Source organism: Curtobacterium sp. MCLR17_031 (assembly GCF_003234775.2).
GTDB classification, from domain to species: domain Bacteria; phylum Actinomycetota; class Actinomycetes; order Actinomycetales; family Microbacteriaceae; genus Curtobacterium; species Curtobacterium flaccumfaciens.
Genome location: NZ_CP126270.1, coordinates 1,075,966 through 1,131,237 on the forward strand (window position 1 = coordinate 1,075,966; position 55,272 = coordinate 1,131,237).

Here is a 55,272-nt window from a genome sequence, read left to right on the forward strand (position 1 = left end):
CGATCATCGGGAACGCGACCTCGGAGCGGACCGGGACGACCCTGGCCGACATCTCGACGACGGTGACGCCGTCCGGGCCCGGGGCGGCGCGACTCGACGGGCGGAAGTTCTACTCGACCGGCACGCTCTACGCGGACTGGATCTACCTGGCGGCGGACCGAGACGGCGAGCGCGTGACGTTCGCCGTCGACGCCTCCGCGCCGGGCGTGACGAGCATCGACGACTGGGACGGGTTCGGGCAGCGGTTGACCGCGTCCGGCACGACCGTGTTCGACGGGGTGTCGGTCGACCCGTCGGTGGTGTCGGCGTACCGGGACGCCCCGCTGTCGCACATCCAGGCCTTCTACCAGCTGTACCTGCTGGCGGTCCTCGCCGGGATCGGGCAGGCCGTGTCCGACGACGCCGTGGCCTTCGTGCGACCACGGACCCGCACGTACATCCACGCCAACGCGGCCGTGCCGGGGGAGGACCCGCAGGTGCTCTCGGTGCTCGGGCGGCTGTCCGCCGGGGCGTTCACCGCCCGGTCACTCGTGGTCGCCGCCGCGGGGCTGCTCGACGGGGTCGTCGCGACGAACGAACCCGGGGTCGGCGTCGACCGCGTGCTGCTCGACGCGGCCGAGAACGCCGTGTACCAGGCGCAGGTCGAGATCGGGCCGCGGGTGCTGCGGTCGGCGTCCGAGTTGTTCGAGGTCGGCGGGGCGTCAGCGGCCGAACGGACGCGAGCGCTGGACCGGCACTGGCGGAACGCCCGGGTGGTGGCGTCGCACAACCCGGCGGTCTACAAGGAGCGGATGGTGGGGGAGTACGCGCTGCACGGGCGGGGGCCGGTGGGGGCGTGGGAGAAGTACCACGAGGTGGGGCCGACGCGGTTCTGAGGTGGCGCTGGCTGCCGGGGCTGCTGCGGGTGCGCGGGCTGCGGCGGCTGCGGCGGCTGCGGCGGCTGCGGCGCGACTTTTCGCGGTGAGCGACAGTTCTCGCGCTCGTGGGCCCGAGGAATGTCGCTGAGCCCGAAACTCGGGCGCCGCCCGCCGCCCGCCGCCCGCCGCCCGCCGCCCGCCGCCCGCCGGGTGCGCGGGCGCGCCGGCTGGCCGCTACGCCCAGCCGAGTTCGTGCAGCCGCTCGTCGTCGATGCCGTAGAAGTGGCCGATCTCGTGCACGAGGGTGGTGTGCACCTCGTCCTTGAGCTCCTCGACGGTGTCGCACTCGGCCAGGTGCTGCTTGCGGAACACCACGATGCGGTCGGGCAGCTCACCGAAGCCGTACTGCCCGCGCTCGGTGGCTGCGATGCCGTCGTACACGCCGAAGAGCTCTTCGCCGTTCTCCGGTTCGTCCTCGACGACGAACACCACGTTGTCGAGCCCGTCGACCATCTCGTCGGGGAGCAGGTCGAGTTCGTCGGTCACGAGTTGCTCGAACGCGTCGGCGGACATCTCCATCACGTGGGGGATCGTCCCACACCACGCTGACCACTCGCGGCTGACCATCGGTGGCTGACCACTCGCGGCTCACCACTCGCGGCGAAGCCGCACGGCGCCGGAGGTGCCCACACAAACACTGAGGGAGAGCCCCGGTTGCGTCACACGCAACAGGACTCTCCCTCGACTGGGGTGAATAACGGGTCTCGAACCCGCGACCTCCTAGACCACAACCAGGCGCTCTACCAACTGAGCTATATCCACCATGTTCGAACCGGCGGACCGGCGCGACCACTCAATAGTAGTACATGCGAGACGGGGTGCGGACCACCCGTGTCGCTACTCGGCCGCGGGCTGCGCCAGCCGTGACTCCCACTTCGCCACGACGTCGGCCTGCACGGCACGCACGTCGTCGGTGCTCGGGCCGGGCTCGGCGACGAAGCCGGCGCGGCGGTAGTACTCGAGCTCGCGGATCGACTCGAGGATGTCCGCGAGGGCCCGGTGCCCACCGTGCTTCTCCGGCGCGTTGAAGTACACGCGGGGGAACCAGCGGCGGCAGAGCTCCTTGATGCTCGACACGTCGACGCTGCGGTAGTGCAGGTGCCCGTCGACCCGCGGCATGTACTTCGACAGGAACGCGCGGTCGGTGCCGATGGTGTTACCGGCCAGGGGCGCGGAGCCCTCGGCGGGGACGTGCTCGAGGATGTACTCGAGCACCTGGTACTCGGCGTCCGCCAGGCTCACGCCGTTCGGGATCTCGTCGATGAGCCCCGAGGTGACGTGCATGTTCGTCACGAACTCGTTCATGTTGTCGAGCGCCGACTGGTCCGGCTTGATGACGATGTCGAACCCGGGGTGCACGGGCTCGAGGTCGAAGTCGGTGATGACCACGGCCACCTCGACGAGTTCGTCGACCTCGAGGTCGAGGCCGGTCATCTCGCAGTCGATCCAGACGAGGCGGTCATTCGCGGTTGCCATGCCCCCGATCCTATTCCCGCCCCGTGTGCCTCCCGTACGTGCCGCTGCGCCCGCTCGCGCTGGCCGGCCCGTGCCTGCCCGTTCCCGCCCGATCCGTGCGTCGGATGCGCGAGCGGATGCGCGAGCGGGCGAAATGCCGCGGTCGCCCTGCGGACGCACCCGGACATTTTGCCCGCTCGTCCGGGACGCGAGCCGCATGCGGTGCAGGCGACCGCCTGGGGGCCCGTGGTTACCCCGGCAGGCCGCCCCGCGCCTCCAGGCGGTCGCCCTCCACCCCGCCTGCCGCGCCGATCCCGCCTCCTCACCACGAGCGGGCGAAATGCCGCGGCCACCCCGTGGACGCACCGCGGCATTCCGCCCGCTCGCCGACGCTGCCGCCCCGGTCGCGGCTCCGCCCGCCCGTGTTCAGCCGAGCGGGCGAAATGCCGAGGGTGCCCTGCCGGCGCACCCGGATGTTTCGCCCGCTCGTCTGGACGCGAGCCGCGAGCACTGCAGGTGACCGCCTGGAGGCCCGGGGCGACCCCGGCAGGCCGCCCTGCGCCTCCAGGCGGTCGCCCTCCACCCCGCCTGCCGCACGGTTCTGGCCAGCTCCGCACGAGCGGGCGAAATGCCGGCGTCGCTCTGCAGCCGAGGCCGGGCATTTCGCCCGCTCGCGGGTGGGTGTGGAACGAGGGGCGAGCGAGCCCGCACACGGACGCACGAGCGGGCGGAATGCCGGGGTGCCCACGGGGGACACTCCGGCATTTCGCCCGTTCGTGGAGAAGTGGGGAATCGGGAAGGCGCCCGCAGCCCCGCCGCTAGGCCATGTCGCCGGCGGTGATGGCCTCGGCCTCGACGCGCTCCGGCTCGGGTCCGTCGTCGACGCGGCGCAGGACCCTGGTGGTGCAGAGGATCACGACGAAGGCGACCGCGACGGATGCACCCGCGAAGACGTAGGCGGCTGAGGGGGAGTACGCGTCGGCGAGCAGGGTCGCGACGGGCGGGGCGATGGCGCCACCGATGAAGCGGACGGCGGAGTAGGCGCTCGAGGCGACGGAGCGGGGGAGGTCGGTGGCCTCCATGACGCACTCGGTGAGCACCGTGTTCAGGACACCGAGGACGAGGCCGCCGATGACGACGCAGATGATCAGGCCGACCTGGGACCGCACGACGAGGGCCGCGGCGAACAGGTCGAGCGCGAGCAGGGGCAGCGCGATCTTCAGCACCGTCGTCCTCCGGAGACGTGCGGTGAGCATCGGGGCGACCCACACCGACGTGATCGCGAGACCGACACCCCAGCCGAAGAAGGTGAACCCGATGCCGAGCGCGCCGAAGCCGAGCGGGAACGGGGTGTACGCCAGCAGGACGAAGAAGCCGATGTTGTAGAACAGCGCGGTCGCGGCGAGGGCGGCGAGTGCCGGACGGGTCAGGGCGCGGAAGGGTGCGGAGAGCTTCGTCGGCGTGGGCTTCTCGAGGCTGCCGGTCTTCAGCAGGGCAACGATGGCGATGAACGCGACGGCCATCAGGGTCGTGACGCCGAAGAACGGGCCGCGCCAGCTCACCGAGCCGAGCAGACCTCCGACCAGAGGGCCGACGGCGATGCCGAGGCCCAGCGCTGCCTCGTACAGGATGATCGCCGAGGCGGTGCCGCCGGACGCTGCTCCGACGATGGTCGCGAGCGCGGTGGAGATGAAGAGCGCGTTGCCGAGGCCCCAGCCGGCACGGAAGTCGATGATGCTCCACACACTGTTCGACGTCGCCGCGAGCACCGAGAAGAGGACGATCAGGGCGAGTCCGATGAGCAGGGTGCGCTTCGCGCCGATGCGGCTGGAGACCCAGCTGGTGAAGAACATCGCGACACCGGTGACGGCCAGGTAGCTCGTGAAGAGCAGCTCGGTCTGCGCGGGGGTCGCCTTGAGGGACGCCGCGATCGCCGGGAGGATCGGGTCGACGAGCCCGATGCCCATGAACGCGACGACGCAGGCGAAGGCGATCGCCCAGACCGCGGACGACTGCTTGAGGATGGAGCCGGACTGGCCGGCGGGTGCGTGGGCCTTCACGCGGGGATCTCCGTTCCGTTGGGGGTTGTCCGGGTGCGCTGGGCGATCAGGTTCGCCGCGTGGTGCAGGACGTCCCAGTCGTCGTCGGTCAGGTCGGCGAACAACGGACCGACCGTGCTGGTGAGGGTGGAGCGCCAGGAAGCGAGCCGTTCGCGACCGGCCTCGGTGAGTTCGATGAGCTGCCCGCGGGAGTCGTCCGGGTCGACGCTGCGGCTGACCAGGCCGTCGGCGAGCATGCCGGCGACGAGTCGGGTCATCGTGGGCTGCGCCACACGGGAGGCGGTGGCCAGCTCGCCGAGTCGCAGGGGTTCGTCGGTCTCGAGGATGCCGAGCGTGCGCCAGACCGCGGTGGACGTGGTGTTGCCCGTCGACTGGACGGCGCTGCGGATCAGGCGGTTGACGGAGACGAGGAGGGTCTCGATCGTCTGCTCACGCGGTGTTTCCATAGCTGAACTATATAGCTGTGCTATGGATCGCGCAAGGACGGGCTGGACAGACTGCACCAGCCGCCGCCTGGTAGAAGGGAGGCATGAGCGACATCACCATCCACGAAGGCGACGAGTACACCGCGATCTTCCACGGCGGCCCCTTCGACGGCACGACCGACACCCGCACCGCCACGAGCGACGCGCTGGACGACGAGGTCACGGTGTTCGCCGACGTCGAGGGCCTGCAGACGGCCTTCACCTACCGCGCCACCAAGTCCCGCCAGGTCCTCGACCAGATCTCGGTCGAGTTCACTTACGAGCCCAGCGAGTCCGACCCGGTCGACGACCTGCAGGACCGCGGCGACCGCAGCGGCGAGTTCGACCGGGAGTAGAACCCCCACCCGCCGCGTTGCAGGACCACATGCAGCTCGACCTCTGGACGTCCGCCTTCTGTGCGCCGTGTGCCGCCGCCCGCCGGGTGTCGGCCGAGGCCTCGGCGCTCGTCCCCGGGCTCACCGTGACCGAACGCGACGTGGCGGCACACCCCGACGACGCGGAAGACCTCGGTATCCGGTCCACCCCCACGATCATCGTGCGGCAGGACGACGGCACCGAGGTCTTCCGTTCACCCGGCGTCCCGACCAGGGACCAGCTCCTGCTCGCGGTGGCCAAGGCGCTCTGAACGAGCCTCCGCCGCGGCCGGGGCGGCCGCCGCCGCAGCCGTCCCAGCGGCGCTCCCCGGCGCGGGCACAGCGGCCCGCGCCCCCGCACGCTGCGACGTCGGCGCCGCCACCACGACGGGCTCCGGCGGATCGACCAGCGCCCGCACGCGTCGTGCCAGACGCTTCGCGCCCCGGATCGGTGCCCCGATGCCCAGTGCCACCAGCCCGAGCGGACTGCGATCGGCCCCACCGAGGGCGTTCTTCCGCTCCCACGCACGGCGTAGCACCCCACCGCGACTCCGCCGAGCGGGTGCCCGGTCCACCAACGTGCCGGCGTCCCGTCGGGCCATGAGCTCCACGAGCCGGTGCTGCCAGTCGTCCTCCGAGGCCGGGTGGAAGTAGTTGTCCCGCATCCACTCCGGCCGGACGACGCCGAACCGTCCGTCGACCAGGTCGACGGCGTCCCCCTCGAGGCCGCTCCCCACGAACACCTCGTTGATCAGGTGCCGCCCGATTCCGAAGTCGGTCAGCGTGAGCGCGGGCACGCCCCGTGCCGCCGCCTCGAGCACCGCGGTCGAGCTGATCGTCACGAGCGCCACCGCCCGGTCGAGGTGCTCGGCCATCGGTCCGCTCTCGACCACGAGGTTGGTCGGCGCGTCCGCGGGCACCAGGTCCGGGTACGGGTGCTCCTCGCGGTGCGTCTGGTGCTCACCGGCCGCAGCGCGCGTCTTGATGACGACGCGCCACTCCGGGTGCGCCCGCGCTGTCTCCACGAGCCACCGCACGACGAGGGCCCGGTCGGCCCGCTCGAACGGCACACTCGGCTGCGCCGCGAAAACGACGGAGTCGCGGCCCATCGAGCCCGCACCATCGCTCGCGCCGGCACCGCCGGTCGCGCCGGCACCACGCGCGAAGGGCAGCGTGGCGAGCGCGAAGTGCGGCTCGACGCCGCCCTCGCGCGCCATCTCCTCGTACGCGCGGACCTCACGGTGGCTGTGCAGCACGAACAGGTCGGCCCGGGCTCGGAAGAAGATGCCCTTCCACTTGGACGGGAACGAGATCCCCGGCAGCCCCGACACCAGCACCGGCCGGTCCGGGATCCGCCGGTGTACCTCGTCGATCACGAGCTCGGCCACCGGTCCGATCAACGACACCAGGACGGCGTCCGGCGGGTCCTGTCGGAGCTCCTCGACGACGGCGTCGACGTCCTTCGGTGCGGGCGGTTCGCGGTGCAGGTGGGCGAGGCGCCGGTCCAGCCCGCGGAACGCCGACCGCAGCTGCTTCGTGCTCGCCGACCGCGGGGTCGCCACGGTGCGCAGCTCCAGGTCCCAGTCCGCCGGGGCGCTCGCCAGCAGGTGGGCGCCCCACTTCGCGAACGAGTCGGTGTCGACCAGGCCGACCACGCGTCGGACGCGTGGTGACGCGTCGGACGGGAGGCGCGCCTCCAGTCCGACCGTCGACCCACCGCCGTCAGCCGGCGCGTCCAAGGCGCTGGTCCCGTCGACCGGGCCGGTCACGCGCCGACGCGACGCAGCTTCGCGAGCGGTGCCTGCTCGCCGGCGGTCGGATGGGGACTGCATCCGCTCACGCGCCGACGCGACGCAGCTTCGCGAGCGGTGCCTGCTCGCCGGGGAAGATCCTCTTGACGCCGTCGCCGAGGGCGGTCTCGATGATGCGGATGTCGCGGGCGAGCGTCTTCAGGCCGTGCGGCTCGAGCGACGCGGCGTGGTCGGAGCCCCACATCGTGCGGTCGAGCGTGATGTGGCGCTCGACGGCCGTGGCACCGAGGGCGACCGCGGCGATCGAGATCTGCAGGCCGGGCTCGTGGCCGGAGTAGCCGACGGGGACGCCCGCGTAGCGGTGGGCGAGGGTGTCGATCATGCGGAGGTTCGCCTCCTCGGCCGGCAGCGGGTAGGTCGACGTCGCGTGCATGAGGACGAGGCGGTCGGTGCCGAGGGCCTCGACGGCGGCGTCGATCTGCTCGAGCGTGGACATGCCGGTCGACAGGATGACGGGCTTGCCGGTCGCGGCGACGGCGGCGAGCATGCCGAGGTCGGTGACGGACGCCGAGGCGATCTTGTACGCGACGACGTTGAGGTCCTCGAGGAAGTCGACGGACGGCTCATCCCACGGCGACGCGAACCAGTCGAGGCCGCGGAGGGTCGCGTGGTCGCCGATCTCGATGTACTGGTCGCGGTCGAACTCGACGCGGTAGCGGTACTCCAGGTAGGTCATGTCGCCCCACGGGGTGCTGCGCGGGGTGTTCTTCATGTGCTCCGGCGTGGAGATCGCGGGGGTGCGCTTCTGGAACTTCACGGCCTGCAGGCCCGCGTCCGCAGCGACGTCGATGAGCTGCTTCGCGATGTCGACGTCGCCGTTGTGGTTGAGGCCGATCTCGCCGATGAGGTACGCGGGGTGGCCCGCGCCGATCGTGGACGTACCGATGGTGACGGTCATGGTGCTCCGTTCGGTGCGGGGGGTGGCCCGCGTCGGGGATGGGTCTCGGGTCGTGGTGGGTGTGGGCGCTTCGGCGAGGGCTTCGGCGAGGGCTTCGGCGAGGGCCAGGTCGGCCTCGTCGTCGATGTCGATGGCGCCGGCACCGTCGACGACGGCCAGCTCGACGCGGCCGTGGAACCGGTGTCGGTTCTCGAGGAACCCCGCCGTCCGCATGACGTAGAAGGCGCCGGTCTCGCGGTACTCGGGCTCGCGGTCCTGCCGGCGGGGCCTGGTCGCAGCGTCGTGGTTCACCGCCACCGCGGTGCCGTCCGGGGCGGTCCGCCACAGGAACGCGTGCGACGGCGTGGCGGCGAACACCGCGTCGGCGTGCCCGTCGACCACGCGCTCGACGGCGGCGTCGAGGTCGGCCGGGTCGATGAACGGCGAGGTCGCCTGCAGGAAGACGAGGACCTCGGGCAGCGGCGTGCTGATCGCGTCGAGGACGTGCAACAGGGCGGACTCCGAGGACGCCTCGTCACCGGCGAGCTCGGCCGGACGGCGGACCACGGCGGCACCGGCGGCGACCGCCTCGGCAGCGATGGCGTCACCGTCGGTCGTGACGACGACCTCGTCGATGCGGGTGGCACGTCGTGCCGAGTCGACCGCTCGCCGGACCAGCGAACGTCCCGCGACCGTGCGGAGGTTCTTGCCGGGGATCCCCTTCGACCCGGCACGTGCGGGCACGACGGCGAGGACGGAACCGGTGGTGCGCATGCTCCGGACGCTACGAAGCGCGGGTGTCGCGGAGGGGAACGGGGAGCAGACGGCGTCCGACCGTTGGGCGACCGCCGGGTCCTGTCACGGCGACGCGGCGGGGCGCGCATCGAGCGTCCCGGGGCTGCTCGCCGCTACAATCGACGCTGCTCGCCTCCGTAGCTCAGTGGATAGAGCAGGTGGTTTCTACCCACCGTGCCGCGGGTTCGATTCCTGCCGGGGGCGCCGAAGACGAACAGGGCCGCCATCCTCTCCGGATGGCGGCCCTGTTCTCGTCGTGGGGGGTGGTTACTCGTCGTCGTCCGCGGCGCGGCGTCGGAGTTCGGCGGCGCTGATCGGCTGCGTGTACGGCGCCTCCGAGGTCTCGTTCGCGTCGGCCGGCTCGGCGGGGGCCTGGTTCAGACGCGTCGGGACGGACGTGGTGTTCGTCGCGCCGGGGGTGTCGACCCGGGGTGCCGATGCGGGCGGGACGTCGTTCGCGGGCGCCCGGTTGACGTGTGAGTCGGCCGAGGTGGGCGTCGCGACGGGGCGGTCGGAAGAGGACGGGCGGTCGTTCCGCGGTGCGCGGTCGGTGTCGCCGAAGGCGCGGGTGGCGCTCGCGTCGCCGGGTGCCCGCGGGGCGCGGTCGTCGTCCACGACCTCGGTGTCGTCCGTGCCGCGGCCCTGAACGGAGCGGGCGGGCGAGGTCGGGGTGCCGAGCGCCGGACGGACCGGGGGCGCAGCCTCGTCGTCGCCGTAGACGCGCGTGGTGTTGTCACCGAAGGAGCGCGTGGCGTTCTGGTCGGCGCTGCCGCGGTTCGGGTTCTTGCCCACGCCACGGTTCACGGAGAACGACGGGGTCGTCCCGCCTGCGGCACCGGCTGACGCAGCGCCGGGCGCAGCAGCACCGGCTGCGGCAGCGGCCGGAGGAGTCGTCGGTGCGGATGCGGGGCGCTGGGCCGGACGCAGCGAGGTCGTCGTCGGGGTGGGACGCTCGGCGGGAGCAGCCGGAGCCGGCGCCGGGGCCTGTGCGGGTGCCTGGGTGCGAGGGGCCTCGGCCTGGTCGGCGTTCCAGTCCTGCTGGCGCTTGATCAGGTCGGCGTCGGGGTCCGGGGACTCGAACTTCCAGCGCTCGAGGTCGGCCTTGAAGAGCTTGCGCGCACGACTCGGTCGCGCCTGCCAGTCGAGCAGGCGGTCACGGAACTCGGCGAGGGACTGGTCCGCCTGGAAGCTGAACGTCGACGAGTTCTTCTTGATGTCGGCGATCTCGTGCTGGGCCCAGTTGGCGGCCAGTGGCGCACCCTGCACGGGGAGCAGGCGCAGCCGGATGTCGGCGTCCTCGGCGAGGTGGTCGGCGTACGCACGCTCGTCGTGTCCGAGCGATCCCCATGCCGCTGCCTTGCGCGCAGCCGTCAGGATCGCGGCGACGGCCGCGTTCTTCGATTCCCGCTCCTGCAGCGCCACGACCCGCTTGGTCGCACTGCGCCCGATGAGCGCCGCGATGACGCCCGCCACGACGATGGCGACGAAGGGGATCACAGCGCCCGAGAGCACCCGCCAACCCGTGTCGGACGAAGTCCAGTCGGTCAGGTCGTTCCACCAGTCCATGCGCGCACCATACCCACGGAACGGTCAGGCGTCGGGGAGGCCGGACGGCGTTCCGTGCATCCCGGTGCAGATGATTCCAATGTGGAACATCATGACCAGCGCAGGGTGTCCACGGCGTCGTCGGCGGACCACACGCTCGGCAGCTCGACGAACCGACGCTCGGTCGCGACGTACCGGCGGGCACGGTAGGCGGTGTCACCGGCGACGTCGATGCGGTCGACGTACCCGACGATCTCTCCGTTGGCCCGGGTGACCCGGCTCAGGTCGTCGCGGACGTCGAGGATGCGGTAGTCGCCCCGGGCGCGGGCCAGCGGGACGCTGCGGATCCGCAGTGCGGGTTCGGTGATGGTCTGCATCGCTGGCCTCCTGGTCGGTGTGGTGCCGACGCTACGGGGGACCACCGACACGCCGAGGGGTGCCATCCGATCTGGGGAACAGGGTCCCCGCGCACACTGTTGTGGAGGAACGACGGGGCTGCACGGGCAGCCCGGAGAGAGGTTGTGGCCATGACCACGTTCGTGCTCGCAGGTGGATGTTTCTGGTGTCTCGACGCCGTGTACCGCACGCTCCAGGGTGTGCAGGACGTGGTGTCCGGCTACGTCGGCGGACAGGTCGAGGAGCCCTCGTACGAACTGGTGTGCACCGGGACGACTGGGCACGCCGAGGCGGTCGCGGTGACGTTCGACGAGTCGGTGATCCCGGCCGACGTGATCCTCGACGTCTTCTTCACGCTGCACGACCCCCGGCAGCTGAACCGCCAGGGGGCCGACGTCGGCACGCAGTACCGCTCGGCGATGTTCCCGGCCGACGACGCGCAGCGCGAGCTGTTCGAGCGCGCCATCGAGCGGGCGTCGGACATCTGGGACGGCGGCATCGTCACCACCATCGAGCCGCTCTCGACGTTCTGGACGGCCGAGGAGTACCACCAGGACTTCTTCGCGAAGAACCCCGGGCAGGGCTACTGCCTCGCAGTCGCGCTGCCCAAGGTGAACAAGGTCCGGAAGGCCTACAGTCAGTACATCCTGGCGTCCTGACCCCGGGGCGGCAGGGCCACGAGGAGGTGGTTCGAACATGACGGACAACACGGGAACCTGGGTCGCGATCGGTCCGGCCGGAGCGGTGGGCAGCATCCACCGCGCGGCGGACGGGTTCGAGGTCGAGCTCTACGGACGACGACGGGCGGGCGGGCCGTACCCGTCCCTCGAGTCCGCGAAGGGCGCGGTCCACGCCGCGCTCGGACCGTTGGCCGCCCGGCCCGAGTTCCGAGCGCACTGACCGGGTCCGGACAGGAGGCTCGGGGGACTCGTCCTCCACAGGTCACCTGATCGGGTCCACACGCCACAGATCGAGCCCGGGGTCGCTGACGCGGCCCCGGGCTCCGTGACGATCGACGCATGAACGACATCATCACCGTCTGCGGAATCGTCGCCACCGAGCCCCGGCACCTCGTCACCGAGACCGGCATCGCCATCACGAGTCTCCGACTCGCCTCACCCTCTCGTCGCTGGGACCGGGCCACCGCCGCCTGGGTCAACGGCGCCACCAACTGGTACACCGTCACCGCGTTCCGGTCGCTCGCGTCGAACGTGTACAAGTCCCTGAAGAAGGGCGACCGGATCGTCGTCGCCGGCCGGGTCCGCATCCGCACGTGGGAACGCGACGGTCGCGGCGGGACCTCGGTCGAGATCGACGCCGACGGCATCGGTCACGACCTCGCGTGGGGGATCAGCAACTGGCTGCGGGTGCCGCGGCAGGTCGGCGACGGCGCCTCGGGGCAGGGTGGCCTGCGCGGTGTGGACCCCCGCACCGGCGAGGTCCGCGACCCGGCGGGGCACGGCGCCGGTCACGGAGCGGAGCCGGACGGCTCGCACGACCACGCACCGGCGACCGAGCACGGTCCGGCCGGTGACGGTGACGGCGACGTCGACGGGGACCACGGGGCACCGCCGCTCGGCCACGGCGAGGAGCCCGCGGGGCCGTCCGAGCACGTCCTCGAACAGGACGCCGCCCCCTGGGACCCCGCGCCGCCCCTCGACGACCACGCCCACGACGCCGAAGCGGCCTGACCCGCACGCCGACCGGAGTCGGGGTGCGGGTCAGGCCGCCGGGGACGCGTGCGGTTCACCGCGTCGCGTCGGTCACCACTTCTGGGCGATCATCCCGATGCCGGAGACCTGGGCGGTGTCCCAGTTGCCGCCACGGGGCAGCCCGGCCACGCGGCCGTCGATCTTGAAGCTGGCACCCTGAACCCGCGGGCTGTTCGTCTGCTTCGCCTTCAGTCCGTGGAACGAGAAGCTCGTGTCCCACTTGCCGTTCAGGCCGGTGTTCGACTTGCGGTCGCCGACCGTGATGCGGGTGTTCTGCACCGTGGAGTGCACGACGTCACCGTTCAGGCGGGCGTTGGCCTCGGCGTTGAAGAACAGGCGACCGTCGAGGTTGAGCTTGAGGGTGCCGATCGTCTTGTGGTTCACGATCATCGTCGCGACGTCGTTCTTGTACCAGCGCATGCCGATGGGCGTGAGCTTGTTGGTGGCCAGGCCCAGGTAGCCGTAGGTGAACTTGCCGTTCTGCACGCGCTCCCAGATGTAGCGCGGCTTGCCCTTGCTCTGCGGGGAGCCCTTGTCCGACTGGATCCCGAACGAGTAGGCGTTGTTGTGGGCGTCGTGCACGTTGATGTACGACGAGTAGCCGGTGCCCGTGCCGTTGGCGCTGATGCTCGCCGTGTACAGCAGGTACGGGCTGCCCTTCGGCACGGCACCGGCGGCCGATGCCGGCGACACCGGGGCGATGAGCGCGACGGTGAGTGCGATCGCTCCGACGAAGGGGAGCGCGAGGCGGCGGAGCCGCGACGGGGTCGTGGTCGTGTGCGTGGTCATGGTCCTCGTCCTGTCCGTGGTCCTGATCCTGGTCCTCGTCGTGGTGGGCGACGGGCCCGAGGTAGCGGGGTGAGGCCAAGCTACGTCGTCCGTGTCGCGAACAACAGGCTTGTTCGTACAGGTGCGGGAAGCGGCGATCCGGCGTCGGGCGAGCGGTGCTCCGGCGGTGTCACTACACTTGGGGCCGATATGGCTGAGTACATCTACCAGATGGTCCGCGCCCGCAAGGCGGTCGGCGACAAGCTGATCCTCGACGACGTCACGATGTCGTTCCTCCCCGGTGCCAAGATCGGCGTCGTCGGACCGAACGGTGCGGGCAAGTCGACGATCCTGAAGATCATGGCGGGTCTCGACCAGCCGTCCAACGGTGAGGCGAAGCTCACGCCGGGCTTCAGCGTCGGCATCCTCATGCAGGAGCCGGAGCTCGACGAGAGCAAGACCGTGCTCGAGAACGTGCAGGAAGGCGTGGGCGAGATCCACGGCAAGCTCGCACGCTTCAACGAGATATCGGCGCTCATGGCCGAGCCGGACGCCGACTTCGACGCGCTCCTGGCCGAGATGGGCACCCTGCAGGAGGACATCGACGCCGCCGACGCGTGGGACCTCGACTCCCAGCTCGAGCAGGCCATGGCCGCGCTGCAGTGCCCCCCGGGGGACGAACTCGTCACCCACCTGTCCGGTGGTGAGAAGCGCCGCGTCGCGCTCTGCAAGCTGCTGCTCCAGAAGCCCGACCTGCTCCTCCTCGACGAGCCCACCAACCACCTCGATGCCGAGAGCGTGCTCTGGCTCGAGCAGCACCTGCAGCAGTACCACGGTGCCGTCCTCGCCGTGACCCACGACCGGTACTTCCTGGACCACGTCGCCCAGTGGATCGCCGAGGTCGACCGTGGCCGCCTGTACCCGTACGAGGGCAACTACTCGACCTACCTCGAGAAGAAGCGTGCTCGTCTCGAGGTCCAGGGCAAGAAGGACGCCAAGCTCGCGAAGCGCCTGTCGTCCGAGCTCGACTGGGTCCGGAGCAACACCAAGGGCCGTCAGGCGAAGTCGAAGGCCCGTCTCGCCCGATACGAGGAGATGGTCACCGAGGCCGAGCGCACCCGCAAGCTCGACTTCGAGGAGATCGTGATCCCGGTCGGCCCGCGTCTGGGTTCGCAGGTCATCGACGCCGAGCACCTGCGCAAGCAGTTCGGTGAGCGCGTCATCATCGGCGACCTGTCGTTCACGCTGCCCCGCAACGGCATCGTCGGCGTCATCGGCCCGAACGGTGTCGGCAAGACCACGCTCTTCAAGACGATCGTCGGCCTCGAGCCCCTCGACGGCGGCAGGCTGAAGATCGGCGACACGGTCGACATCTCGTACGTCGACCAGAGCCGTGGTGGCATCGACCCGAACAAGAACCTGTGGGAGGTCGTGTCCGACGGACTCGACTACATCCAGGTCGGCAAGACCGAGATCCCGTCCCGCGCCTACGTGTCGCAGTTCGGCTTCAAGGGTCCGGACCAGCAGAAGCGAGCCGGCATCCTGTCCGGTGGTGAGCGCAACCGTCTGAACCTGGCGCTGACGCTCAAGCAGGGCGGCAACCTGCTGCTCCTCGACGAGCCGACCAACGACCTGGACGTCGAGACGCTCGGCAGCCTCGAGAACGCCCTGCTCGAGTACCCCGGTTGCGCCGTGGTCATCACCCACGACCGGTGGTTCCTCGACCGCATCGCCACGCACATCCTGGCGTGGGAAGGCCTCAACGAGGACGGCACGCCGAACTGGTACTGGTTCGAGGGCAACTTCGAGGCCTACGAGGAGAACAAGATCGAGCGCCTCGGCGCCGATGCCGCGAAGCCCGGGCGCGCGACGTACCGCAAGCTCACCCGCGACTGACCCTCGTGGCGAGACTGCACGCTCCCATCCGCATGCGGTGGAGCGACATCGACGCCTACGGTCACGTCAACAACTCCGCGATGCTGCGCCTCCTCGAAGAGGCGCGCATCGTGGGGTTCTGGGGTGCCGACCCCGGTGAGGACCCCGACGGTGACCTGCCCGAGCCGATCATCGACGGTCGGCCGGGTTCCGGCACCATGACGGTGATCGCCGGGCAGCGCCTCGAGTACCTGGCGTCGATCCCGTACCTCCGCCAACCGCTCGACATCCAGATGTGGATCGGGCGGCTCGGGGGCGCGAGCATCGACGTCTCGTACGAGGTCTGGTCGCCGGTGGGGCAGCAGCCCGCCGTCCTGTACACCCGGGCGACGACGGCACTCGTGATGGTCGACGCGGCGACGAACCGTCCGCGTCGACTGACCGACACCGAGCGTGCCGCGTGCGAGCGCTACCTCGAGGAGCCGGTGCAGTTCAGCCGGCCGTAGGCACCCGCATCATGCCCTCCTGGGCGACGGTCGCCAGCAGCTGCCCGTCACGGGAGAACATCCGGCCGAACGCGAGTCCCCGTCCGCCCTGTGCGCTCGGGGACTCCTGCGTGTACAGGACCCACTCGTCCGCGCGACCGTCGCGGTGCCACCACATGGCGTGGTCGAGGCTCGCGCTCTTGACCCCCGGGGTGCCCCAGGCGACGCCGTGCCGGCGCATGATCGGCTCGAGGATCGACAGGTCGCTCGCGTACCCGAGCACCGCACGGTGGAGCGCCGGGTCGTCCGGCAGGTCGCCCTGCACGCGGAACCAGACCGCCTGGTGCGGCACGTGCTCGCCCTGCACGTCGACGAACACCGGTCCCTCGACGTGGCGCAGGTCGATGGACCGCGCGGCCCAGGCACGTGCGACCGGGTGGTCGATCGCGGACAGGATCGACGCGGCCGACGGCAGGGACTCCGGGTCCGGGGTGTCCACCGGGTACGGGTCCTGGTGCTCGATGCCGGTGTCGGGCACCTGGAACGACGCGATCATCGAGAAGATCGGGACACCTCGCTGGTACGCCTGCACACGTCGGGCCGCGAACGACCGGCCGTCGTGGATGCGCTCGACGCCGAAGGTGATCGGCACGTCGATGTCGCCGGGCCGCAGGAAGTAGCCGTGCATCGAGTGGACGTCGCGTCCCTCGATCGTGCGCTGTGCGGCGACGATGCACTGCGCCAGCACCTGCCCGCCGAACACCCGTCCACCGGGGGACCAGTGGCTGGCACCGGTCAGGATCGTCTCGCCCGTGCTCGCGCCGGTGTCCTCGAGTCGCAGGGTCCGCAGGAAGTCGGGTTCGCCGTTCACGCTGTGCAGTCTACGAACGGCCGCCCGCCGCCGTCGCAGGTCGCCACGCCCAGGTGCTGCGGCATCGACGGCCGGTAGGATCGGGGACGACATGGGCAACTCGTTCACGCTTCCCGACGCCGCCTCACTCGGTGACCTCCGCACGTACCTCGGACGTGCCGCTCGGATCGAGGACGGCTCGGTCCGGCTCATCGCCGACTCCGGCGTCCTGGCCGTCTACACGGCGATCCTCTACCCGCTCGGGCTGCTCGACGAACTGCCGACGGTGCTCGGCCTCCGCACGTTCTCGCTCACCGAGCCGGCGTCGATCGACACCGTGGTCCCGCTGCAGTCGCTCCTCGAGCGTCTCCGCCTGCTGGCCGAGGCGCAGGACGCCGAACACGCCGAGGGTGCCGACCCGACGCGGGCCACCCCGATCGAGGTCGAGCTGCCGCACGAGGTGCACACCGTGACGTGGGCGGCCATCTCCCCGCCCCGCGGTGGCTGGGTCCCGCTGCCGGACGTCTCGCCGGAACTCCTCCGCCGCGCCACCCGCGACGGCATCGCCGAGGTCGCCGACGCCGTGCCGTCCAACGCCGGCGAGGCCATCGTCCGACGGATCCGTGCCGAGGTCTGGGGTCGACCGGTCCCCGGCGTCGAACACCTGCCCGCCGGTGCGGGCTTCGCGGGCGAGAGCCTCGGGTTCCTCGGGCACGACCCGGTCCGCCTGTTCGAGACGGGTCCGTGGAGCCGACTCACGACCTCGCGCGGCCACGTGCTCGTCAAGCGCCGCGCCTGGACCCTGAGCTCCTAGCGACGACACCGACGACACCGACGACGAGGCGCCGACCACCCCCGACCGCGACGCCGCCCGGCCGCCGTGGTTGGCTGGCCGCATGCACGTCTTCCTCACCGGTGCGTCCGGCTACATCGGCTCCTCCGTCCTCCGCTCCCTCGTGGCCCACGGGGACGAGGTCACCGCGCTCGTCCGCTCCGACGAGAAGGCCCAGCACGTCCGTGACGCCGGTGGCCGGGCCCTGGTCGGCGACGTCACCGACACCGACGTCGTCGAACGCCTGCTGCACGAGAGCGACGGCGTCGTCCACACGGCATCGGCGCCCGGCGTCGACCCGGACTTCATCCGCACCGCGATCGGTGCCCTGGCCGGCACACCGAAGCCGTTCGTGCACACCGGCGGGATCTTCACCTTCGGTGACTCGACGGACATCTCGGAGCAGTCGCCGATCGACCCGCCGGCGTTGACCGCCTGGCGCGGACCGAACGAGGCCCTGCTGCGGGGGAGCGACGTGCGGAGCACCATCGTCGCCCCTGGCATCGTGTACGGGCGCGGCGCCGGCATCCCGGCGATGTTCGTCAGCGACGGCGAGCAGCCGGTGCAGCTGGTGGGCGACGGCTCGCAGCGGTGGACGACGGTGCACGTCGACGACCTCGGCGAGCTCTACGTCCTCGCGCTGCACCGCGGCGAGCCCGACGGGTACATCGTCGCCGCGACCGGCGACAACCCGACCGTCCGGCAGATCGCCGAGGCCGGGGCCCACGGAGCACCGGTCGTCGCCGAGAGCATCGACGCGAGCCGCGAACGGCTCGGGCGGGACTTCGCCGACGCCCTGCTGCTGCACCAGGAGGCGTCCGGCGCGCACGCCCGGTCGGCGTTCGGCTGGCGGCCGTCGCGGCCGTCCCTGGTCGAGGACCTCGCCTCCGGCTCGTCCGTGCGCTGACCCGCGCTGCCCGAAGACGCCGGCGTCCCGCGAGCACCCCGCCGGCCCCGCGAGACGCCGCAGAATTCGGAGGCGTGGAACGCACATGGCGGCGTCGGACGGACACGCCGGCGTCTCGCGGGAACGAGAACGTGGGAACCGGCGGACGGGAGGCCCGTGGCGGCGCCGCCACGGGCCTCCCGTCCGCCGCTCGCGACGATCACTGCACGCCGGCGTCAGCGGGAGACGCCGCGGGAGCATCGAGACGCCGCCGGATCCGGCGGCGTCTCGACGACACGACGGCGTGTGCCGGGCGCGCTTCAGTCGAAGGTGTTCGTCATCGCGTGGGCAGCGCGGTCCAGGTAACCCCAGAGCTCGGCTTCGTCGAGGGGCGCGAGCTCGAGTGACTCGACCGCATCGTGCATGTGGTGGAGCCAGCGTTCCCGCGCCTCGGACGTGATGCGGAACGGGTTGTGCCGCATCCGCAGGCGGGGGTGGCCGCGCTGTTCGCTGTAGGTGCCCGGGCCGCCCCAGTACTGCTGCAGGAACGCGGAGAGGCGCCAGATCGCACCCTCGAGGTCGTCGGCCGGGTACATCGGCCAGATGACCTCGTCCTGCTGCACGCCCTCGTAGAAGCGCCGGACGAGCTGGTCGAAGGTCGGAGCGCCGCCGATCCGCTCGTACAGCGACCCGGTGGCCGAGGCGCCGTGCTCCCCGACGCGCAGGGTGATCGGCTGTGCCGGGACGCCGACCGAGCCTGGCATCGCGGGGGCGCCGGGCATGCCGAGCGAGCCGCGCGCTCCGGGCCCACCCGTGCCGCTCGGGGGTGTGGGGTCGGTCATCTGGGGTCCTTCCCGCTGTCGGGGTCGTCCGAGTGGATCGGCTGCCCGAGGATGTTGCGCTTGGTGCGCCGGGGCTTCGTGGGTGCCGGCGTCGGCTGGGTCCGGACGGTGCGCAGGCCGTTGATCGAGGTGGCGTTCTCCCAGCCCTCTGGCATGATCATCGCCATCGCCGGCAGGGTGATGCCGAGTTCGTCGACGGCGTGCTTCAGGCGGGTGCGGAGCTCCCGGCCGACGACGTCCAGCTCGGACGCCCGGGTCTTCACGACGAGGCGGAAGACCATGCCGGCGTCGGTGATCGACTGCAGCCCCCAGATCTCGGGCTTCTCGACGATCCGCTGCCGCCAGCGGGACTCCTGCGACATCGTGACGGCTGCCTTGAGCAGCGCGTCCTGCACGGCGTCGATGTCGGTGTCGTAGGGGACGGTGATGTCGACGAGCACGCGCGACCAGCCCTGGGACAGGTTGCCGACGCGCAGGATCTGGCCGTTCGGGACGAACCAGAGGATGCCGTTCACGTCGCGGATCTGCATGACGCGCAGCCCGACGTTCTCGACGACGCCGGTGGCCTGCCCGGTGTCGACGACGTCACCGACGCCGGCCTGGTCCTCGAGGATCATGAAGATGCCGGACAGCAGGTCCTTCACGATCGACTGGGCGCCGACGGCGAGGCCGGCTGCGACGAGGGACGCACCACCGACGATGCCGACCGCGGCACCCTTCCACACAGCGGTGGCGATGATGACGAGTGCGATCGCGACCACGACGACGGTGGCGAGGTTCTCGAGGACGCTGCCGAGCGTCCGGGTGCGCTGGACGACCCGCGCGGTCTGCACGGGCGACGCGATGAGGGCCTGGGTGTCAGCGGCCCCCTGGCGCTTCTTGACGCCGTTCACGATCCGGTCGACGACCTGCTTGATCATCCGGCGCAGGATCAGCCGGAGGATGATCGCGGCAATGATCGTGATGACGATCGTGATCGGGGCCTGCCAGGTGTCGACGAAGTCCGTGAATGCGTTCGAGACCAGTTTGGACGTGTCTTCGGTCGTTGCAGCCAAGTTCATATCCGGTCGATGCTAAGCGGCGGGGCCTCGGCGTCCCTGGAGGAACACCAAGACCCCGCCGGATCAGAGCAGGGGTCAGGCGTCGGCGGCCTGGACCCGGAGCGCGCGCTCGGTGCCCGCGAGGCTCTCGGACACGATGCGGCGCAGCGCCGGCGTCTCCGGGTGCTCCTCGAGCCACGCGGCGGCGGCGTCGCGGAGCTCGGCCGACGCGAGCGGCGCCGGGTAGAGGCCCGAGACGATGGTGTCCGCCATGTGGTAGCTGCGCTCGGCCCAGATGCGCGTGAGCACCTCGAAGTACTTCGGCACGAGGCCCTCGAGCAGCACCGGGCTGTTCACGTGCTGGAACCCGACCGTGGTCTGGCGCACGATGGCGTTCGGCAGCTCGGACGAGTCGACCAGCGACGAGAACGCCGCCAGCTTGCCCTCGGCCGTGGGGATCGTCGCCCGGGCACGTGCCGCGGCCTGCTCACCCGACGCGGTCTTGTCCGCGGCGAGCTCGGCGTCGATCTCGGCGTTGTCCGCAGCACCCGCGAGCACGAGGCCCTCGAGCAGCTCCCAGCGCAGGTCCGTGTCGATCTCGAGGCCCTGCAGCGTGACCGATCCGTCGCGGAGGCCCTGCAGGGTCGCGACGTGCTCGGGCGTCGACGGGACCTGCGCGAAGAACTTCACGAACTGGAACTGCGCGTCCGAACCGGCCTCGGCCGAGGACGCGAGCTGCCAGAGGGTGTCGCCGACGGTGCGGACCGTGGCTTCGACCGAGCCCGGTGCCACGTAGTTGCGTGCGGTGAGCAGCAGCTGCGAGAGCGTCGTGCGGATGGTCGTCGACTCGGTCTCGGTCGCGATGTTGCCGAGCACCAGGCGGACGTAGTCGCTTGCCGGGGACTCGGCGTCGCGCGTGGCGTCCCACACGGAACCCCAGACGATCGAGCGGGCGAGCGGGTTCGCGATCGACGCGAGGTGCTCGATCGCGGTGCGCCGGGAGTGCTCGTCGAGACGGATCTTGGCGTAGGCCAAGTCGTCGTCGTTCAGGAGCACGAGGTCGCCGCGCTGGACGCCGACGAGCTCGGGCACCTCGGTGCGGGCACCGTCGACGTCGATCTCGACGCGGTGGACCCGCTCGAGCTTGCCGCCGGCGGACGCCGTGTCGGCGCCGAACGGCGCGGACTCGTCGTTCCGGAAGGCGTACACGCCGATCGCCAGACGGTGCGGGCGCAGCGTCGGGTAGTCGGCGGGGGCTTCCTGCAGGACGGTGAACGACGTGATGACACCGGACTCGTCGGTCTCGATCTCGGGGCGCAGGGTGTTGACGCCCGCGGTCTCGAGCCAGAGCTTCGACCACTCGGTCAGCTCACGGCCGCTCGTCGCCTCGAGCTCGACGAGCAGGTCGCGGAGCTCGGTGTTCGAGTGGTGGTGCTTCTTGAAGTAGGCGGAGACACCCGCGAAGAACGCGTCGATGCCGACCCAGGCGACGAGCTGCTTGAGGACCGAGCCGCCCTTCGCGTAGGTGATGCCGTCGAAGTTGACCTGGACGTCCTCGAGGTCGTTGATCGTCGCGACGATCGGGTGCGTCGAGGGGAGCTGGTCCTGGCGGTAGGCCCAGGACTTCTCCATCGCCTGGAACGTGGTCCAGGCCTCGGTCCACTCGGTGGCCTCGGCCGTGGCGATCGTGGAGGCCCACTCGGCGAAGGACTCGTTGAGCCACAGGTCGTTCCACCACTTCATGGTGACCAGGTCGCCGAACCACATGTGGGCGAGCTCGTGCAGGATCGTGACGACCCGGCGCTCCTTGATGGCGTCGGTGACCTTCGACCGGAACACGTAGGTCTCGGTGAAGGTGACCGCGCCGGCGTTCTCCATCGCACCGGCGTTGAACTCCGGCACGAACAGCTGGTCGTACTTGTCGAAGGGGTAGGCGACGTCGAACTTCTCCTCGAAGTACGCGAAGCCCTTCTTCGTGATGTCGAACACGTACTCGGGGTCGAGGTACGAGGCGAGCGACTTGCGCGCGAACACGCCGAGCGGGATCGTCCGTCCGTCGCGGCTGGTCAGCTCGTCGCGCACGACCTCGTACGGGCCGGCGACGAGCGCGGTGATGTAGCTCGAGATGCGCGCGGTGGGCGGGAAGGCCCAGGTCGCGACGTCGCCGTCGACGTGCGGCTCCGGCGTGGGGGAGTTCGAGACGACCTGCCACCGCGACGGCGCCGTCACGGTGAAGGAGAACTCGGCCTTCAGGTCGGGCTGCTCGAACACCGCGAACATGCGGCGGGAGTCCGGGACCTCGAACTGGGAGTACAGGTACACCTCGTCGTCCACCGGGTCGACGAAGCGGTGCAGGCCTTCACCGGTGTTCGTGTACAGCGCGTCGCTGACGACCACGAGCTCGTTCTGCTCCTGCAGGTCGTCGAGCTGGATGCGCACGCCGTCGTTCACCGCGGCGACGTCGAGCGCCGTGCCGTTCAGTGTGATCGAGTGCACGGTCTTCGTGATGGCGTCGATGAAGGTCGATGCGCCGGCGGTGGCGGTGAAGCGCACCCGCGTGGTGCTGCCGAAGCTGTCGGCGCCGCGGGTCAGGTCGAGCTCGACGTCGTACGTCTGCACGGCGACGACGGCCGCGCGCTCCTGGGCTTCGATTCGGGTGAGGTTCTCTCCGGGCACGCAACGCTCCATCTTCGCTGGGGACGCGGACGATCGGTGTCCGCGTACGGGGCCCCGGACGGCGTCGTGCGCCGGCGGGACGATGGGTTCCAGCCTAGCGACGCCGCGTACGCTCGGATCGTGACCGAGACGACTGTGGACAACCCGACCGACCCCACCACCGAGCGCACCGCCGTGGAGTTCTGGTTCGACCCGAACTGCCCCTGGGCCTGGATGACGAGCCGCTGGGTGGGTGAGGTCGCCGAGCACCGCGACCTCGACGTGACCTGGAAGGTGATGAGCCTGTTGGTCCTCAACGAGGACCAGGACGTGCCGGAGAGCTACAAGGAGCGCCTGCACGCCGGCCAGGTCTACCCGCGCATCGTCACGGCGGCGCGGCTCCGGCTCGGGCAGGACGTCGTGAAGCCGCTGTACGACGCCCTCGGCGAGCACATCCACCACCGCCAGGAGTCCGACCCGGAACAGGTCGTCCCCGCCGTCCTCGCCGAGCTCGGCCTCGACGCCGACCTGCTCGAGTACGCCTGGACGGACGAGGTCGACGCCGCCGTGCGCGCCAGCCACCAGGACGGCATCGACCGCGTCGGACAGGACGTCGGCACGCCGGTCATCGCCGTCGAGGGCACCGCGTTCTTCGGACCGGTCATCTCCCCGGCGCCCAAGGGCCAGGAGGCGCTCGACCTGTGGGACGGCGTCGTCGCCGTCGCGAAGTACCCCGGCTTCTTCGAGCTCAAGCGCTCGCGCACCGTCGGCCCGATCTTCGACACGACCGACTGATCCGGTACCGACCGGTGGGGAACGGGCGGCCGGGAGGCCCGTGGTGCGCCCGCCCCGCCCGTCGCGTCAGACGAGCGGCAGGCGCATGAGCGTCAGGTCGAGCCAGCGGTCGAACTTGCGTCCGACCTCGGGCACGACCGCGACCGTGGTGAACCCCAGGCGTTCGTGCAGGGCGATCGACCCGGTGTTGGTGCTGCAGATCCCCGCCATCATGACGTGCCGGCCCTCGGCGGTGGCCCGTGCGACCAGCTCGGCCATCAGGGTCGTCGCGATGCCCCGGCCGCGGAACGCCTCGACCACGTAGACGCTGTGCTCGACGGTCAGCCGGTACCCCTGGTGCGGCCGCCACTGCGAGTACGTGGCGTAGCCGGCCACGACGCCGTCGAGCTCGGCCACGACCACCGGGTACCCGCCGCCCTGCCGCTCGGTGAGCCACCCGTCGAAGTACGCACGCGGGTGCGGAGTGTCCTGCCAGATGGCGGTGGAGTGCAGGACCGCATCGACGTGCAGGGCGTGCACGACGTCGAGGTCGGTCGGGGTGCAGTCGCGGATCACGACCCCGTTCGTCGCATATGCTGTCGTCATGTCTCACATCGTAGACGACGCGCACGCCGATCCCGCAACCGGCGCCGACGACACCTCGGTCGCCGAGCAGCGGGCGCTCGGCGAACGCCTCCAGCGCCTCCGCACCGAGCGCAGGTGGAGCCTCACCGAGCTCGCCGAGGAGTCCGGCGTCTCCCGCGCGATGATCAACCGGGTCGAACGCGGAGTTTCCAGCCCCACCGCGACGATCCTCGGTCGCCTGTCGGGTGCCTTCGGTCTGACGATCTCGCAGCTCCTCGACGATGCCCTGGAGCACGAGGTGCCCAGGGTGACGGACCCCGACGAGGCGCGCGGCGTCCAGCGCGGCGCGACCGCCGATTCCTGGACCGATCCCGACACCGGGTACCGCCGCCGTCCGGTCTCGAGCGCGGCGTTCCCCGCTGACGTCACCGAGGTGCGCCTCCCGGCCGGCCGCGAGGTGGCCTACCCGGCGTCCGCCTACGCGTTCCTGCGGCACTGCATCTGGGTCGTCGACGGCGTGCTCGAGGTCGTCGTCGGCGGCGAGCCGACGCGCCTGGCGGCGGGGGACCGGATCGAGCTCGGCGACCCCGCCGACGTCGTCTACCGCAACCCGGGCGAGGACCCCACCCGGTACCTCGTGGTGGTGGTCCGCGCACCGTAGTCCGTGGTGGTCCGGGCCCCGGAGCCGCAGGAATATGATCGGTTCCATGCGCATCCACCTCGGAACGGACCACGCCGGCCTCGAGTTCAACAAGACCCTCGCAACGCACCTGACCGAAGCCGGGCACGAGGTGGTGGACCACGGTCCGACCGAGTACGACGCGCTCGACGACTACCCCTCGTTCTGCATCAACGCCGCGCACGCCGTGGTGCAGGACCAGCGCGCCGGAGTCCAGGCCCTCGGCGTCGTCTTCGGCGGTTCCGGCAACGGTGAGCAGATCGCCGCCAACAAGGTCGAGGGCATCCGCGCCGCGCTCGTGTGGAACGAGTCGACTGCGCTGCTCGCCCGGCAGCACAACGACGCCAACGTCATCTCCATCGGCGCGCGCCAGCACACCGAGGACGAAGCGATCCGGTTCGTGGACCTGTTCATCGCCGAGCCGTTCTCCGGCGAGGAGCGTCACGCCCGCCGCATCGCCCAGCTGGCCGAGTACGAGACCACCGGGCTGATCGCCGGCCGTCAGATCGACGCGTAGTCCGGCTCGTCAGGGGTACCGGGTAGAACGGTAGTCATGCCCGAGGGTCACTCCGTCCACCGCATCGCCAACCAGTTCACCCGGCACTTCGTCGGCAAGCGCTGCGAGGTGTCGAGCCCCCAGGGTCGCTTCGCCGCCGGTGCCGCGCAGCTCGACGGCAAGCGCATGATCGCCGCGCGTGCGGTGGCGAAGCAGATGTTCCTGGAGTTCGAGGGCGACCTGTTCCTCCGCGTCCACCTCGGGCTGTACGGGGCGTGGGACTTCGCGGGCGTGATCTCCACCGCCGAGGCGCTGTCCGACGACGACGACCGCGAAGAGTCGCTCAGCTCGATCGGCGCACCGCGGCTCGCCCGCTACCGGATGGCCGAGCAGGAGAAGGCGGAGGACCCGATCGAGTCCTTCCCGCCGGACCCGGTGGGCCAGGTCCGGGTGCGGATCCTCACCGAGGACACCGTCGCCGACCTGCGTGGCCCGACCGCGTGCGTCGTGGAGACCCCGGCCGAGGTGCAGCGCGCGCTCGACAAGCTCGGCCCCGACCCGATGAACGACGACGGGCCCGAGGCCGAGAAGACCTTCGTCGACAACGTCCGCCGTCGGAACGTCGCCATCGGGCAGCTGCTCATGGACCAGTCCGTCGTGGCGGGCATCGGCAACATCTACCGCGCCGAGCTGCTGTTCCGGCAGCGCATCGACCCGTACAAGCCGGGCAAGAAGATCACCGTCAAGCAGGCCAAGGCGCTCTGGGCCGACTGGTCGAAGCTGTTGCACGACGGCGTCCGCGACGGCCTGATGATGACGATGGACGACCTGTCCGAGGCCGACCACAAGAAGGCCCTGCGCTCCCGCAAGGACCGCCACTGGGTCTACCACCGCCAGGGCGAGCCGTGCCGGGTGTGCGGCACCGAGATCCGGATGGCCGACATGGCCGGTCGGAAGCTCTACTGGTGCCCGAAGGACCAGAAGTAGCTCAGGGGCACAGGCGCACCCGCCCGCTCACACCTCCCGGTGGGTGAACCGTCCGGCGACGGCCGTCCCGAGCACCCGCAAGCCACGCAGCGCGGCGGAGGACGACGCCAGCGGGTCGGACTCGACGAGCACCAGGTCCGCGACGTCGCCGACGGACACCCCGACGCGCCCGTCGGTCGACCCCTGCCAGGCGACGAGTGCCGAGAGTCGTTCGGCCGGATGCCACGGATCGCGGCCGTCGCGGTCCCGCCCGACGGCCGCCGCCATCGACACCCACGGGTCGAGCGGCGCCACCGGCGCGTCCGACCCGAGCAACAGGCGCGCTCCGGCCCGGGCGAGCGAGGCGAAGGCGAACGCCCGGTCGGTGTGCCCGGCCCAGTGCCGGTCGGCGATGTCCCGGTCGTCCATGGCGTGTTCGGGCTGCACGGACGCGGCGACCCCGAGCCGGGCGAACCGGTCGACGTCGGTGTCGACGAGCAACTGCGCGTGCTCGATCGTGCCGCGGGCCCCGACGGTCTCGAAGACGTCGAGCGCCAGCGTGTTCGCACGGTCGCCGATCGCGTGGATCGCGGGGACGAGTCCGGCGTCGACGGCACGGCGGGTGATCGCGACGAGGTCCTCGAACGGCCAGGCGAGCACGCCGGAGCCGTCGGCCATGGCGGCGGTCCGAGTGCCGAGTGACCCGTCCGTGACCACCTTGAACGGTCCCATCGTGAGCAAGCCCCGCGTGCCGTCGACCACGTCGCCGGTGCGCAGCCCCCGGGCGATGGCCTCGTCGAGCTCGGCCGGGTACACCCCGGACGCGACCCGGATCGCGTCGGTGCCGGCGTGGATCCGGCGGCGCCAGCGGTCGAGCCCGAAGCGCATCTCGAGGTCGACGACACCCGTCACCCCGCGGGCGGCCGCAGCCTCGGCAGCGTCCGCCACGTAGGCGTCGAGCAGGTCGTCCGGCACCTGCGACAGCGCACCGGTCACGTCGAACGCGTCCTGCTCGCGCAGGACCCCGTCCTCACCCGCCTCGAGCGGGCGACCGACAGCAGCCGAGAAGTGCGCGAGCGCGAGCGCGTTGCACCACACCGCGTGCAGGTCCGCGCTGATGACGACGACCGGGAGGCCCGGTGCGGCACGGTCGAGCAGCTCGCGTCGCGCAGGGCGCGGCCACATCCCGTCGCGGTAGCCGTGTCCGACCAGGACGGGGTCCGTCACGCCCGCCCGCGCGACGGCGGCGAGCAGGTCGGCGGTCGCCTCGGGGGAGTCGCAGCCGGTGACGTCGACACGGCGGCGGACGAGTGCCCACTGGTCGAAGTGCGTGTGGTGGTCGCGGAGCCCCGGGCCGAGCCAGGCGCCGGCGGCCTCGACCACGTCGGTGTCGACGCTCGTGGGGTCGAGGGTGCCGGTCGGTGCGATCTCGGTGACGCGACCGTCGACGATGCGGACGTCGGCAGGGGCCCCGGAGGTGCCCACACGCCGAACGGTGCGGAGCAGGATCTCCGTCACGGCGCCTCCAGGCCGTTCGCCGTGGACGGGACGGGCCGGACCCGCTCGACCTCGTCGGCGAGCGCCGGCGACGCGTAGGGGCCGTCGCCCCGCAGCCCGGCGACGATGCGGTCGATCACCTCGGGGGCCTTGTTCTGCGACAGCTTGGCGCGGGCGTCGAACCGGGTGACGCGGATCCGGATGCCCACGGTGCCCTTCGCGATCCGGCGGGCGGTCTCCTCGTCGATCTGCAACGACACGGGCGAGGGCATGACCCGCTCGAAGTGGTCGACGAGTTCGCCGAGGACCCGGAAGTTCTCGTCGTCGGAGAGGATCTCGGGGGTGCCCCAGACGTGGGCGGTGACGTGGTTCCAGGTCGGCACGAACTGCTCCGGCGGGTACCAGGCGGGGGAGACGTAGCCGTGCGCGCCCTGGAAGACGACGAGGACCTCTTGCTGTCCGAGTTCGTGCGCGACCTCGTCGGGGCGGCCGACGTGGGAGACCAGGACGAGGGCGTCCGGGTCGTCGTCGGGGCCGGGGGTCTCGAGCAGCACCGGGTAGTGCGAGGCGACCAGTCCGGCCGCTGTGTGGGACACGATCGTCGCCCACGGGTTCCCGGTGATGAGGCGTCGGACCTCGTCGACGTCGGTCATCAGGAAGTGCGGTGTGTGGCGCATGTTCCGAGCGTGGCACAACGGGCTCGGTCGCGCGACGGGTGTCGTTTCGTCGGTGTTTCTGCGCGGTAAAACTCTCAGAGCGCATTGAAAGAAGTCTTGTGGTCGGGATTCGAACCGTCCTAGCTTTCCCACCACGACGACCGGGCAGGGATCCGGCCGCACCCGATCGAGGAGAGATCATGCGACGCAGGACGATCGCCGCGCTGGCCGCGGCGGCAACCTTGGCACTGGTGGCGACCGGCTGTTCGGCGGGCGGCGCGGCCGACGACGATGCTCCCTCGAGCCTGGTCTACGCGACCGGCGAGCCCGACCACCTGACCCCGGGTCGGCAGACCGTGGCCTTCGACCAGGTGATGAGCGTCTTCGCGCCGCTGACCCAGACCGACGCCGACGGTGATCTGCAGGACGTGGCGGCGAAGAGCGTCGAGAGCGACGACGCCACCACGTGGACGATCACGCTGCGGGACGGCTGGACGTTCCAGAACGGCGAGGCCGTCACGCCGGAGAGCTACGTGAAGGCCTGGAACCACGTCGCCTACGGCCCGAACGCGTGGGAGAACAGCGGTCAGCTCGCCGGGATCGTCGGGTACACCGACCTCAACCCAGCGAAGGGCACCCCGAAGACCAAGGAGATGTCGGGACTCAAGGTCACCGGCAAGGACACCTTCACGGTCACGCTCACCCACGCGGACAGCCAGTTCCCCCTGCAGCTCAGCCAGGCCCAGACGGCGTTCTACCCGATGCCCGAGGCCGCCTACGACGACCTGAAGGCGTACGACAAGAAGCCGATCGGCAACGGCCCGTACGAGATGACGAAGGCGTGGAAGGCGGACCAGGAGTTCACCGTCACGGCCTGGAAGGACTACGAGGGCACGAAGCCCGCCACCGACGAGGTGACCTTCCGCAGCTACTCCGACATGAACACCGCGTACACCGACGTCCTGGCCGGCAACGCCGACGTGCTGTTCCTGCCGACCGACAAGATGACGAGCGCGAAGGCCGACTTCGGCGACCGCCTGCACTCCTTCGACGCCCCCGGCATCGACTACCTCGGGTTCCCGCTGTGGGACGACCGGTACTCCGACCCCGACGTGCGCCGCGCGATCTCGATGTCGATCGACCGTGACGAGGTCAACGACGCGATCTACGGCGGCCTGTACGACCCGGCCACCGCGCTCACCCCGCCGTCGATGTCCGGCACCGAGGAGGGCATCTGCGGCGACGCCTGCGAGTTCGACCCGGCAGCGGCGAAGAAGCTCCTCGCCAGTGCCGGCGGGTTCGACGGCACCATGACGCTCGTCTACCCGGGCGGCACCGGCCTCGACTCCCTGTACGAGGCGTACGCCAACCAGATCCGGCAGAACCTGGGCGTCGACGCCGAGGCGAAGGCCACCACCGACTGGGCGTCCTACTACTCGGAACTCACCGACAAGACCGTCGCCGGCCCGCACTTCGGCCACTGGGGCGCGCTGTACATCAGCCAGCAGAACACGCTGCGCGCGCTGTTCACCACGGCCGGCGGCTGCTCCCCGTGCACCGGCTACTACCAGTCCGACGACGTCGACTCGCTGCTCGAGAAGGCCGACTCCGCCGGGTCCCAGGACGAGGCGAACGGGTACTACACGAAGACTCAGCAGGCCGTGCTCGAGGACTTCCCGATCGTCCCGACCTTCTTCGACAAGTACTCGTACGTCACGAGCGACAAGATCGCGAAGCTGCCCGCGGTGGCGGGCAGCCCCGTGATCGCGCAGATCGCCGTGAAGTAGGGCGGGGCATGAATCAGCACACCGTCCTCGACCTGGTCCGCGACGTCCCCGACCGCGACGGCTTCCCGCTCGTCGATGACCTGCACGCCCGGTTCGCCGCGCTCGCCGCGGCGCACCCCGACCGGGTCACGGTCACCCGGATCGGCACGAGCCGCCTCGGCGAACCGCTGCACAGCTACCGCATCGGCACCGGGTCGCACGCGGCCGTCGTGGTCGGCGGGGTGCACCCGAACGAGCCGATCGGTTCGTGGACGGCGCTGCACCTCGCCGAGACGGCCCTCGGTGACGAGCGGGTGCAGGCCCTCGACGTCACCTGGCACATCGTCCCGACGATCGACCCGGACGGCATGCGGCTCAACGAGGCGTGGTTCCACGACCCGCACGACCGCGTGTTCTACTCGCGGCACTTCTACCGACCCGCTCCGGACAGCCAGGTCGAGTGGACGTTCCCGAACAGCTACAAGTCGGTGTACTTCGACCAGGTGCTGCCCGAGACGCTCGCGTTCATGCGGCTCATCGACGACACCGAGCCGGACCTGCTCGTGAGCCTGCACAACGGCGAGATGGGCGGCGTCTACTACTACCTGTCCGAGGACCTGCCCGCCGTCGTCGACACCCTGCACGCGGTGCCGGCCGCACTCGGGCTGCCGCTCGACACCGGCGAGCCGGAGTCCCCGTACCTGCGGGAGCTCGCCCCGGCGGTGTTCGCGATGGACGGCATCGAGACGGCGTACGCCTACCTCGAGGAACTCGGCATCGACCCCGGCGAGCACATCCACGGCGGGTCGAGCGCGGCGTGGGCGATGCGGCACGGGGCCCTCTGCATGGTGGCCGAGCTGCCGTACTGGAGCCACCCCGACGCCGACGACCAGACCCCGACCGACGAGCCGTACGCCGACCTGCTCCGCCGGTGCGCGGACGACCTCGGTGCCTCGGGTGCGGAACTGCAGGCGTTCCTCGACGCGGCATCGCCGATGCTCTCGATCCCGTCCCCGTTCGTCGAGGCCTCCCGGGCGTTCGTCCCGATGCTCGCCGGGATCGCGGACACCGACCGCCGCCGCGCCGAGCGGGAACCGGCGGACCGGACGGCCACCGTCGCGGAGCGCTTCGGCTGCGAGGACCTCGTCCGCTGCTTCCGCCTGCGCTACGGCGGCATGCTCCTGCGCGCCGTCGAGGCGGAGACGACCGCCGGCACGGCGTCCGCGCCGCTCCGCCGGCTCCGCGACCGCCTGGCCGAGCGCTACGCGCGCTGGCAGGCGGACGCGTCGACGGGTGCGCAGCCGATCCCGGTGGGGAAGCTCGTGGGCGTGCAGTACGGGGCGATCCTCGCCTGCGCGGCGCACGTGGCGGACCCGACCCGCGCCTCCCGTCCGGTGTCGGCGGCCGTGTCGGGAGGCGCGTGATGCGTCCGACGCTCGCCGTCGGTCGCCGACTCGGCGGCCTGGTCATCGTGTTCCTCGGGGTGACCTTCCTCATCTACGCGATGACGTTCGCGCTGCCCGGCGACCCGATCAAGGCGCTCGGCGGCGAGCGCCCCCTGACCGACTCGGTCGTGCGGGCGCTGCGGGCGGAGTACCACCTGGACCAGCCGCTGTGGCTGCAGTACGTGCAGTACCTGGGCGGCCTGTTCCGGGGTGACTTCGGCACCGACTTCAACGGGCAGTCCGTCGGCGAGCAGATGGCCTCGCGGTGGCCGGTGACGATCACGCTGGCGCTCAGCGCGTGGGCGCTCGAGATCGTCCTCGGCATCGGGCTCGGCGTGCTCTCGGCGCTCAAGCGCGGCACCGTGCTCGACAAGACGGTGCTCGTCGGCACCATCGTCGTCGGCGCGGTCCCCGTGTTCGTGCTCGGCGTGGCCCTCCAGCTGGTGTTCTCGGTGCGGCTGCACTGGTTCCCGGTCGCGGGCGTCACCGCCGGGTGGCCGACCGCGTACGTCCTGCCGGCGTTCGTGATCGCCCTGTTCGGCCTGGCCGCGGTGTCCCGGCTCACCCGGACGTCGATGATCGAGACGCTCGACGCTGACTACGTCCGGACGGCCCGCGCCAAGGGGCTCGCGCCGGGCCGGATCGTCGGTGTGCACGTGCTGCGGAACTCGCTCATCCCCACCGCCACCTACCTGGCGACCGACCTCGGGTACCTGATGGGCGGCACCGTCATCATCGAGGGCATCTTCAACCTGCCGGGCGTCGGGAACCTGCTGTTCCAGGGCATCCGCTCGCACGAGGGCGCCGTCGTCGTCGGCATCTCGACCGCCCTCATCCTGGTGTTCCTCGTCACGAGCGTGCTCGTCGACCTGCTGCACGCCGCCCTCGACCCGCGCGTCCGGACAGGAGCCTCCCGATGACCACCGAAGCCCTCGGCGCCACCGTCGACCCCGTCGTCGGGGTCCGGCGTCGGCCACTGCTCGCCGCCGCACGGACGCCGGGGTTCTGGGTGCCCGCGTCGGTGCTCGTGGTGGTCCTGCTCATCGCGGCGTTCCCGCAGCTGTTCGCCGGCCTGTTCGGCCACGGCGACCCCCGGGTGTGCGACCTCGGCCGGAGCGGGGCGTCAGCGACCGCCGGGCACCCGTTCGGCTTCGACCTGCAGGGCTGCGACGTGTACGCGAACGTCATCTGGGGCACCCGGTCGTCGATCGCTGTCGCGGTACTCACGACCGTGCTCGCCGGCATGGTCGCGGTCGTCGTCGGGACCGTCGCGGGCATGGTCGGCGGGTGGGTCGACGCCGTCCTCGCCCGGCTCACCGACGTGTTCCTCGGGTTCCCGTTCCTGCTCGGCGCCGTCGTGGTGCTGAACAGCGTGGGGGAGCGGTCGGTGCTCACCGTGTCGCTCGTGCTCGCCCTGTTCGGGTGGCCGACGATGGCCCGGCTCGTGCGGTCGAGCGTCCGCAGCGTCCGGGGCGCCGAGTTCGTGCTCGCCGCCCGGACCATGGGGTTGTCGACGTGGCGGATCACCACCCGGTACGTGTTGCCGTCGTCGATCTCGCCACTGCTCGTGCTCGCCACCATCACCGTCGGCGGGGTCATCGTGTCCGAGTCGTCGCTGACCTACCTCGGCATCGGGCTGGAGCGTCCGGCGATCTCGTGGGGGCTGCAGCTGTCCGCGGCGACGTCGCAGTTCCTCCGGGCCCCGCACATGCTCATCGCCCCGGCGGCGTTCCTCGCCGTGACCGTGCTCGCCGTCATCGCGCTCGGCGACACGCTGCGCGCCGCGCTCGACCCGCGTCGGCGCTGACCGGCACGGCACACGCCGCGTCGCGGCGGGCACCGTCGCGACCGACGCGCCAGACTCGAACCACCGCCCTTCGAAAGGACCACCGTGACCGACACCCTCTCCGCGTACCGGAAGACCCTGCCCTACATCCGTGAGTGGGTGTCGTACAAGGTGTGGCAGCTGCGGGTGCCCGGCGTGCAGGTCGCCGTCGGCTTCGGCGGCGAGGTCCTGTTCGACGAGGCCTGGGGCTACGCCGACGTCGAGGCCGGGCGCCGCCTGACCACCACCGACCTGTTCCGCATCGCCTCGCACTCGAAGACCTTCACCGCGACGGCCCTGCTGCAGCTCGCCGAGCGCGGGTCGCTCCGGCTCGACGACACCGTCGGCACGTACGTCCCGGCACTGGTCGACGGCGGCTCGCCGCTCGCCGACGCCACCCTGCGCGAGCTCATGGAGATGGGCGCCGGCGTCATCCGCGACGGACACGACGGCGACTACTGGTCCCTGCTCCGTCCGTTCCCTGACGAGCAGGAACTCCTGGCGCTCGTGCTCGACCGCGGCCAGAAGGTGCCGACCGGCTCGTCGTTCAACTACTCGAACCTCGGCTACTCCCTGCTCGGCCTGGTCATCGCCGCGGTCTCCGGGCAGTCGTACAACGACTTCGTGCGCGAGTCGATCACCGAACCCCTGGGCTTGCGGAACACCGGCCCCGACTGGGACCCCGCACGCGCCGACGACTTCGTGGTCGGGTACACCGGCTTCCACACCGCCCGGCACCGGCAGCGCATCGACCACGTCGACACCCGCGCGATGGCCGCCGCCACCGGCTTCCACGGCACCGCGTCCGACCTGGTCCGCTACTTCTCGCAGCACGTGATCGGGCACGGCACCCTGCTCGACGACCACTCCAAGCGCCTCGCGCAGCGGAAGGCCTGGAGCGCCACCGACGACCCCGCGGCCCGCGGCTACGGTGCCGGGTTCATCGTCGACCGGATCGGCGGACGGGAGATCCGCGGCCACTCGGGCGGGTTCCCCGGCCACATCACCCAGTCGATGTTCGACCCGGCGTCCGGGCTCGTCGTGTCCGTGCTCACGAGTGCCGCCGCCGGACCCGCCACGCTCATCGCCACCGCGGTCATCGCCATGCTCGACGCCGCGGCCGACGCCGACGCCCCGGGGACCCCGGTGCCCGACGACGTCGACACCGCCGCCTTCACCGGGCGCTTCGCCAACCCGTGGGGCGTCACCGACGTCGCCCGGATCGGTGACCGGCTCGTCGAGGTCGACCCGTCCGGCCCCGAGCCGATGGACACCCCCACCCGGCTCGAGGTCGTCGACGCCGACACCCTGCGGATGACCCACGGCAACCGCTTCGGCTCCGTCGACGAGGACATCACCTACACCCGCGACGAGGACGGCACCGTGCGGGCGATCCGTGGCGGTGGCGGCATGTCGCAGGAGCCGTGGTCGATCCCGGACGAGCGACCCGAGGTGGCCGCCGGGCTGGCCTCGTGACCGACGACAGGGGCACCGACGGCACCGACGGCACCGACGGCGCCGGCACCGACGCCGACGACGACCGGCTGCTCGGACCGGAGCGCCAGGCCTTCGTCGAGGAGTTCGCCCTGATGCTCAACGACGGTGCGGGCATGCCCCTCACCGACGCCCGGGTGCTCGGCTACCTGATGATGACCCGCGCGCCGCACTCGTCGTCGTCCGACCTGCAGGCTGCGCTCGGCGCCAGCTCGGGGTCGGTGTCGATGGCCACCCGGCGGCTCGTCGACTCCGGGTTCGTGAAGCGCCACATCGTCCCCGGCGAGCGCAGTCACTACTTCCGCGCCGAGGCCGACGTCTGGGGCTCCTGGCTCGCCAGCGAACGGAAGTACCTCGACCGGCAGCGCGACATCATCGGCCGTGGGCTCGCCGTCGTCGAGGGTGCCGGCCGCACCGGCACGGGCGACGTGGACGCCGAGGTCCGCGAGCGTCTGCTCAACGGCCGCGACTACATGCAGTGGCTGCAGGGCTACCACCGCAAGATGCTCGAGGAGTGGGAGGCCTTCAAGGCCGCCCGCGACGACACCGACCCTCCGGAGACCCCATGAGCGGCACCACCGACGTCCTGACCGTCGAGCACCTCACCGTCACGTTCGACGTCGACGGCGAGGTGGTCCGCGCCGTCGACGACGCCTCGTTCACCGTGGCCCGGGGCGAGGTCGTCGCGGTCGTGGGCGAGTCCGGCTCCGGCAAGAGCATGACCGCGATGACCGCGATGGGCATCGCCCCCGACGGTGCGCGCGCCTCGGGGAGCATCCGACTCGGCGACCTCGAGGTCATCGGCACCGACGAGCGTACCCTCCGGTCGGTCCGGGGCCGCAGCGTGTCGATGATCTTCCAGGACCCGTCCGCGGCGCTGAACCCGGTGTTCACCATCGGGTTCCAGCTCGCCGAGGCCGTCCGACGCACCGACGGCCAGCACGACCGCGCCGCCGTCCGGGAACGCTCGCTCGAGCTGCTCCGCGCCGTGGAGGTCCCCGAACCCGAACGCCGCCTGGGCCAGTACCCGCACGAACTCTCCGGTGGGCAGGCCCAGCGCGTGATGATCGCGATGGCGCTCGCCGCCGACCCGGACCTGCTCATCGCGGACGAGCCGACGACCGCCCTCGACGTCACGGTGCAGGCCGAGGTGCTCGACGTCCTCCGCGCGCTGCGCGAGCGCACCGGCACCGCCATCCTGCTGATCACCCACGACATGGGTGTCGTCGCGGACCTCGCCGACCGCGTGGTCGTGATGCGCCGCGGACGCGTCGTCGAGACCGGCACCGCCGAGGCGGTCTTCGCCGCACCGTCCGCCGACTACACGCGCGAACTGCTCGCTGCGGTCCCGCGCATGGGCACCGGGTCCGGTCTGGAGGCCCGGCTCGGCTCCGCCACGGCGCCCCCGGCCGCCGTCCTGGACGTCCGGCACCTCGTGGTCGAGTACGGCGGCGCCCTGCGCGGGCGCTTCCGTGCCGTCGACGACGTGTCGTTCACCGTCGGCCGTGGCGAGATCGTCGGCCTGGTGGGGGAGTCCGGCAGCGGCAAGACCACCATCGGCCGGGCCGCGGTGGGCCTCGCGCCGATCACCTCGGGCTCGGTGGTCGTCGAGGGCACCGACGTCGCCGGCGCACGACGAGCCGCCCGACGGCAGATGCGCCAGCACGTCGGCGTGGTGTTCCAGAACCCGCTCCGGTCGCTCAACCCCCGGTACACCGTCGGGCAGACCGTCGCCGAGCCGCTCCGCCAGATCCTCCGGCTGCCGACGGCGCAGGTCGAGGAACGTGTCGAACGGCTCCTCGCCGACGTCGGTCTCGACGGCGGGTACGCCGAGCGCTACCCGCACGAACTCTCCGGGGGCCAACGGCAACGCGTCGCGATCGCCCGCGCGGTGGCCCTCGACCCCGCGCTCCTGATCGCCGACGAGCCGACGAGCGCGCTCGACGTGTCGGTGCAGGCCCGCGTGCTCGACGTGTTCCGCGAGCTGCAGCAACGCCTCGGGTTCGCGTGCCTGTTCGTCACGCACGACCTCGCCGTGGTCGACACCCTGTGCGACCGGGTCGTCGTGCTGCACGGCGGCCGGGTCGCCGAACACGGCACCCGCGACGCCATCCTGCGCTCGCCACAGGACCCGTACACACGACGGCTCATCCAGGCCGCCCCGGTGCCGGACCCCGCGGAGCAGGCACGCCGACGCTCCGAGCGCCTGGCGGCCCGCGCGGGCTGAGGTGAGCCGGAGTGCGGCGTCCGCTCCTGCTGCTCCGACCGGCGACGGACGGGCGTTCGTGTCCGCGCGATGACGGTTCCGGTTCGCGCCGCCCGGGGATCGTGCACCAGAACCGTCAACGACGTGGGAACGCGTCCCCGCCCGCCCTGCCGCCCGCCGACGACACGCCCGTACGACGCGAGGTCGTCGTCCAGACGGCGCGGTCGACTTGACTGTCGTTCGAACACACGTTCGAATACCGTCGTGGGACGGCGTCGCGAGAACCGGTGGCAGCCCCCGGAACACCCGGAGGTCGAGCGTCCGCGCGCGTACTCCCTGTCCGAGGACGCCCGCGGCGGCGACGTCTGCCACGCCGTCACCCCGAAGCCGGTCTGGGCGTGGATCCAGTTCCCGACCTTCCACGTCCGGGTGAAGGCCTTCGCGAAGAGCTGGACCCGCGACGCCGTACTGGTGGAGTGGGCGCAGTTCGGGCAGCAGGCCGAGGCGTGGGTGTGGCGTTCCGCGGTGAAGCACCGCACGCTCCGTGTCGACCGGGACAGCGCGAACCGGAGTCCGCAGAACGCACTGCGTTGACTTCCACCCGCACTCCGAGGATGGTTTAGCGAACGCGGGTTCAGCAAGTAACTCACTGATCGAGGCATTCGATCCGGACCCGTGCTCACGAAGGAGGCACCATGAAGAACGCAGCGGTGCCGTCCTGGGTCGCCCACGTGCTCACCCCGCCCGAGGTCATCAGCGCCTACGTCGAGCGTCGGATCAACGATCCGGCCCTCCTGTCGGGTGAGCAGTCGGAACCCACGTACGCAGACTTCCTGCGCGACGAGTAGACGGTCTTCTCAGGAGGCCCGGATCACGCACCGCCGTCGGCGGACGTGATCCGGGCCTCCTCTTCGTTCACCCCACCGGTCCGCCGCGTCGGCGACGGGCCGACAGCGTCACGCCGACGCTCGCGGCGGTGACGCACGCCAGGGCGACCGTCTCGAGCACCGAGAGCCCTTCGGCCAGCACGACGAGGCCGGCCAGGGCGGCGATCGCCGGGCCGAGGCTCTGCAGCACCCCGAACACCCGTGTCGGCATCCGGCGGAGCGCGAGCATCTCGAGGGCGTACGGCAGCACGCTGGACAGCACGGCGACGGCTCCGAAGACGAGCAGGAGCGTCGGCTCGCGCACGACGCCGTCCACTGCGGACCGGAGCCCGAACGGCAACGACACGAGCATCGCGACCACCATCGACACGACGAGCCCGTCGACGCCGGGGATCGCGGCGCCGACGTGCCGGTTCATCACGATGTAGCCCGCCCAGCACGCGGCAGCGAGGACCGCCCAGACGACTCCGCCCACCTCGGTCACCGCGGTCGGGCCGACGCCGAGCAGCACGACCCCGGCGAGCGCCAGCACGGCCCACAGGGCATCGCGCCAGCGCCGGGTGTGCACGAGCGACAGGGCGAGCGGCCCGAGGAACTCGATCGTCACGGCGACACCGATCGGGATGCTCGCGAACGACAGGTAGATGAAGACGTTCATGCCGCCGAGCGCCAGGCCGAGGCCGACCGCACCGAGCCACTGCGCCCGCGTCCAGTGCCGGACGCGTGGACGGACCACCAGGGCGAGCACGACGGCACCGATGACGAGCCGGAGCGTGGCGGCCCCGACCGCACCGACGTCGTCGAAGTGGGCCTTCGCGATCGCGGCGCCGAGCTGGACGGACACCATCGCGGTGAGGGCCAGCAGGGGCGCGGGGACCCGGTTCATCCTCGGGCTCGGCTCATCCGAGGTAGGCGAGGACGGCGAGGACGCGGCGGTGGTCCTCTCCGGTGTCCTCGAGCGCGAGCTTGCCGAAGATGCTCGACACGTGCTTCTCGACGGCACCGGTGCCGATCACCAGGGCGCGGGCGATCGCGGCGTTCGTGCGGCCCTCGGCCATCAGCCCGAGCACGTCACGCTCGCGCGGGGTCAGGGCCGCGAGCGGGTCGCGGCGGCGGCTCATCAGCTGCGTGACGACCTCGGGGTCGAGCACGGTGCCGCCGGCGGCGATGCGGCGGACGGCGTCGTCGATCTCCTCGAGCCGGGTGACGCGGTCCTTGAGCAGGTACCCGATGCCGGTCGCGCCGGCCGCGAGGACGTCCTCGGCGTAGGTGGCCTCGACGTACTGGGAGAGCAGGAGCACACCCGTCCGTGGAGCGATCCGGCGGGTCTCGACGGCGGCGCGGACACCCTCGTCGGTGAAGGTCGGTGGCATCCGCACGTCCATCACCACGACGTCGGGTGCACCCTCGGGCAGCGTCGCCAGGAAGGCCCGGGCGTCGGAGTACTGCCCGATGACGTCGATGCCGGCCTCGTCGAGCACGCGGGCCAGGCCCTCGCGCAGCAGGACGGCGTCGTCGACGACGACGGCCCGGATGCGTGCTGCATCCGGGCCGTCTGTCATGCCGACCAGCCTAGTGGGAGCGCGGGCGCCCCCGTGGGGTCACGACCGCTGGTTCGCCGCCGTCGGGACGCCGTTCAGGGCTCCGAGGGGGATCCGGGCGGTGGCCTCGGTCGGGCCACCCTCGGGGCTCGAGACGACCAGGTCGCCGTCGAGGGCCCGCATGCGGCCGATCAGGCCCTCGATCCCGTGGCCCTGCTGCGGTCGGGCACCGCCCCGGCCGTCGTCGGTGACGCTGACCGTCAGGTACCAGAGGCCCGAGGCGTCGACGACCAGGCCGAGGTACACCCCGGCGGTGGTGGCGCCGGCGTGCTTCATGGTGTTCGTCAGCAGCTCGCTCACCGTGAAGTACACGTTGCGCTGGATCTCCGTGGCGAGCTCCAGGCCCTCGGGCAGCCGGACGTCCAGGCCCACCGGGATCGGGGTGCGGGCGACCAGTGCCTCGAGCGCCGCGACGAGTCCGCGGTCGAGCAGGATCGGCGGGGCGAAGCCGCGTGACAGGGCGCGCAGTTCGTCGAGGGCGTCCTGGGCGTGCTCGGATGCCTCACCGATGAGCTGCTTGGCCTTCTCGGGGTCCTTCTCGAAGGCGCGCTCGGCGGCGGACAGGTCCATGCGGAGTCGCACCAGCCGCTGCTGCGGGCCGTCGTGCAGGTCGCGCTCGATCTGGCGGAGTGCCTGCCCCTCGGCGGTGACGGCACCGGCACGGGAGGCCTGCAGTCCGGCGACGCGCTGCTCGAGCTGCTCGGCACGGAAGCCACCCAGCAAGCCGAAGTCGACCCAGTAGTGCGCCAGGACGGAGCCGCGGGCCCAGAGCGGGAAGAGCACGACCGAGGCGGTCATCGACAGCAGCCCGAGGGCGCCGACGCCGGTCACGAACCCGACGCTGTCCGGGAAGTAGCCGACCCGGACGTTGCTCGCGAAGTACAGTCCGCCCACGACGATCGGCCAGGCGAAGCCGACGAGCAGCAGCGCACCGGTCCCGACGGTCACGACCGCGACGAGCGGGTACACGACCGCGGCGTGCAGCAGGTAGAGCCAGTAGTGCGGGTTGGCGACGGCCGACCCCGTGCGGGTCCACCAGTTCTGCTGCCACCGGGGCGTCCAGTCCACCGGGCGGATCGGGCGTCGGTCGGCCCAGCTCATGCGGAGCTTCTCGAACTGTCCGAGCCACCGCGCCACGAACAGCGCGATGAAGAACATGAGCAGGACGAAGGGGTTGAAGAGGTCGCGGAACCCGCCACCGAAGATCGCCGTCGGGAACGCGAAGTACAGCGTGCAGAGCAGCACGGCGGTGAGCGCCATGTAGCCGAAGTCCCGCGGCAGGCGCTTCCACGCGTCGCGGTAGAACTGCCCGGCGGTCATGCCGGACCCGCGACCGGAACCACCGACCGGACCGGACCCGACCCGCGGGGTGGCGCTCCACGACGCCGGCGGGGACTGCCGGTCGTCCTGGGTGTCGTGCTGGTGCTGGCGCGGGTACTGGGGCATCGGCTTGGTGGCTCCAGGGGGCACGGAGTCGCCCAGCGGGACGGTCTGGGCCTGGTCGGGCGAAGGCGTGACGTCGTCCAGCGGGACGGTTCGCGCCTGGTCGAGGCGGTCGGTGTCGGTCATGCATCCAGCCTCGCGATCGCGGAGCCGTTCCCCCATCCTGCCCTCTCCCCACCCCGGGTGGGGTTATCCCCCCTCTTCCACAGGCCACCCGATCGACGCCCATGCGTGCTGCCCATGGATCACGCTCGTCGGATGGGTGACGCGCTCCGAGCACTGACCGACGCCGTCGGGCTCCAGGTGGGGCCGGGCACCGAGGTCCGGTCCGACGACGAGGCGTGGACGCTCGACGTCGAACCGACGGGCACCCACGTCTGGGTGGCGACGCGGTCCCGCTCCGTGTGGGTCCGGCACGGAGACGACATCGCGATCGTCGACGCCGGCACCGCTGCCCTCGTCGAAGGGCACGCGACGATCACGATCAGCACGGCCCCCGAGCGCTCCGGCCCGCCCCGCGTCGCAGAGACGTACGCGTTCCCGCACGAGGCACTCTTCGCGCTGACCGGTGTCCTCGTCGGAGCCGCAACGCTCGGCCCGCTCGCCGAAGAGGTCCTCGCGCTCCCACCCCTCGCGAGCACCGGCCCACCCGGTGCGCCCTCGCCCGACGTCGGCCTCGCGCTCCGCCACGTCGGACACCTCGACGGTGGGAGGTGGCACGGCGCGCAGCAGCAGGCCCTCGCCCGGCTCGTCGTCACGACGGTGCTCCGCGACAACCCACCTCCGATGCTCGGTGACAACGGTCTCGCGCGGATCCTCGACCGCCTGTTCGATCCGGCCGGTCCGTCGTCTCTGCAGGCCCTCCTCGTCGGTGTCCGGATGTCGGAGCGCACCCTCGAGCGCCGGTGCGTCGCAGCGACGGGTTGCTCGCCCGCGCAGCTCGGCCGCTGGTACCGCAGTCTCGCCGTCCGCAGCGCACTCACCCGAGGCGACCGCCCGTCCGACGTCGCGACCCGCTTCGGCTTCAGCACGACGTCGTCCATGCGGCGGGCCCTCGAGCGGGTCCGACCCCCGACGAACCGCCGGTGACCGTCGAGGGCGGGGGTAGGAGGTTCCGATCCGCATCGATGACGGTTCTGGTTCACGATCCTCGGGTTTCGTGAACCAGAACCGTCACGGCGCGGAGAAGACCACGTCGTCCCGCGTCGGCGCAGTGCAGTGCGGTGCGTGCGCCAGATGCAGGCAGCCACGCCGCGCTTCGGGAGCGGCGGCGGGAGCGGCGGCAGCGGGAGCGGGAGTGGGGCGTCGGCGCCGACGTCCGGAGCGGGTCAGACGGGGGCGCGGCCGGTGGTCTCGCGGACGCTCAGGGTGAGGGAGGGGCCCGGGCGTGAGGGGAGCGGGGCGCTGGCGTCGATCTGCGCGCGCAGCAGGGTCGCCGCACGCTGCCCGAGCTCGACGGTGTCGCGGGTGAGCGAGGTGATCGCCGGACGGACGAGCCGGATCATCGCCGAGTCGTCGAAGGACACGATCGAGACGTCCCCGGGTACCGCGACGCCCATCTCGCTCGCCACGCCCAGCCCGGCGACGGCGAGCACGTCGTTGTCGTAGACGATCGCGGTCGGTCGGACGCTCCGGGACAGCAGGGTGCGGGTGGCGCTCGCGCCGGCCTCGGCCGAGTAGTCCGTCGGCACCGAGACCGCGTCGTCGAGCCCCTCGTCGGCAGCGAACGCCCGGAGCCGGTCCATGCGCATGGCGGTGTGCTCGAACTCAGGCCTGCCGGCGACGTGCGCGATGCGTCGGTGCCCGAGGGCGTGCAGGTACCGCAGAACGGTGTCGGTGGCGTCCGAGTCGTCGATCCAGACCGTGGGTGCGGCGCCGTCGGGCGAGGGGTGCGAGCCGACGACGACGGTGGGCATGCCGAGGTCGGCGAGCAGGGCGAGCCGGGCGTCGTCGCGACGGGGGTCGATCACGATCACGCCGTCGACACGGTGTCCGCGCCACCAGTCCCGGTAGGTCTCGAGTTCTTCCTCGGCATCGCGCGCGACGAGCAGGTTCATGCCGACGTGCGTGCCGGCGAGCCCGAGTTGGATGCCGGAGATCAGGTCACCGAAGAACGACTCCGTGCCCAGGGTCCGGGCCGGGCGGTTCAGCACGAACCCGATGGAACCGGCCTTCGCGCCGCCGAGTGCCCGGGCAGCGGTGTGCGGCTGCCAGTCGAGCTCGCGGGCGATCTCGCGCACGCGGCGACGGGTCTCGTCGGAGACGCCGGGGCGGTCGTTCAACGCGAACGACACCGCGCTGATGGACACACCGGCCCGCGCGGCGATGTCGGCGATCGTCGTTCGACGCTTGGTGGCCACGGGGTTGACTATAGCGCTTTAGTCATTCACAGTGGCTGCCACACACGGGTTCGGTGACTGCTGCTGAACCGGTTCAGCTATGACGAGGGAGTCAGACGCCATGAGGACCACCACACGCATGACGAGGGGCCGCGGCACCGCGCTGCTCGCGACGGCCGCCGCCACAGCGCTCGTCCTGACCGGCTGCTCGAGCGGCGGGAACGCGGCCGACAACGGTGGCGGCGAGATCAGCGGCACCATCACCCTGCAGACCTGGGCGCTCACGCCGACCTACACGGGCTACCTCAACGGGGTCATCAAGGACTTCGAGCAGGCCCACCCGGACGCGAAGGTCAAGCTGCAGGACCAGCCCGGCGACGGGTACGCCGACAAGGTGCTCAGCCAGGCCTCGTCGAACAGCCTGCCCGACGTGATCAACCTGCCGCCGGACATCGCCCTGCCGCTCGCGAAGCGCGGGTTCCTGCAGGACGTCGCGAAGGACGACTCGAAGCTCGCCAGCACGTACGTCGCCGGCGCGTTGGACTCGTACGAGTACAAGGGAGTGGACGGCACGTTCGGGTACCCCTGGTACCTCAACACCGACGTGAACTACTGGAACTCGACGATGTTCGCCAAGTGCGGCCTCGACGCGAAGAACCCGCCGAAGACCACCGACGAGCTGTTCACGCAGGCGAAGACCATGCACGACAACTGCCCGACCGACTACCTGATGAGCCGGAAGCCGGGCCTCGGTGACTTCACCCTCGCCGGCGTCAAGGTGCTCAACGCCGACGGCACGAAGTTCACCTTCGCCGACTCGTCGAAGGCCGCCGACCTGATCGACCGCTACAAGGACGCGTACCAGGACGGCTACATGCCCTCCAACGTGCTGAACAGCGACTACCTCGGCAACTCGACCCTGTTCACGCAGGCCAAGGTCGCCTGGACCACCGGTGGCGCCACCTCGCTCGCCGACTTCGAGAAGAACAACCCGTCGCTCAAGGGCAAGGTCACCGTCAGCCCGGCGCTCGACACCCCGCCGCTCTACGTGCAGGGCCTGTCGGTCTCGAGCAAGTCGAAGCACCTCGCCACCGCCGAGGCCTTCGCGAAGTTCATGACGAACGCGGAGAACCAGGAGGCGTTCGCGCACAAGGTCAACATCTTCCCGTCCACCACGTCGTCGCAGTCCGACCCGTACTTCTCGAAGGACGACGGCACCGTGAACGGCGAGGCCCGGGTCCTGGCGAACGAGGCCCTGAAGACGGCGAAGGTGATCAACCCGGTCGAGGCGAACTCCGCGATGACGGACTTCCTCGACCAGCAGATCGCCCTCGCGATGAAGGGCCAGGTGGCGCCCGAGAAGGCACTGCAGACCGCCCAGACCAAGATGAACAGCCTGCTGGCCAACGGCTGATGCGTGCGAATCGCTGGTACACGCCCTGGTTGCTCGTCCTGCCGGCACTGATCTGGCTCGTCGCGTTCAGCTTGTGGCCCTCGATCAACACGGTCCGGTTGTCGTTCACGAACGCCAGCCCGCTCGGCGGCGTCAGCCAGTGGGTCGGGGTCCAGAACTTCGAGACCCTGCTCGCCGACCCGCAGGTGTGGGAGGCGCTGCTCAACAGCGTCATCTACATGGCGGTGTGCCTGCCGCTGCTGACGGTCCTCCCGCTCCTCATCGCGGTGCTCGTGCAGCAGAAGCTGCCCGGGATCGCGTTCTTCCGCACTGCGTTCTACACGCCGGTCATCGCGTCCGCGGTGGTCGTCGGGCTCATCTGGACGTGGATCCTCGACGACCGCGGCGTCATCAACGAGATGGCGCAGGCCCTCGGCGTCGTGCAGGGCAGCGTCCCGTTCCTGACCGACCGGTGGCTGCTGCTCCTCAGCGCCATCAGCCTGACGGTGTGGAAGGGGCTCGGCTACTACATGATCATCTTCCTGGCCGCCCTCGGGAACGTCGGCAAGGACCTGCACGAGGCCGCCGCCCTCGACGGTGCCGGCGCGGTCCGACGCTTCTGGTCGGTCACGATGCCCGGGGTCCGCGGCACCATGACGCTCGTCGGGATCCTGGTGTGCGTGTCCGCGCTCCGGGTGTTCAGCGAGCTCTACATCCTCACCAACGGCACCGGCGGACCCGGCGGGCAGGACAACTCGCTCGTCATGCTCATCCAGCAGTACGCCCGCGGCTTCACCGGCAACCTCGGCTACGCGTCCGCCCTGAGCCTCCTGCTCTTCGTCGTGACGCTCGTGCCGATGCTCGCCCTCGCCCGGATGAACAGCAAGGCGGACAAGTGACGAACACGACCAGCACGACCGAACCCGTCATCGGCGGCGCGCAGGGCGCAGCCAGCCCGACGCCGGACGTGACCGGCGCGACGGGCGCTGGACGGGCCTCCAGGCAGAACGGACGAGGCGGACGCGACGGGCGCAAGCGGCGTCGCGCGGTCTGGGGTGTCATGTCCACCCGCGAGAAGGTCGTCCGCTACGTCCTGCTCATCGTGGTGCTCTTCATCACGATCGGCCCGTTCCTCTGGCAGCTCTCCACGTCGCTCAAGGGCGCCGGTGAGGACATCTACACGGCGAACCCGTCGTTCATCCCGTCCGAACCGACCATCGAGAACTACCTGAAGGTCGCCGCCGCGATCCCGGTGTGGCGGTACATCGGCAACTCACTGCTCGTCGCCGCGATCGACGTGCTCGGCAACATCGTGTTCGCGACCCTGGCCGGCTTCGCCCTCGCCCGTCTGCAGTGGCGGCACCGGAAGCTCGTGCTCGGCCTGTTCCTCGGCACCCTCGTGCTGCCCGGCGAGGCGACGATCATCTCGCAGTTCGTCACCGTGAAGGACCTCGGCCTCGCCGACAACCTGGTCGGCGTCGCCCTGCCCGGCATGATCGCGGCGCTCAACGTCCTGCTGATGTTCAACGCGTTCCGGCAGATCCCCGAGGAGATCGACCAGGCCGCGGTGATGGACGGCGCGAACGCGATGCAACGTCTGCGGTACATCTCGCTGCCCGCCGTGCAGGGGACCATCGCGGTCATCGCGATCTTCTCGTTCATCGGTGCGTGGGACGACTTCCTCTGGCCGCTCATCGTGCTGCAGTCGCCCGAGAACCTCACCCTGACCGTCGGGTTGCAGTACCTGCAGGGCACGTTCGCCACCGACCAGCGGATGATCGCGGCCGGCACCATGATCGCCTTCATCCCGATCGCCGTGATCTTCGCCGTCCTGCAGCGCTTCTTCTTCAAGGGCGTCGAAGAGGGCGGTGTGAAGGGCTGATGCGCTTCGGGGTCAACTACACGCCCTCGGTCGGCTGGTTCCACTCGTGGCTCGACTTCTCGCGGTCGGACACCGCCAGGGACCTCGAGGCCATCGCGTCGATCGGCGCCGACCACGTGCGGATCTTCCCGCTCTGGCCGGTCGTCCAGCCGAACCGGACCCTCATCCGGCAGCAGGCCCTCGACGACGTCGCGACGGTCGTCGACCTCGCCGGGTCGTTCGGCCTCGACGTCAACGTGGACGCACTGCAGGGGCACCTGTCGAGCTTCGACTTCGTGCCGTCCTGGCTGGACAGCTGGCACCGCCGCAACATGTTCACCGACCCGGACGTGGTCGCGTCGACCGCCGCGTACGTCCGGGCGCTCGCCGGAGCGGTCGCCGACAAGCCCAACCTGCTCGGGATCACCATCGGCAACGAGGTCAACCAGTTCGCGCACGCGCCGCACCCCGCACCGCACACGATCACGGCGGAGCAGGGGCACGCGTGGGCGGCGGCGATGGTCGCGGCGGCGCGAGCGGGGCTGTCGTCCGGGTCGTCGGCGTCGGTCGCGTCGTCCGTTTCGTCCGGACTGGAGGCGCGGCTCGACCCCGCCTCGTCGGTCCCGCCCGCCACCGGGTCGCGCCCCGGGCCACTGGTCACCGTCGCGCAGTACGACGCCGCCTGGTACGACGACGCCCAGCCCTTCGGCCCCGAGCACGCGGCGGACCACGGTGACGCCACGGTCACGCACTCGTGGGTGTTCAACGGCTCGGCGGCCCTGCACGGCGCCCTCGGGGCCGGGTCGGTGCGGCACGGGGAGTACCTGCTCCAGCTCGCCGCGGCCTGGAACCGCGACGCCGCCCGGCCGAACTGGCTGCAGGAGGTCGGCGCCCCCACCAACGTCGTCGACTCCGCCGCCGCCGCCGCCTTCACCGAGCAGACCATCCGGCACGTCCTCGACGCGCAGCAGGTGCTCGGGGTGACGTGGTGGTGCTCTCACGACGTCGCCCGGTCGCTCGCGGACTTCCCGGAGCTCGAGTACGACCTCGGGCTGTTCACGAACGACGGACGGCTGAAGCCCGCCGGCGAGGCGTTCGCCGCCCTCGCCCGCGCCGAGCACACCCGCGACGCCCGCGCCGTACCGCCGACCACCGCGCTCGTCCTCGACGACGTGCTGTCCGACGGCACCGACCGGCACGGCACCCGTGCCGACTGCGCCCCCGGCGGTCGGTTCGCCGCCGCCTGGCTCGCCCTGGCCGAGGCCGCTCCGGACGGCCGCGGCCCGCAGGTCGTCCTGCGCTCCCGACGCTCGGACACCGCGCTGCTGGCCGCCCGCGGCATCGACCGCTGCGTCGACGTGCCCTCCGACCTCGACACCACCACCGTCCGCGTCGCCCACCCGGCGACCACGCCCTGACCCCGGAAGGCCCCATGCACGACGACATCCCCCTCACCACCGGACGCGCCCGACGGGTGCTCGACGAGCGGATCACCCCCGCGGTGCACGCGACCACGACAGCCCTGCAGGCCGCTTGGCACGAGCTGCCGGGGGAGCCGGTCCCGCCGACCGAGGGGCTCGCGCTCACGTTCGAGCCCTACGAAGTCGGCACTCCGTGGGGTGCGGCCTGGGGCACGACGTGGTTCCGGCTGACCGGGACCGTGCCGACCGAGTGGGCCGGACGTCGGGTGGAGGCCGTGATCGACCTCGGCTTCGACAAGAACATGCCCGGGTTCCAGTGCGAGGGACTCGTGTACCTGGCCGACGGCACCCCTGTGAAGTCGATCAACCCGCGCAACCAGTGGGTCCTGGTCACCGAGCGGGCCGAGGGCGGCGAGACCGTCGAACTGTTCGTCGAGGCCGCGTCGAACCCCGTCCTGCTCGACTACCACCCCTTCCTGCCGACGCAGGAGGGCGACGTGCAGACCTCGTCCTCGAAGCGCCTCTACGCCACCCGCCGGATGGAGCTCGCCGTCTTCGAGTCCGAGGTGCACGAACTCGCCCTCGACATCGACGTCCTGCTCGAACTGCAGGCCGAGCTGCCCGCCGGACCCCGACGCATGCGGATCCTGCAGGCCCTCGACGACGCCCTCGACACGCTCGACCTGCAGCACATCCCGGAGACCGCCGGCGACGCCCGTGCGGCGCTCGCCGAGGTGCTGGCCGCTCCCGCCGAGGCCTCGGCGCACACGATCTCGGCCGTCGGGCACGCCCACATCGACTCCGCCTGGCTCTGGCCCGTGCGCGAGACCGTCCGCAAGGTCGCCCGCACCACGTCGACCATGACCGAGCTCATCGACCAGACCGACGACTTCCTGTACGGCATGTCGAGCGCGCAGCAGTACGCGTGGATCAAGGAGCACCGCCCCGAGGTCTACGCCCGGGTCAAGGCCGCGGTCGAGGCCGGCCGGTTCCTGCCGATCGGCGGCATGTGGGTCGAGTCCGACACCGTGATGCCGACCGGCGAGAGCATCGTCCGGCAGTTCTCGCAGGGCCAGCGGTTCTTCGAGCGCGAGTTCGGCATCCGACCCAAGGGCGTCTGGCTGCCGGACAGCTTCGGGTACTCGCCGGCGCTGCCGCAGCTGATGCGCCGCGCGGGCTTCGAGTGGTTCTTCACGCAGAAGATCTCGTGGAACCAGGTGAACAAGTTCCCGCACCACACGTTCCTGTGGGAGGGCATCGACGGGTCGCGGGTGTTCTCGCACTTCCCGTCGATGGACACCTACAACTCACGGTTGTCCGGCAGCGAGGTCGCGAAGGCCTCCCGCCAGTTCCGCGAGAACCGACTCGCCACCGGCTCGATCGCCCCGGTCGGCTGGGGCGACGGCGGCGGTGGCACCACCCGCGAGATGACCGGCACCGCCGCACGGTTGGCCGACCTCGAGGGCAGCGCGAAGGTCCGCTGGGAGCACCCGGACACGTTCTTCGACCGGGCGAAGTCCGAGCTGACCGATCCGCCCGTGTGGGTGGGGGAGCTGTACCTCGAGCTGCACCGGGCCACGCTCACGTCGCAGCACGGCACGAAGCAGGGCAACCGTCGGTGCGAGCAGCTGCTCATCGAGGCCGAGCTCTGGGCCGCGACCGCCGCCGCCCGCACCGACTTCACCTACCCGTACGACGAGCTCGACGCCCTGTGGCAGCAGGTCCTGCTCCAGCAGTTCCACGACATCCTGCCGGGCACCTCGATCGCGTGGGTGCACCGCGAAGCGGTCGAGCGGTACGCCGAGACGGCCGCGGCGCTGACCGCGATCATCGACCAGGCGCTCTCGGCGCTCGCCGGCACCGGGGACGCGGCCGTCGTCGTGAACCCGGCCCCGTTCCTCCAGGCCGGTGCACCCGCGCAGGGCGCGGTCGTGGCGACCGACGTGGTGGCGGCGACCGCCGTGTCCCTGACCGAGCAGGACGGCGGGTACGTGCTGGCGAACAACCTGGTGCGGGTCGTCGTCGACGCGCAAGGGCTCGTGACGAGCGCCGTCGACCTGGCGAGCGGGCGCGAGGCGATCGCGGCCGGGCAGGCGGCGAACCTGCTGCAGCTGCACCAGGACTTCCCGAACATGTGGGACGCGTGGGACGTCGACCGGTACTACCGCAACCGGGTCGAGGACCTCGTGTCGACCACCGGGCTGACCGCGTCGGTCGACGAGTCCGGGGTCGCACGGGTCGTCGTCTCCCGGGCGTTCGGCGACTCGACGGTGACGCAGGAGATCGTCCTGGCGCCGGGGTCCCGCACCCTGGAGTTCGACCAGATGACCGACTGGCACGAAACCGAGAAGTTCCTCAAGGTGGCGTTCCCGCTCGACGTCCGCGCCGAGCACACCGTCGCCGAGACGCAGTTCGGCGCGCAGAAGCGGGTGACGCACACGAACACCTCGTGGGAGGCCGCGAAGTTCGAGACCTCGATGCACCGCTACGTGCTGGTGTCCGAGCCGGGCTTCGGCGTCGCCCTCGTGAACGACTCGATCCACGGCTTCGACACCACGCGCGACGCCGTCGACGGGCACGTCACCACGACCGTGCGGCTGTCGCTGCTGCGAGCACCGCGGTTCCCGGACCCCGAGACCGACCAGGGCGTGCAGACGCACCGGTACGGCATCGTCATCGGCACCGACCAGCTCGGAGCCACGTCGGCCGGCGTGCGGATGAACGCGGGCGCGCGGACGATCACCGGGGCGCACGGCTTCGACCCGCTCGTGCAGGTCTCCGGCGACGTCGTGCTGTCGAGCGTCAAGCTCGCCGACGACCGGTCGGGCGACCTGGTCGTGCGCGTCTACGAGCCGTCCGGGCAGCGGGGGACCGGGGGCATCGCGGTGTCGGCCGATGAGGCGACCTTCGGTGCTGGCGCCGAGGTGACCCTGCTCGAGGAACCGCTCGGTGACGCCGGGGCGTCGTCCGACGCGGCCGCGGCCGCGTCCTCGTTCGCCGTCGACGCCTACGAGGTCCGCACCTTCCGGTTCCCGCGCAACTGACCGACCGACTGACCGACTGACCGACCGCCCGTCCCACCCAAGGAGGAACCACATGAAGCAGTCCACGAAGTTCAGCATCGCGACCGCACTGGTCGCCATGCTCGCGGTACCACTGGTGCCCGCCGCAGCGTCCGCGGCGCCCTCCTCGTCCGGGTCCAGCCACGGGCACGGACACGGTTCGTCCCACGGCGGCGGGCACGGCCACGGTCATGGCCACGGGCACCACGCTGCGCCCACCAAGTCGGGGCCGACGAGCATCGCCTACGTCGAGGTGAACAACGACGAGCTCGCCAACGTCGGGCGGTACACGCTGGAGAACGGCGCGAACGCGTTCGACGTGGCGATCATCTTCGCCGCGAACATCAACTACGAGGACGGCAAGGCGGTCCTGTACAACAACGAGAACGTGCAGCGGACCCTCGACCAGGCCGCCACGCAGATCCGCCCGCTGCAGGCCAAGGGCATCAAGGTGACACTCTCGGTGCTCGGCAACCACCAGGGCGCCGGCCTGGCGAACTTCCCGACGAAGGCCGCGGCGCGGGACTTCGCGGCGCAGGTCTCCGCGACGGTCAAGAAGTACGGACTCGACGGCGTCGACCTGGACGACGAGTACTCGGATTACGGCGTGAACGGCACCCCGCAGCCGAACCAGCAGTCCATCGGCTGGCTCATCAGTGCCCTGCGGGCGGACATGCCGGGCAAGATCATCTCGTTCTACGACATCGGCCCGTCGTCCGACGCCCTGAAGACCGCGAGCCCGTCGATCGGCGGGAAGCTCGACTACGCCTGGAACCCCTACTACGGCTCCTACACGGCACCGACGATCCCGGGCCTGCCGAAGTCGAAGGTCTCCGCCGCCGCGGTCGACATCCAGAACACCCCGCAGGCCACCGCGGTCTCGCTCGCACAGCGCACGAAGGCCGACGGGTACGGCGTCTTCATGACGTACAACCTGCCGGGAGGCGACGAATCCGCCTACGTCTCCTCCTTCACCAAGGTGCTGTACGGACAGGCCGCGTCGTACCGCTGACGCTCGCGTACTGACAGCGACTCGCGCCCCGTGCTCCCCGGCTCCGGCCTGGAGGCACGGGGCGCGTCCGTCGTCCGGGTCCCGCTGGGCGGGGGGAGAGGAGGGGGAGGCACCAGTTCTTTCTCGCCCGTGACGGTTCCGGTTCGCAGAACCCGGCGATCGTGAACCGGAACCGTCATCCACCGAGAACGAATCCCCGCCCGGCGCGCTCGACGCCGCGGCCGTACGATCGCGGCATGGAGCTCGAGTTGCGCGGCGAGGTGATCGAGTGGCGCGGCCCGTCACCGTTCGTCTTCGCGGTCGTGCCGCCGGACGCCGCCGAGGTCATCGCCGACCTCGCGCCGGTGCTCACCTACGGGTGGGGTGTGATCCCGGCACGCGTGACGATCGGCGCGGTGACGTGGACGACGTCGCTGTTCCCGAAGGACGGCGGGTACCTCGTGCCGTTGCGTGCGGCGGAGCGGAAGCGTGCCCGGGTGGAACTCGGCGACTCCCCGGAGATCACCCTGGAGTTCGCCGACCCCTGACGCGCGTGCGCCGAGGGGTTCTGTGGAGGGGACGACGGGAATCGCTGGCGGCGGAGCGCCCGTGTTGTGGAGGGGATGACGGGAATCGCTGTCGGCGGAGCGCCCGTGTTGTGGAGGGGATGACGGGAATCGCTGTCGGCGGAGCGCCCGTGTTGTGGAGGGGATGACGGGAATCGCTGTCGGCGGAGCGCCCGTGTTGTGGAGGGGATGACGGGAATCGAACCCGCGTAGCCAGTTTGGAAGACTGGGGCTCTACCATTGAGCTACATCCCCGCGCCTGCGCACCAGGCGCAGCCCGACCATCGTAGCGGACGAACGAGCACCGACATGCCGACGCGCGTCATCCCGAAGCCGGACGCCGGTGCCGAGCGCACCATCCGCTGGTCGCGGGTGGTCTCGTACGTGCTGGTGGTCCTCGCCGCCGCGGTGCTGTCCCTGCGTCCCGACCTGTTCGGTGACCCGCAGACGCAACCCGCGCACGCACTGCTGCACGTCTGGCGGATCGTCGTCGGGCTGCTGCTCGCGGTGGCTGCCCTCGGGGTCCAGGTGGCCGTCGGGATCCGGTGGCGGCGGGGTCTGCGACGCGCCGCGGAGGACGACTGGGCAACCCCCGGGAACAGCGCGCCGTCGGACCGCTAGACTCACCGGGGTCGCATGCGCCCCTCGGCGTGCGCGACTGATCCCTGGCACGAAGCAACGGGGCGTAGCTCAGCTTGGTAGAGCGCCCGCTTTGGGAGCGGGAGGTCGCAGGTTCAAATCCTGTCGCCCCGACCAGGTCCTCCGAGCACCACCGACCACACGAACGTCAACCAACAGGAGAACATCCCTTGGCCACCAGCACCGTCGACAAGGTGAGCGACACCCGCGTCAAGCTCACCGTGAACGTGACGCCGGACGATCTCAAGCCGAGCATCGACCACGCCTACAAGCACATCGCCGAGCAGATCAACATCCCCGGCTTCCGCAAGGGCAAGGTCCCGCCGGCGATCGTCGACCAGCGCGTCGGCCGCGGCGAGGTCCTGAACCACGCCGTCGGTGACGCCATCGACAACTTCTACCGCCAGGCGGTCGAAGAGCAGGAGCTGCGCATCCTCGGCCGCGCCGAGGCCGACGTCGCCGAGCTGCCGAACGTCGCGGACTTCACCGGCGACCTCGTCCTCACCTTCGAGGTCGACGTCCGCCCCGAGTTCGACCTGCCGGACTACTCCTCGTACGAGCTCACCGTCGACGCCGTCGAGGTGTCGGACGACGAGATCGAAGAGGAACTGCAGAACCTCCGCACCCGCTTCGGCACGCTCGTGACGGTCGACCGTCCGGCGAAGACCGGCGACTTCGCGCAGATCGACCTCACCGCCAGCATCGGCGACGACGAGGTCGACTCGGCCACCGGCGTCTCCTACGAGATCGGCTCCGGCGACCTGCTCGAGGGCATCGACGAGGCGCTCGAGTCCCTGACCGCCGGTGAGTCGACGACCTTCGAGTCGAAGCTCGTCGGTGGCGACCGCGAGGGCGAGACCGCTCAGATCGCCGTCACCGTCACCGCCGTCAAGGAGCGCGAGCTCCCCGAGGCCGACGACGAGTTCGCCCAGATCGCCAGCCAGTTCGACACCATCGACGAGCTCAAGGCCGACCTGAAGGAGCAGATCGCGAAGTCCAAGACCTTCGGTCAGGGCGCCGCGGCTCGCGACAAGCTCGTCGAGAAGCTCACCGAGGACGTCAACATCCCGATCTCGGAGCAGCTCATCGCCGACGAGGTGCACCGTCACCTCGAGCAGGAGAACCGCCTCGAGGACGAGGAGCACCGCAAGGAGGTCTCCGAGTCCAGCGAGACCGCCTTCCGCTCGCAGATCCTCCTCGACGCGATCGCCGAGAAGGAAGAGATCCAGGTCTCGCAGGAGGAACTGACCCAGTACCTCATCCAGGCCGCCGCGCAGTACGGCATGGAGCCGGCCGAGTTCATCAAGGTCATCGACCAGAACGGCCAGATCCCCGGCATGGTCGGCGAGGTCGCCCGCTCGAAGGCGGTCGCGACCGTCCTGTCCAAGGTGACCGTCAAGGACACCAACGGCGACGCCGTCGACCTGTCCGCCTTCACGGCGGGCGTCGCGCAGGAGCCGGCAGGGGACGCCGAGTAACGATCTCGACGCCACCAGTACGACAGACGGGAGGCGCGGTGCCAGCTGGCACCGCGCCTCCCGTCCGTATTTCCGCACCACCGCATTGCTGTCGGCGAACAGACGAGAACTGGTGCGTTGCACCCGATAAGTTCGACAACAAGCGACAACTGAACGGGAGCTTTTCCATGGCCGAAGCAACACTGAACCCCAGTGTTTTTGACCGCCTTCTGAGAGACCGGATCGTGTGGCTCGGCTCCGAGGTCCGCGACGACAACTCGAACGAGATCGCAGCCAAGCTGCTGCTGCTCGCCGCCGAGGACCCTGAGAAGGACATCTACCTCTACATCAACTCGCCCGGTGGTTCGATCACCGCCGGCATGGCGATCTACGACACGATGCAGTTCGTCCCGAACGACATCGTCACCGTGGGCATCGGCCTCGCCGCGTCGATGGGACAGTTCCTGCTGTCCTCCGGCACGCCCGGCAAGCGCTACATCACGCCGAACGCGCGCGTGCTGCTCCACCAGCCGTCCGGTGGCTTCGGTGGCACCGCTGCCGACATCCAGACGCAGGCCAAGGTC

Annotated in this window: 54 protein-coding genes, 4 tRNA genes and 1 pseudogene (2 of these 59 cut by a window edge); 36 read left to right on the forward strand and 23 right to left on the reverse strand. The window is 71.0% G+C overall.

Annotated features, from left to right (window positions below; translation table 11 throughout):
• A protein-coding gene (locus DEI96_RS05180) for an acyl-CoA dehydrogenase family protein (protein WP_284183638.1) crosses the window boundary here: on the forward strand, positions 1–875 show its 3' portion. It extends 394 nt beyond the left edge of the window; only the last 875 of its 1,269 coding nucleotides appear in the window; its start codon lies off the left edge, out of view; the stop codon is at positions 873–875.
• A 216-nt stretch (positions 876–1,091) separates the two neighbouring features.
• Here DEI96_RS05180 and DEI96_RS05185 read toward each other — a convergent pair whose 3' ends face one another.
• The 5 genes from DEI96_RS05185 to DEI96_RS05205 form a co-directional block, all read right to left on the reverse strand.
• Positions 1,092–1,436 carry a metallopeptidase family protein gene (locus tag DEI96_RS05185; RefSeq protein ID WP_035807616.1) on the reverse strand — a complete coding sequence of 115 codons (345 nt, stop codon included), beginning with the start codon at positions 1,434–1,436 and terminating at the stop codon, positions 1,092–1,094.
• Positions 1,437–1,603: 167 nt separating this feature from the next.
• Positions 1,604–1,679, reverse strand: a tRNA-His gene (locus tag DEI96_RS05190).
• 75 nt (positions 1,680–1,754) lie between these two features.
• Positions 1,755–2,393, reverse strand: a complete 639-nt coding sequence (gene orn, locus DEI96_RS05195) for an oligoribonuclease (protein WP_111024210.1) — start codon at positions 2,391–2,393, stop codon at positions 1,755–1,757.
• A 797-nt stretch (positions 2,394–3,190) separates the two neighbouring features.
• Positions 3,191–4,432, reverse strand: coding sequence for an MFS transporter (locus DEI96_RS05200; protein WP_111024209.1), 1,242 nt, complete (start codon positions 4,430–4,432; stop codon positions 3,191–3,193).
• On the reverse strand, positions 4,429–4,878 hold the full coding sequence (locus DEI96_RS05205) for a MarR family winged helix-turn-helix transcriptional regulator (protein WP_111024208.1): 450 nt from the start codon (positions 4,876–4,878) through the stop codon (positions 4,429–4,431). The genes DEI96_RS05200 and DEI96_RS05205 overlap by 4 nt, the downstream gene beginning before the upstream one ends.
• Before the next feature lie 83 nt (positions 4,879–4,961).
• On the opposite strand from DEI96_RS05205, the gene DEI96_RS05210 reads away from it, so the two are divergent.
• Both DEI96_RS05210 and DEI96_RS05215 read left to right on the forward strand, forming a co-directional pair.
• Positions 4,962–5,252: a hypothetical protein gene (locus DEI96_RS05210; RefSeq protein ID WP_017886051.1), complete on the forward strand. Its 291-nt coding sequence runs from the start codon at positions 4,962–4,964 to the stop codon at positions 5,250–5,252.
• Positions 5,253–5,281: 29 nt separating this feature from the next.
• Complete coding sequence (locus DEI96_RS05215) at positions 5,282–5,542, forward strand: thioredoxin family protein (protein ID WP_027464648.1); 261 nt, start codon at positions 5,282–5,284, stop codon at positions 5,540–5,542.
• Here the strand turns inward: DEI96_RS05215 and DEI96_RS05220 are convergent.
• From DEI96_RS05220 to DEI96_RS05230, 3 genes and pseudogenes are all read right to left on the reverse strand, one after another.
• The gene (locus tag DEI96_RS05220) at positions 5,486–7,039 is read right to left on the reverse strand and encodes a DUF6716 putative glycosyltransferase (protein ID WP_111024207.1); all 1,554 of its coding nucleotides are present in this window, start codon (positions 7,037–7,039) and stop codon (positions 5,486–5,488) included. The genes DEI96_RS05215 and DEI96_RS05220 overlap by 57 nt on opposite strands.
• A gap of 67 nt (positions 7,040–7,106) precedes the next feature.
• Positions 7,107–7,979, reverse strand: a complete 873-nt coding sequence (locus DEI96_RS05225) for an N-acetylneuraminate synthase family protein (protein ID WP_071405510.1) — start codon at positions 7,977–7,979, stop codon at positions 7,107–7,109.
• 225 nt (positions 7,980–8,204) lie between these two features.
• Positions 8,205–8,732 (reverse strand): annotated as a pseudogene (locus DEI96_RS05230) (acylneuraminate cytidylyltransferase family protein); the annotation flags it as partial.
• Between the two features lie 152 nt (positions 8,733–8,884).
• On the opposite strand from DEI96_RS05230, the gene DEI96_RS05235 reads away from it, so the two are divergent.
• Positions 8,885–8,957, forward strand: a tRNA-Arg gene (locus tag DEI96_RS05235).
• A gap of 63 nt (positions 8,958–9,020) precedes the next feature.
• On the opposite strand, the gene DEI96_RS05240 is transcribed toward DEI96_RS05235, so the two are convergent.
• Both DEI96_RS05240 and DEI96_RS05245 read right to left on the reverse strand, forming a co-directional pair.
• Positions 9,021–10,319, reverse strand: coding sequence for a hypothetical protein (locus DEI96_RS05240; protein ID WP_111024205.1), 1,299 nt, complete (start codon positions 10,317–10,319; stop codon positions 9,021–9,023).
• 89 nt (positions 10,320–10,408) lie between these two features.
• Complete coding sequence (locus DEI96_RS05245) at positions 10,409–10,675, reverse strand: hypothetical protein (protein WP_111024204.1); 267 nt, start codon at positions 10,673–10,675, stop codon at positions 10,409–10,411.
• A gap of 150 nt (positions 10,676–10,825) precedes the next feature.
• Here DEI96_RS05245 and msrA point away from each other — a divergent pair, with 150 nt between their 5' ends.
• The 3 genes from msrA to DEI96_RS05260 all read left to right on the forward strand — a co-directional run bounded on the left by msrA (position 10,826) and on the right by DEI96_RS05260 (position 12,385).
• A complete protein-coding gene (msrA, locus tag DEI96_RS05250) occupies positions 10,826–11,353 on the forward strand; it encodes a peptide-methionine (S)-S-oxide reductase MsrA (RefSeq protein WP_111024217.1) in 528 nt (175 codons plus the stop codon).
• A gap of 37 nt (positions 11,354–11,390) precedes the next feature.
• A complete protein-coding gene (locus tag DEI96_RS05255; protein ID WP_017886045.1) occupies positions 11,391–11,594 on the forward strand; it encodes a hypothetical protein in 204 nt (67 codons plus the stop codon).
• 119 nt (positions 11,595–11,713) lie between these two features.
• On the forward strand, positions 11,714–12,385 hold the full coding sequence (locus tag DEI96_RS05260) for a single-stranded DNA-binding protein (protein WP_111024203.1): 672 nt from the start codon (positions 11,714–11,716) through the stop codon (positions 12,383–12,385).
• A 72-nt stretch (positions 12,386–12,457) separates the two neighbouring features.
• Here DEI96_RS05260 and DEI96_RS05265 read toward each other — a convergent pair whose 3' ends face one another.
• Positions 12,458–13,195: a hypothetical protein gene (locus DEI96_RS05265; protein WP_111024202.1), complete on the reverse strand. Its 738-nt coding sequence runs from the start codon at positions 13,193–13,195 to the stop codon at positions 12,458–12,460.
• A 189-nt stretch (positions 13,196–13,384) separates the two neighbouring features.
• Between DEI96_RS05265 and ettA the strand changes: the two genes are divergently transcribed.
• Together ettA and DEI96_RS05275 are read left to right on the forward strand one after the other, a co-directional pair.
• Positions 13,385–15,070, forward strand: coding sequence for an energy-dependent translational throttle protein EttA (gene ettA / locus DEI96_RS05270; RefSeq protein ID WP_111024201.1), 1,686 nt, complete (start codon positions 13,385–13,387; stop codon positions 15,068–15,070).
• A 32-nt stretch (positions 15,071–15,102) separates the two neighbouring features.
• Positions 15,103–15,555 (forward strand): acyl-CoA thioesterase, encoded by a 453-nt coding sequence (locus tag DEI96_RS05275; RefSeq protein ID WP_111024200.1) that lies wholly within the window; start codon positions 15,103–15,105, stop codon positions 15,553–15,555.
• Here the strand turns inward: DEI96_RS05275 and DEI96_RS05280 are convergent.
• Positions 15,542–16,405 (reverse strand): acyl-CoA thioesterase, encoded by an 864-nt coding sequence (locus tag DEI96_RS05280; RefSeq protein WP_111024199.1) that lies wholly within the window; start codon positions 16,403–16,405, stop codon positions 15,542–15,544. The genes DEI96_RS05275 and DEI96_RS05280 overlap by 14 nt on opposite strands.
• 91 nt (positions 16,406–16,496) lie before the next feature.
• Between DEI96_RS05280 and DEI96_RS05285 the strand changes: the two genes are divergently transcribed.
• On the forward strand, positions 16,497–17,198 hold the full coding sequence (locus DEI96_RS05285; RefSeq protein WP_071405518.1) for a DUF8185 domain-containing protein: 702 nt from the start codon (positions 16,497–16,499) through the stop codon (positions 17,196–17,198).
• 82 nt (positions 17,199–17,280) lie between these two features.
• Positions 17,281–18,123, forward strand: coding sequence for an NAD-dependent epimerase/dehydratase family protein (locus DEI96_RS05290; RefSeq protein WP_111024198.1), 843 nt, complete (start codon positions 17,281–17,283; stop codon positions 18,121–18,123).
• Positions 18,124–18,422: 299 nt separating this feature from the next.
• Here DEI96_RS05290 and DEI96_RS05295 read toward each other — a convergent pair whose 3' ends face one another.
• The 3 genes from DEI96_RS05295 to pepN form a co-directional block, all read right to left on the reverse strand.
• The gene (locus DEI96_RS05295) at positions 18,423–18,884 is read right to left on the reverse strand and encodes a globin (protein ID WP_258372902.1); all 462 of its coding nucleotides are present in this window, start codon (positions 18,882–18,884) and stop codon (positions 18,423–18,425) included.
• A 56-nt stretch (positions 18,885–18,940) separates the two neighbouring features.
• A complete protein-coding gene (locus tag DEI96_RS05300; RefSeq protein ID WP_111024197.1) occupies positions 18,941–20,005 on the reverse strand; it encodes a mechanosensitive ion channel family protein in 1,065 nt (354 codons plus the stop codon).
• 75 nt (positions 20,006–20,080) lie between these two features.
• Positions 20,081–22,660 (reverse strand): aminopeptidase N, encoded by a 2,580-nt coding sequence (gene pepN / locus DEI96_RS05305; protein WP_111024196.1) that lies wholly within the window; start codon positions 22,658–22,660, stop codon positions 20,081–20,083.
• 213 nt (positions 22,661–22,873) lie between these two features.
• Between pepN and DEI96_RS05310 the strand changes: the two genes are divergently transcribed.
• Positions 22,874–23,434: a mycothiol-dependent nitroreductase Rv2466c family protein gene (locus tag DEI96_RS05310; protein ID WP_502866297.1), complete on the forward strand. Its 561-nt coding sequence runs from the start codon at positions 22,874–22,876 to the stop codon at positions 23,432–23,434.
• A gap of 66 nt (positions 23,435–23,500) precedes the next feature.
• On the opposite strand, the gene DEI96_RS05315 is transcribed toward DEI96_RS05310, so the two are convergent.
• Entirely contained in the window at positions 23,501–24,019 is a 519-nt protein-coding gene (locus tag DEI96_RS05315) for a GNAT family N-acetyltransferase (protein ID WP_111024195.1), read from the reverse strand.
• Between DEI96_RS05315 and DEI96_RS05320 the strand changes: the two genes are divergently transcribed.
• The 3 genes from DEI96_RS05320 to DEI96_RS05330 are packed head-to-tail and all read left to right on the forward strand — an operon-like array spanning position 24,018 to position 26,160.
• Positions 24,018–24,659 (forward strand): helix-turn-helix domain-containing protein, encoded by a 642-nt coding sequence (locus DEI96_RS05320; RefSeq protein ID WP_111024194.1) that lies wholly within the window; start codon positions 24,018–24,020, stop codon positions 24,657–24,659. The two genes, DEI96_RS05315 and DEI96_RS05320, sit on opposite strands and share 2 nt — an antisense overlap.
• A gap of 46 nt (positions 24,660–24,705) precedes the next feature.
• Complete coding sequence (locus DEI96_RS05325) at positions 24,706–25,194, forward strand: ribose-5-phosphate isomerase (RefSeq protein WP_027464669.1); 489 nt, start codon at positions 24,706–24,708, stop codon at positions 25,192–25,194.
• A 36-nt stretch (positions 25,195–25,230) separates the two neighbouring features.
• A complete protein-coding gene (locus tag DEI96_RS05330) occupies positions 25,231–26,160 on the forward strand; it encodes an Fpg/Nei family DNA glycosylase (protein ID WP_071246661.1) in 930 nt (309 codons plus the stop codon).
• 27 nt (positions 26,161–26,187) lie between these two features.
• Here the strand turns inward: DEI96_RS05330 and DEI96_RS05335 are convergent, their stop codons facing one another.
• Together DEI96_RS05335 and DEI96_RS05340 are read right to left on the reverse strand one after the other, a co-directional pair.
• Positions 26,188–27,657 carry an amidohydrolase gene (locus tag DEI96_RS05335; RefSeq protein WP_111024193.1) on the reverse strand — a complete coding sequence of 490 codons (1,470 nt, stop codon included), beginning with the start codon at positions 27,655–27,657 and terminating at the stop codon, positions 26,188–26,190.
• The gene (locus DEI96_RS05340; protein ID WP_111024192.1) at positions 27,654–28,313 is read right to left on the reverse strand and encodes an FMN-binding negative transcriptional regulator; all 660 of its coding nucleotides are present in this window, start codon (positions 28,311–28,313) and stop codon (positions 27,654–27,656) included. The genes DEI96_RS05335 and DEI96_RS05340 overlap by 4 nt, the downstream gene beginning before the upstream one ends.
• Positions 28,314–28,492: 179 nt before the next feature.
• Between DEI96_RS05340 and DEI96_RS05345 the strand changes: the two genes are divergently transcribed.
• The 9 genes from DEI96_RS05345 to DEI96_RS05385 all read left to right on the forward strand — a co-directional run bounded on the left by DEI96_RS05345 (position 28,493) and on the right by DEI96_RS05385 (position 37,876).
• Positions 28,493–30,079 (forward strand): peptide ABC transporter substrate-binding protein, encoded by a 1,587-nt coding sequence (locus DEI96_RS05345; RefSeq protein ID WP_258372898.1) that lies wholly within the window; start codon positions 28,493–28,495, stop codon positions 30,077–30,079.
• A gap of 8 nt (positions 30,080–30,087) precedes the next feature.
• Positions 30,088–31,482 (forward strand): M14 family zinc carboxypeptidase, encoded by a 1,395-nt coding sequence (locus tag DEI96_RS05350; protein WP_111024191.1) that lies wholly within the window; start codon positions 30,088–30,090, stop codon positions 31,480–31,482.
• On the forward strand, positions 31,482–32,423 hold the full coding sequence (locus tag DEI96_RS05355) for an ABC transporter permease (protein WP_111024190.1): 942 nt from the start codon (positions 31,482–31,484) through the stop codon (positions 32,421–32,423). Before DEI96_RS05350 ends, DEI96_RS05355 begins: the two co-directional genes overlap by 1 nt.
• Positions 32,420–33,310, forward strand: a complete 891-nt coding sequence (locus tag DEI96_RS05360) for an ABC transporter permease (protein ID WP_111024189.1) — start codon at positions 32,420–32,422, stop codon at positions 33,308–33,310. The genes DEI96_RS05355 and DEI96_RS05360 overlap by 4 nt, the downstream gene beginning before the upstream one ends.
• A gap of 84 nt (positions 33,311–33,394) precedes the next feature.
• Positions 33,395–34,804, forward strand: a complete 1,410-nt coding sequence (locus DEI96_RS05365; protein WP_258372896.1) for a serine hydrolase — start codon at positions 33,395–33,397, stop codon at positions 34,802–34,804.
• Positions 34,801–35,391 carry a GbsR/MarR family transcriptional regulator gene (locus DEI96_RS05370; protein WP_111024188.1) on the forward strand — a complete coding sequence of 197 codons (591 nt, stop codon included), beginning with the start codon at positions 34,801–34,803 and terminating at the stop codon, positions 35,389–35,391. The genes DEI96_RS05365 and DEI96_RS05370 overlap by 4 nt, the downstream gene beginning before the upstream one ends.
• On the forward strand, positions 35,388–37,049 hold the full coding sequence (locus tag DEI96_RS05375; protein WP_111024187.1) for a dipeptide ABC transporter ATP-binding protein: 1,662 nt from the start codon (positions 35,388–35,390) through the stop codon (positions 37,047–37,049). Before DEI96_RS05370 ends, DEI96_RS05375 begins: the two co-directional genes overlap by 4 nt.
• A gap of 243 nt (positions 37,050–37,292) precedes the next feature.
• On the forward strand, positions 37,293–37,622 hold the full coding sequence (locus DEI96_RS05380) for a hypothetical protein (RefSeq protein ID WP_111024186.1): 330 nt from the start codon (positions 37,293–37,295) through the stop codon (positions 37,620–37,622).
• 101 nt (positions 37,623–37,723) lie between these two features.
• Positions 37,724–37,876 (forward strand): hypothetical protein, encoded by a 153-nt coding sequence (locus DEI96_RS05385; RefSeq protein ID WP_017886018.1) that lies wholly within the window; start codon positions 37,724–37,726, stop codon positions 37,874–37,876.
• Positions 37,877–37,943: 67 nt separating this feature from the next.
• Here DEI96_RS05385 and DEI96_RS05390 read toward each other — a convergent pair whose 3' ends face one another.
• Genes DEI96_RS05390 through DEI96_RS05400 form a run of 3 tightly spaced genes read right to left on the reverse strand, consistent with a single transcriptional unit; the run spans position 37,944 to position 41,085 of the window.
• Positions 37,944–38,801 carry an EamA family transporter gene (locus tag DEI96_RS05390; protein WP_111024185.1) on the reverse strand — a complete coding sequence of 286 codons (858 nt, stop codon included), beginning with the start codon at positions 38,799–38,801 and terminating at the stop codon, positions 37,944–37,946.
• A 13-nt stretch (positions 38,802–38,814) separates the two neighbouring features.
• Positions 38,815–39,477 carry a response regulator transcription factor gene (locus DEI96_RS05395; RefSeq protein ID WP_027464682.1) on the reverse strand — a complete coding sequence of 221 codons (663 nt, stop codon included), beginning with the start codon at positions 39,475–39,477 and terminating at the stop codon, positions 38,815–38,817.
• A gap of 39 nt (positions 39,478–39,516) precedes the next feature.
• A complete protein-coding gene (locus DEI96_RS05400; protein ID WP_111024184.1) occupies positions 39,517–41,085 on the reverse strand; it encodes a sensor histidine kinase in 1,569 nt (522 codons plus the stop codon).
• A 132-nt stretch (positions 41,086–41,217) separates the two neighbouring features.
• Here DEI96_RS05400 and DEI96_RS05405 point away from each other — a divergent pair, with 132 nt between their 5' ends.
• A complete protein-coding gene (locus DEI96_RS05405) occupies positions 41,218–42,048 on the forward strand; it encodes a helix-turn-helix domain-containing protein (protein WP_146246932.1) in 831 nt (276 codons plus the stop codon).
• A 239-nt stretch (positions 42,049–42,287) separates the two neighbouring features.
• Here DEI96_RS05405 and DEI96_RS05410 read toward each other — a convergent pair whose 3' ends face one another.
• On the reverse strand, positions 42,288–43,319 hold the full coding sequence (locus tag DEI96_RS05410; protein WP_111024181.1) for a LacI family DNA-binding transcriptional regulator: 1,032 nt from the start codon (positions 43,317–43,319) through the stop codon (positions 42,288–42,290).
• A gap of 118 nt (positions 43,320–43,437) precedes the next feature.
• Between DEI96_RS05410 and DEI96_RS05415 the strand changes: the two genes are divergently transcribed.
• The 7 genes from DEI96_RS05415 to DEI96_RS05445 all read left to right on the forward strand — a co-directional run bounded on the left by DEI96_RS05415 (position 43,438) and on the right by DEI96_RS05445 (position 52,574).
• Positions 43,438–44,712 (forward strand): ABC transporter substrate-binding protein, encoded by a 1,275-nt coding sequence (locus DEI96_RS05415; protein ID WP_111024180.1) that lies wholly within the window; start codon positions 43,438–43,440, stop codon positions 44,710–44,712.
• Complete coding sequence (locus DEI96_RS05420; protein ID WP_027464687.1) at positions 44,712–45,590, forward strand: carbohydrate ABC transporter permease; 879 nt, start codon at positions 44,712–44,714, stop codon at positions 45,588–45,590. Before DEI96_RS05415 ends, DEI96_RS05420 begins: the two co-directional genes overlap by 1 nt.
• On the forward strand, positions 45,587–46,573 hold the full coding sequence (locus tag DEI96_RS05425) for a carbohydrate ABC transporter permease (protein WP_204166197.1): 987 nt from the start codon (positions 45,587–45,589) through the stop codon (positions 46,571–46,573). Before DEI96_RS05420 ends, DEI96_RS05425 begins: the two co-directional genes overlap by 4 nt.
• Positions 46,573–47,970 (forward strand): glycoside hydrolase 5 family protein, encoded by a 1,398-nt coding sequence (locus tag DEI96_RS05430; protein ID WP_111024179.1) that lies wholly within the window; start codon positions 46,573–46,575, stop codon positions 47,968–47,970. The genes DEI96_RS05425 and DEI96_RS05430 overlap by 1 nt, the downstream gene beginning before the upstream one ends.
• 14 nt (positions 47,971–47,984) lie before the next feature.
• Positions 47,985–51,017 (forward strand): alpha-mannosidase, encoded by a 3,033-nt coding sequence (locus tag DEI96_RS05435; protein WP_111024178.1) that lies wholly within the window; start codon positions 47,985–47,987, stop codon positions 51,015–51,017.
• Positions 51,018–51,069: 52 nt separating this feature from the next.
• A complete protein-coding gene (locus tag DEI96_RS05440) occupies positions 51,070–52,047 on the forward strand; it encodes an endo-beta-N-acetylglucosaminidase H (RefSeq protein WP_111024177.1) in 978 nt (325 codons plus the stop codon).
• Positions 52,048–52,283: 236 nt separating this feature from the next.
• Positions 52,284–52,574, forward strand: coding sequence for a DUF1905 domain-containing protein (locus DEI96_RS05445; protein ID WP_111024176.1), 291 nt, complete (start codon positions 52,284–52,286; stop codon positions 52,572–52,574).
• A gap of 199 nt (positions 52,575–52,773) precedes the next feature.
• Here the strand turns inward: DEI96_RS05445 and DEI96_RS05450 are convergent.
• A tRNA-Gly gene (locus DEI96_RS05450) sits at positions 52,774–52,847 on the reverse strand.
• 54 nt (positions 52,848–52,901) lie between these two features.
• Here DEI96_RS05450 and DEI96_RS05455 point away from each other — a divergent pair.
• The 4 genes from DEI96_RS05455 to DEI96_RS05470 form a co-directional block, all read left to right on the forward strand.
• Entirely contained in the window at positions 52,902–53,213 is a 312-nt protein-coding gene (locus DEI96_RS05455; RefSeq protein WP_111024175.1) for a hypothetical protein, read from the forward strand.
• Between the two features lie 58 nt (positions 53,214–53,271).
• Positions 53,272–53,348, forward strand: a tRNA-Pro gene (locus DEI96_RS05460).
• A gap of 53 nt (positions 53,349–53,401) precedes the next feature.
• Positions 53,402–54,709 (forward strand): trigger factor, encoded by a 1,308-nt coding sequence (gene tig / locus DEI96_RS05465; RefSeq protein WP_027464695.1) that lies wholly within the window; start codon positions 53,402–53,404, stop codon positions 54,707–54,709.
• A gap of 167 nt (positions 54,710–54,876) precedes the next feature.
• A protein-coding gene (locus tag DEI96_RS05470) for an ATP-dependent Clp protease proteolytic subunit (protein ID WP_035807635.1) crosses the window boundary here: on the forward strand, positions 54,877–55,272 show its 5' portion. The gene runs 234 nt beyond the window's last position; 396 of the gene's 630 nt are visible here — the first part of the coding sequence; the start codon lies at positions 54,877–54,879; the stop codon falls past the right edge of the window.

Excerpts from the sequence above, each read along its gene's own strand:
- DEI96_RS05185 (WP_035807616.1), bottom strand. The coding sequence starts at position 1,436 with ATGGAGATGTCCGCCGACGCGTTCGAGCAACTCGTGACCGACGAACTC.
- orn (WP_111024210.1), bottom strand. The coding sequence starts at position 2,393 with ATGGCAACCGCGAATGACCGCCTCGTCTGGATCGACTGCGAGATGACC.
- DEI96_RS05205 (WP_111024208.1), bottom strand. The coding sequence starts at position 4,878 with ATGGAAACACCGCGTGAGCAGACGATCGAGACCCTCCTCGTCTCCGTC.
- DEI96_RS05210 (WP_017886051.1), top strand. The coding sequence starts at position 4,962 with ATGAGCGACATCACCATCCACGAAGGCGACGAGTACACCGCGATCTTC.
- DEI96_RS05215 (WP_027464648.1), top strand. The coding sequence starts at position 5,282 with ATGCAGCTCGACCTCTGGACGTCCGCCTTCTGTGCGCCGTGTGCCGCC.
- DEI96_RS05225 (WP_071405510.1), bottom strand. The coding sequence starts at position 7,979 with ATGACCGTCACCATCGGTACGTCCACGATCGGCGCGGGCCACCCCGCG.
- DEI96_RS05240 (WP_111024205.1), bottom strand. The coding sequence starts at position 10,319 with ATGGACTGGTGGAACGACCTGACCGACTGGACTTCGTCCGACACGGGT.
- DEI96_RS05245 (WP_111024204.1), bottom strand. The coding sequence starts at position 10,675 with ATGCAGACCATCACCGAACCCGCACTGCGGATCCGCAGCGTCCCGCTG.
- msrA (WP_111024217.1), top strand. The coding sequence starts at position 10,826 with ATGACCACGTTCGTGCTCGCAGGTGGATGTTTCTGGTGTCTCGACGCC.
- DEI96_RS05255 (WP_017886045.1), top strand. The coding sequence starts at position 11,391 with ATGACGGACAACACGGGAACCTGGGTCGCGATCGGTCCGGCCGGAGCG.
- DEI96_RS05260 (WP_111024203.1), top strand. The coding sequence starts at position 11,714 with ATGAACGACATCATCACCGTCTGCGGAATCGTCGCCACCGAGCCCCGG.
- DEI96_RS05265 (WP_111024202.1), bottom strand. The coding sequence starts at position 13,195 with ATGACCACGCACACGACCACGACCCCGTCGCGGCTCCGCCGCCTCGCG.
- ettA (WP_111024201.1), top strand. The coding sequence starts at position 13,385 with ATGGCTGAGTACATCTACCAGATGGTCCGCGCCCGCAAGGCGGTCGGC.
- DEI96_RS05275 (WP_111024200.1), top strand. The coding sequence starts at position 15,103 with ATGCGGTGGAGCGACATCGACGCCTACGGTCACGTCAACAACTCCGCG.
- DEI96_RS05285 (WP_071405518.1), top strand. The coding sequence starts at position 16,497 with ATGGGCAACTCGTTCACGCTTCCCGACGCCGCCTCACTCGGTGACCTC.
- DEI96_RS05290 (WP_111024198.1), top strand. The coding sequence starts at position 17,281 with ATGCACGTCTTCCTCACCGGTGCGTCCGGCTACATCGGCTCCTCCGTC.
- DEI96_RS05295 (WP_258372902.1), bottom strand. The coding sequence starts at position 18,884 with ATGCCCGGCGCCCCCGCGATGCCAGGCTCGGTCGGCGTCCCGGCACAG.
- DEI96_RS05300 (WP_111024197.1), bottom strand. The coding sequence starts at position 20,005 with ATGAACTTGGCTGCAACGACCGAAGACACGTCCAAACTGGTCTCGAAC.
- DEI96_RS05310 (WP_502866297.1), top strand. The coding sequence starts at position 22,874 with ATGACGAGCCGCTGGGTGGGTGAGGTCGCCGAGCACCGCGACCTCGAC.
- DEI96_RS05320 (WP_111024194.1), top strand. The coding sequence starts at position 24,018 with ATGTCTCACATCGTAGACGACGCGCACGCCGATCCCGCAACCGGCGCC.
- DEI96_RS05315 (WP_111024195.1), bottom strand. The coding sequence starts at position 24,019 with ATGACGACAGCATATGCGACGAACGGGGTCGTGATCCGCGACTGCACC.
- DEI96_RS05325 (WP_027464669.1), top strand. The coding sequence starts at position 24,706 with ATGCGCATCCACCTCGGAACGGACCACGCCGGCCTCGAGTTCAACAAG.
- DEI96_RS05330 (WP_071246661.1), top strand. The coding sequence starts at position 25,231 with ATGCCCGAGGGTCACTCCGTCCACCGCATCGCCAACCAGTTCACCCGG.
- DEI96_RS05340 (WP_111024192.1), bottom strand. The coding sequence starts at position 28,313 with ATGCGCCACACACCGCACTTCCTGATGACCGACGTCGACGAGGTCCGA.
- DEI96_RS05345 (WP_258372898.1), top strand. The coding sequence starts at position 28,493 with ATGCGACGCAGGACGATCGCCGCGCTGGCCGCGGCGGCAACCTTGGCA.
- DEI96_RS05350 (WP_111024191.1), top strand. The coding sequence starts at position 30,088 with ATGAATCAGCACACCGTCCTCGACCTGGTCCGCGACGTCCCCGACCGC.
- DEI96_RS05355 (WP_111024190.1), top strand. The coding sequence starts at position 31,482 with ATGCGTCCGACGCTCGCCGTCGGTCGCCGACTCGGCGGCCTGGTCATC.
- DEI96_RS05360 (WP_111024189.1), top strand. The coding sequence starts at position 32,420 with ATGACCACCGAAGCCCTCGGCGCCACCGTCGACCCCGTCGTCGGGGTC.
- DEI96_RS05375 (WP_111024187.1), top strand. The coding sequence starts at position 35,388 with ATGAGCGGCACCACCGACGTCCTGACCGTCGAGCACCTCACCGTCACG.
- DEI96_RS05385 (WP_017886018.1), top strand. The coding sequence starts at position 37,724 with ATGAAGAACGCAGCGGTGCCGTCCTGGGTCGCCCACGTGCTCACCCCG.
- DEI96_RS05390 (WP_111024185.1), bottom strand. The coding sequence starts at position 38,801 with ATGAACCGGGTCCCCGCGCCCCTGCTGGCCCTCACCGCGATGGTGTCC.
- DEI96_RS05395 (WP_027464682.1), bottom strand. The coding sequence starts at position 39,477 with ATGACAGACGGCCCGGATGCAGCACGCATCCGGGCCGTCGTCGTCGAC.
- DEI96_RS05400 (WP_111024184.1), bottom strand. The coding sequence starts at position 41,085 with ATGACCGACACCGACCGCCTCGACCAGGCGCGAACCGTCCCGCTGGAC.
- DEI96_RS05405 (WP_146246932.1), top strand. The coding sequence starts at position 41,218 with ATGGGTGACGCGCTCCGAGCACTGACCGACGCCGTCGGGCTCCAGGTG.
- DEI96_RS05415 (WP_111024180.1), top strand. The coding sequence starts at position 43,438 with ATGACGAGGGGCCGCGGCACCGCGCTGCTCGCGACGGCCGCCGCCACA.
- DEI96_RS05420 (WP_027464687.1), top strand. The coding sequence starts at position 44,712 with ATGCGTGCGAATCGCTGGTACACGCCCTGGTTGCTCGTCCTGCCGGCA.
- DEI96_RS05430 (WP_111024179.1), top strand. The coding sequence starts at position 46,573 with ATGCGCTTCGGGGTCAACTACACGCCCTCGGTCGGCTGGTTCCACTCG.
- DEI96_RS05435 (WP_111024178.1), top strand. The coding sequence starts at position 47,985 with ATGCACGACGACATCCCCCTCACCACCGGACGCGCCCGACGGGTGCTC.
- DEI96_RS05440 (WP_111024177.1), top strand. The coding sequence starts at position 51,070 with ATGAAGCAGTCCACGAAGTTCAGCATCGCGACCGCACTGGTCGCCATG.
- DEI96_RS05445 (WP_111024176.1), top strand. The coding sequence starts at position 52,284 with ATGGAGCTCGAGTTGCGCGGCGAGGTGATCGAGTGGCGCGGCCCGTCA.
- DEI96_RS05455 (WP_111024175.1), top strand. The coding sequence starts at position 52,902 with ATGCCGACGCGCGTCATCCCGAAGCCGGACGCCGGTGCCGAGCGCACC.